The following is a 46,887-nucleotide window of genomic DNA, read 5'->3' on the forward strand; positions in this document are numbered from 1 at the left end:
CTTGTTTGGTTTTGTGAGTGTTCAGAGCAGGCCTCTGTCGTCTTTGCTTAGCAAGGAGTGGTTCATTTGCCCTTTAAAAAGGCCCAGCTATTGGGGGGACGCACCAAATGTTAACAAAAGGTGACAACAAAAATTATTTTCATTTAATAAATTGACCGGTTGAACAGGTTTGTTGTTGCGGTTTAGTGCGTGATTTAAAGTAAATCTGGTTGTTCGTTCGATTTTTAGGCACAGGACTTGCTCAACCCGCTTTGGAGAGTTTTATAAAACTAGGGGACTGCGAATGAATAACTATCCAAAGAATCAGTTAGCTACGGCGATTAAGTCGGCTTTATTTGGCCTTGCGTTGCTGCCTGTGGCGTCGTTGGCGCAAGACAAAGAAGATGTCGCACAGCTTGATGATTATGTTGTTGAAGACGTCAATGATGATTTTTCGGTGCTACCAACAGAACCTTCCGAAGGGGCATTTGGTTTTAGCAAGCCGCTGTTGGAAACGCCTCGTTCGGTTTCAGAGGTCACTGCTGAGCTAGCTAAAAACTATGGTTTGCGCAGTGTTGATGACTTGGTGCGAATGACCCCAGGTGCATTCACCAGTTCATTCTTTGGTATTCAAGGGGCAATGGATTTGCGTGGCGAACCGGCAGATAACTTCTTCCGTGGTTTCCGCCGTATTGAGAACCCCGGTGCCTTTAAGACCAATATTCGTGGTGCCAGCAAGCTGGAAATTCTTCGCGGTCCAGTATCACCGCTTTATGGCACCGGTAGTGTTGGCGGCCAGTTAAACTACATTCCTAAATCAGCCAAAAGTGATACCGCCAAGTACATTGAAAGCGCTACAGGGCGGGTTGATGTCACCGTTGGTAGTTACGATCAGAAAATCATCTCGGCCGAAGGTGGCATGCCATTTTCTCTGGCTGGTCGTCAGGGCGGCATCTATGCCTTTGCTGAGTATGAGAAGTCGGACTCGTTCTATGACATCTATTCGCCAACCAGCAAGATGGTCCAGGTTGCTGTTGATTATGACGTATCCGATAGCACGGTGATGGAATTCGGTTTCCAGTGGCAAAGTTCGGATCACATTCAGGTTCCGGGTTGGAACCGGGTTACCCAGGACTTGATCGACCACGGTATTTATATCACCGGTGCGCCACCAGTGCGTAACAGCGATAATCCGATTGGCGCTGACCGGTTGTTACCGCAGGAATCTGGATTCATTCTCGATGGTGTCACTAACGGTGCGCCGAACGCATCATTTTCTAGTGTCAATACTTGGTGTATTCCCGGCGATGGCGCCGAGTTTAGCTACAACGGTATGCCGCTGACCTGTTTTGGTCCTGCCTATGCGCTGCAAGAAGATACGGTTGGTACGGCCAAGATTGACCATGAGACTATCTTCATCGATACCATTGACTATGCCGACTCCGATGTACTGACCCTGTATCTCGATTTCATCACTGAATTTGACAATGGCATGACCTGGAAGAACCAATTTTTCATGGACTATATGGATCATGAGAAGTTTCAGAGTTGGGGCTTTACCGCCGATTATCCTGATGCCAAGGTCTATGAATTGCGTTCTAGCTTAACCTTTGAATATGAGTTGGGTGGCGCAAGTACTGAAAATATTGTTGGCTTCAGCGTCCGCAAAGATGATTTGGATTTGAATCACGCTTGGTACGATGAAACCTTTGATACCCGTGATTTGACTGTAGGGCCGACACCTGATGACCGCTTCGATTGGGCTGTCTCTGATCCATATCTTGAAGATGGTACCTTGCGTCGTAACTTCAACGAAGAGCAAGTCTCGGAAAACATCAACAGTGGTGTGTTCTTCTTATCGGATATCACCATGGGGCAGTTTAGCTTGTTGGTTGGTGCCCGTTATGACTACTACGACATCGAGGCGTATGAAGAAGCTCGTGACCTGCTCGGCGCTCTGATTGTTGATGCCGACGGCGATAACAAAGCCGATGTCAAATCCGATACGGACAGCACCGTCAGCTATAACATCAGTTTGTCTTACAACTCTGATTTTGGCCTAGTCCCTTACGTGACCTATGCCGAGTCCAATTCACTCAGTACCAACCAGTTAGGCGGTGTGATTGCTGCAACCGTTGATAATGGCGAATGGCTGCAGGAGTCCGAGTTGTTTGAAGCGGGCCTCAAGTATTCTGGTTTTGATGGTCGTTTGTATACTGCCGTGGCGTACTTCGATCAGGAAAAAACCTATCGTGATGGCCAAACCGCCGCGCTAGTGGCTGTCTACTCGGATGGTGTGGAGTTTGAAGCGCGTGCAGTAGTCACCGACAACTGGTCGGTGACGGCCACCGCAACCCATATTGACACAACCGAAGTGAGTGATGGTGCATTAGCAGTGCTTAACGGTGCTGACTTTGCGATCCAAAACGGCATGGAGCCTTGGGAAGTCTACGGCGGCCGTTTTGCCGGTTCGCGCTCAACATTCCTTGGTACTGGTGCTGAAGTGGATCGTGGCGGCTTACCGGATAATACTGCTAGTCTTTACGCCAACTATGTTCAAGAGCTTGGCGATGGCCGGGTGACTGGTAGTCTCGGTTTTAGTTGGGTCGATAGTACCTACACTGACATTTTCAAAACGGTTGAATTGCCAAGTTACTCGGTATGGACATCATCGGTTGGCTACATCACCGATAGCTATGAGTTACTGCTAAGCGTCAACAACCTGCTCGATGAGGACTACTACACCTCGGCGGACTTGTTTGACTCTGTGGTAGTGAAACCTTCAGAAGGGCGAACCTTCTCCGCAACCTTTGGCTATAAATTCTAGCCACAGTAAATCAGAGCCGGTTATTCGTAACCGGCTCTTTTTTTGCTTGTCGTTAGCATGACGACAATAACAATAACGAAATGGAGAAGGTGATGTTTCGTTTTCTAACCCCATCAGAGGGCAAAGGAACAGGGCAAGCGACTGGCTCTCGAATTATCTATGGTTTGGATGATAATCCTCCCTGGCCGCGAAAATCGCTGGCGGCGCTGCAACACCTGTTAGCGATCTTCGTTAGCATCATTACCGCACCGCTAATTATTGCCAAAGGCATGGGGCTGTCTGCCGCTGAGACCAGCTACATGATTAGCTGCTCGCTGGTGGTGTCGGGCATTGCGACCTTGATTCAGGTTCGACCGATTGGGCCCATAGGCTCGGGACTGTTAGCGATTCAAGGCACCAGTTTTTCATTTATCGGGCCGTTGATCTTTGCGTCATCAGAGCTGCGCGGTACGGTGTCAAATGCCGAGTTGCTTGGCATTATTTTCGGGTCTGCTGGCGCCGGTGCCATCGTTGTCATGATCCTGAGTCAGTTTCTGCAGTCACTGCGACGCGTGATCACATCGACCGTTGCTGGCACTGCGGTGATATTACTGGGCATCACCTTGGTGATGAAAACCGGCCAAAACTTAGAACGCGCCTACCATCAGAGTAACAACAGTGGTGAATCAGGCGCCTTGCAAGTGGCTTTAGCTGTTGCAGTGATTGTTCTGATCAGCTGGTTTGCTACCCGCAAGAGTCCTTGGCTGCGCCTTAGTTCAATCAGCCTAGGACTAGGTCTTTGCTACTTGGTGGCATTAGCGCTTGGACTGGTCGATTTTTCAATCTTCAGCCAGCTACCGGACTATTTCTATCCGCAGCCGTTGCAGTTTCCGATTGGTTTTGACTGGGCCATTTTCTTTACTTTACTGCCAATTTATTTAGTCACGGCAACTGAGTCGGTCGGCGACTTAACCGCCACCTCAAGTTTGTCAGGGCAGCCGATCCGAGGGCCTTACTACTGGCGCCGGATCAAGAATGGCGTACTCGGAGATGGCTTTAATTCTTTGTTAGCGTCGGTATTTAATACCTTTCCCAACACAACCTTCAGTCAAAACAATGGGGTGATTCAACTGACCGGCGTGGCGAGTCGCCATATTGGTAAAGTCATCGCTGGGCTGTTGATTGTGATGGGGTGCTTTCCTGTATTTGGTGGCTTGTTCCAAACCATGCCGGCTGGCTTGCTATATGGCGCCACTGGCTTGATGTTTGGCCTGGTGGGTTTATCCGGTATTCGGATTATCCGCGGATCGCCATTTCCTACCCGCTCTTGGCAAATTGTTGCACTGGCCACTGTTAGCGGTTTTGCCTTTAGTTTAGTGCCATCGGCTGTGCCGGGGCTGCCACAAACGCTGGTGATGTTGTTGGGCTTTCCGGTTGCTGGCGGCACCTTAGTGGCGGCAATTCTGGAGCTGGTTATTCCGATTGACGAATCAAAACGCGTCGAACCGGCGACATTGAGCTAACTAAACTGGCATCAGCGTGTTAGCTCAGGCTCGCGCTGATGCAAAAACAGCAAGCAGCCGAATAACACCATGATGAAGCGAAATGCCGGTTGCTGACCATTCCAAATCTGCGATTGCCACATTAGAAACCACTCGGCTCCGACCGTCATAAAGCCGCTAAACCACAATAAGATTCCCAGTACTAAGCCCATAGTGGCCAGTCCCTTGGCAGCACAAAATTGAGCCTCGCTGCCATCGATCTGGCGCCACAAAGCAACCGCGCCTAGCAAACACAACAGCCCTACTGTGGCTTCGACACTAATGATTACACCATAGGCGAGATGATGAACAACTGGATTATGGATGGCGCGGCTAGTCAGCTGGTTACCATCGAAGGTGGTATCCATCGTCAGTACATGTTGGACAAAGGCAAAGTTTGAGCCGTAATCAACGATATTGTTGTAGGCCACTAACCAAGCGAAAGCAGATACTGCTGCGACGAGGCAGATTTTACTGAGTCTGATCAATTGCGAGGTTCGCACTGTAACACTCCTAACTCGATGACATCGACAAATACTGTTGTCATCGACAATGCAAATCAGAAGCCAGCTAAATAGCGGCATAAATGATGTATTGTTGACCCAAAAGACAACATTTTAAGCGCTATTTCAGTGCGCTTGCGTCATTACACATCAGTGGTATCGGCTGCTGTGGTAGCTGGCCCTAAACAACATCAGGTGATAGCAGCGATAACAAATGAGCATAGATTTTGCGTGTGATTAAAAGCCGTTAGGCACACATTAGATTGGGGTAGAAGCAGTCAGGCGATCGTTACGGCGTCGGGTCATTGCTCCGTTTGCAAGATCAGGAAATGGATCTTTCAAAACGAATACCAATAGCAACCTTATTGGTATTAGCGGAGAGAGCTATGACATCAAATAAAATGACATCAAATAAAATGACAACCAACAGCACGATAACCGACAACTCCAAGGCTGCAGCGCCAATGCAAGAGCTGCAATTGGAATCAACGCTTGGTGCGATGGGAGAAGAAAACCAGCAGCGCAGCATTCCGGTCATTGACCTGTCGGATTTTAGCCAGCGCAAAGCTGAGATCACTGAGCAGCTTTGGCTTGCTGCGACAGACTGTGGATTTTTTCAGCTCACTAACCACGGCATTGATGTAACTCGAATAGAACAAGCTTTTAGCGACGCAGAGGGCTTTTTCGCCTTGGCGCCGGAAATAAAACAACAAATGCCGTTGCGGCCAGGAACCAACGCCGGCTGGGAATCGATGGCGCAAGTCCGGCCATCGACGGGAACTGCCGATCAGAAAGAGTCCTACCAAATCACCCGGCCGAGAATGACTAACTTGTGGCCAAGCCAATCATTACCCTCATTTGAGGCTGATATGTTGGCCTTTGAGGCAAGCTGTTGGCGTCTCGGTATACAGGTGCTGTCGTGCTTTGCCGATAAGTTGGGTTTTGATGCTGATTTCTTTGCCAATGCCCACCAACCTGACCAGCAAAGCTATCAATCAACCCTGCGACTGCTGCACTACTACGCCACCCAAGGTGATGTGGCCGTTGATGAAAACAATTGGCGAGCTGGTGCTCATACTGATTTTGATTGCCTGACCTTGTTGTTTCAGCGCACCGGTCAGCATGGTTTACAGGTTTGTCCGGGTAAGGAGGCGGCCTCGAATCAGTGGACGCCAGTGGTTCCTCAGACCGGCATGGTCACTTGCAACATTGGCGATATGTTGATGCGCTGGAGTGATGATCAGTTGAAATCAACATTGCACCGGGTGCGAATGCCAAAAGCAGGGGAATATCAGGGGCCACGTTATTCCATCGCATTTTTCTGTCAGGCCAATCAGGACGTGGTGATTCAAGGACCTGGTCACAAGTATCCGGCCATTAGTGCCGCCGACTATCTGCAACAGCGCATTGAGGCCAATTTTGCTGGCAACAGCAACGCCTAGTAGCGAAAGATAGAGCGGGCGGCGTGAGCTGCCCGCTGGGGCTAGGGATTAATCCGTAACATGAATTGGGCCTGTTGCTGCTGACCGTCCTGCGCTGGTGGTTGGTAAGGCAACAGATTCGCCGGTGCTAGTTGGTGGGCGATGGGGGCGGTTTGGAATAGCACGGTGGCATCACCAAGGTTATCGCTGAACTGCCAATTTTGATCGATGGTCGGATCAAAATCGGCAGAAGCTAGGTATTGGGCAACGACGGCGCGATTTTTATCCGGCGCATGGATCACTGTTTTCGAGCCGTCCATATTGGGAAATTGGCCGCCACCGCCTGCTCGATAGTTGTTGGTGACCACTAAAAACGATTGAGTTAAGTCGAGTGGTTGACCGTTAAAACGAACATTGCGAATCCGTTGTGCTTCGGGGTTGAGCAATGCGCCCTCGGGATCAAAACGGCTGGGTTGGGTCAAATCAATTTGATACTCGATGCCGTCAATGACATCAAAGTTATAACTTGGAAAAGCTCGGTTTATGAGCTCTTGCGGCGTTTTAACCGCTGGATCGATTTGATTGAACTGACCCGCTGAACGCTCCAGCCATTGCACGACTTGTGCGCCAGTTAATTGCACGACTTTGAGGTCATTAGGGTAGACATACAAGTCCTTTAGATGGATCAGGGCAATATCGCCAGCGGCAATATCGGTGTAATAATCCGGTCCCGCACGGCCGCCACTTTTAAACGGCGCAGCGGCGGATAGTATCGGCAATTCATGATATTCAGTGCCACGAACCGCTTTGCGGGCATACCAACGTTGCGCATTATTGACCAACTGAACCGAAGGATCATCGGCTGCAAGGGCAAAGTAACTGTGTATCCGCACGGGTGTCTGGCCAACTTTCTGGCGCATGTAGTTGAGTGTTGCTTGGTGCTCCGGCATCACCAACGCATTGATGCTCGGATCGGCTTCAACCAATGGTTTGAATTGACCATCCACTCGAGTCGCGATGGCGCGAACGCTGGTCTTTGCCGCTGTTCGCTGCCAGCGGCCATCTTGCTCTGTGAGGGTTAAATCGACCAGTCCCAAATGACTACCCCAAAAACCGGGCATCACTGCAGGAATGCCAAACACTGTGCCCATCTCGCTATCAACGCCTTGATAGGATGCGATTTCTGGATCGCCAGGAAAGACTCGATGAGAGTGACCAAATAAAATGGCATCGATGCCATCCACTTGTGCTAAGTGATAACTGGCATTTTCATCCATACCACGGCGCGGGGTGTCATAGAGGCCGCTATGGGGAATAGCAATCACCAGATCGGCGCCTTTTGCTTTCATTTCGGGTACCAGCAAACGGGCAGTGTCGACGATATCTTTGGCAATGACGTTACCCTTTAAATGGTCCATGTCCCAAAAGGTGATTTGCGGCGGGGTAAAGCCGATGTAACCGATGTTGATTGGGTATTGCTTGCCGTCATTTGCGCTCAGTTCGGTTGCAACAATCACATAAGGTTGAATGTAGTGCTGGTCGTTTGATGGATCATCGTCGCCATCATCAATGTAGACATTGGCTGAGACGTAGGGGAAGTTGGCGCCGCGCAAGCTCTGCTGCAAAAACGGTAGGCCAAAATTAAACTCGTGGTTGCCCAAATTAGCCGCGTCATAGCCCAGCTTGTTCATGATTCGAAATGCTGGATGGACGCTATGTGCTGGCAAACCGTGCTCGTAGGCAACGTAATCACCCAGTGGCGCACCTTGGATCAGATCGCCATTGTCGACCAATACCGAATTGGTTACTTCTGCCCGAGCTTGCTGTATCAGGGTAGCCACTCGCGAGAAGCCAATACTGACGCTTTGTTCATCACGATAGTAGTCGTAGTCGACCAAGTGCATATGAATGTCTGTGGTGGCCAAAATACGCAACTGGATTTGACGATCAGCCTTGTCTTGCGCAAAGGCCGCATTGACCAATCCTGCGGCAACAAAAACAACCATGGTGATGAGCCGAAATGTGATTGGCTGCCGTTCCATATTAACTCTCCAAATGTGCTGCAGGCACTGCTTGGCCTAGCGTTACAATGGTCGCTTGCAATGCCACGAGGGCTGCTGCAACATCAGCGTGAGTCACCGATTCAGCAGGATGGTGACTGATGCCGCCTTTGCAACGAACAAAGTACATGGCAATGTCGGTAATGTCGGCTAACGCCATGGCATCATGGCCGGCTCCACTCATTAATTCTAAAGTCGGCTGATGCAGTGATGCCATCGTTTGGCGTTGCAAGTCGATGAGCCAAGGCGCGCATTTGACCGCTGGCGCTTGATGGATTTGGCGCCACTGGTTAGTTAGTTGGCGTTGTTCACATAGGGTCGATATGCGCTGTTGCAGCTTTGTCACCGCGGCATCACGAACACCGTCATCGACACTGCGAATGTCCAATGAAAAGGTGACATTGCCGGGAATAACATTAACAGCGCCAGGCCCACATTCAATCTGGCCGACGGTGGCGACGACACCAAATTCTTTTGCCGTATGCTCGATCAGCAAAATGGCTTCACTGGCTCCGAGTAGGGCATCTTGGCGCATGGTCATTGGCACTGTACCGGCGTGTCCGGCGTGACCTTGGATATTGATTTGAAACCGGCGCGCACCGGCGATGGCGGAAACGATGCCCACCGCCAAATCTTGTTGTTCTAATACCGGCCCTTGCTCAATATGAACTTCCAAATAGGCCAGTAGCTGCTCAGCATCATAAGCGGCTTGGCCAACGTCTGTTGGACTGAGGCCAAAGTGCTCAAATGCTTGATTGAGTTTGATGCCGTCACTGTCTTGTAACTGCCACCACGCTGGTTGCCAAGTGCCTGCAACCGCTCGACTGCCAAGCAAAGTTGCACCAAATCGAATGCCTTCTTCATCGCCAAAGCCGATGACATCAATGTGAAATGGCAGTTTGGTGTTTGAACGCGCCAGTTGGCCAATGATGGCGATCGGCAGTAGCACGCCAAGAATGCCATCATAGCGGCCAGCATTAGGGATAGTGTCGAGATGAGAGCCGATGATGAGTGTTTTCGCTTGCGGATCATCACTGGCGTAGCGACCAATCAGGTTACCGGCGGCATCGATATGGGTTTGCATCGATGCTTGCCGCATCCAGATTGCCACTTGTTTGTTGCAGGCTTGGTGCTCTGGGGTCAGATAAAACCGATGAATACCGTCAGGCATAGCGCTCAGGGTAGCGAGCTGATCGCACCAGTCCATCACTTGAGCGGCAAGTGGTTCGAGGTTGCTTGCGGGACTAGATTCGGAACTCAATTGGGTCAACGTCATTAGCTCTCTCCCTGATACACCTCTAGGGCAGCGGCTGCGCCAGCACCGGCGGAGAGCCCATGGCCATGCTTGAGCAACACTGCTTCCAATGCCACTAGAGTTTGCATTACGGCATCTTTACGAGCGTTATAGCCCATGGTGCCAATACGCCATATTTTGCCGTGCAAAGGGCCAAATGAGGTGCCAATTTCAACGCCAAAGTCATGCAGCATGGAATGGCGCACGGCTTCACCTTCAATACCCGGCGGAATATACACACCGACCACGTTGGTCATCTTATGACGCTGATCGCCGAATAGTTTTAAGTTCAGGGCAGCAACGCCCGCTGCCATGGCATTACCATGTAACTGGTGGCGAGCAATGGCGTTGTCGATCCCTTCGGCAAGCAGAATTCGCGCGCACTCACGTGCACCATAGAGCATAGTGGTCGCTTCAGTGTGGTGATTGAGGCGCTCTTCACCCCAGTAATCCATGATCATGCCAAGGTCAAAATAGTTGGAGCGGATGCGCTGACCAGAGCCATCAACATGGTGAGACGCTCGGATGCCCGCCTCGATATGCTTGCGTTTATTGATCACTGCAACGGCTTGCTCACTCAGCGTTACCGGCGCGCTACCTGATGGCCCGCATAGGCACTTTTGTAGGCCCACAGACACCGCGTCGAGCTGCCATTCATCGGTTTTAAATGGATTGCCGCCAATCGATGCGGTGGCATCGGAATACAACAACACGCCGTGGCGTTGGCAAATTGCTCCCAGTTCTTCGAGCGGTTGCAACATGGTGGTCGACGTATCGCCCTGAACCACAGCTAATACCTTAGGTTGAACCTGCTTGATTGCTTGTTCGATTTGCTCGGGGCTAAACACTTGGCCCCATTCTGTTTCAATACGATGAACTTCGGCACCGCAGCGTTCGGCAATCTCACACAGCAGATGACCGAAGCGGCCAAAGATTGGCACCAGTACTTTTTCGCCTGGCTCTAACAACGACACCAGCACCGCTTCAATGCCGGCTCTTGAGGTGCCATCGACTAACAAGGTCCATTGGTTGTTGGTTTGAAACACACCACGATACAGCGCCATGGTGTCATTCATGCACTCGGTCATGGCGGGATCATATTGGCCGACGAGTTGCGCCGACATTGCCCGCAGTACACGAGGATCGACGGTTATTGGTCCAGGCCCCATCAACAAACGTGGCGGTGGCGAAAAGGGTTGCAGCAAATGCTCTGCCACTGCAAACGGATCAGACATATTAAGCTCCAAGCACTTGTATCAGCATGCGACCGCCGCTGACACATAAAAATACAGCAAACAATTTCTTCAGAACGACCGCATCGAGCTTACTGCCAAGCCAAGCACCAACAGGAGCAAGCAATACGGTTAAGGGAATAATGGCTATGGCACCCGGCAAATTGACTAACCCCAACATACCGGCGGGGGCGTCACTGGGCGTTTGCGCCAACAGCATAGTGATTGCTCCTGGTAAGCTAATCAGTAAGCCAAACACCGCAGCGGTGCCGACGGCTCGATGCGAGGGATAGTTGCAGGAGGTTAGGGTGGGTACTCCCAACGTTCCACCGCCAATACCGATCATTACGGAAAAAAAGCCAATTGAACCAGCCATCACGCCCTGACCGGCAGGTGCTGGTAGTTGTTGTGCCAGTGGCGGTGATTTGGCCCGAAACAGCATGTTCAGAGCAACCAAAATAGCAATCACACCAAATACGCCACTGACCATTACACCGTCAATCAGCAGCGCCGTTTGGCTGCCGCCAATGACGCCAATAATCATCCATGGTGCCCACCGTTTGACCAACGCCCAATCAACATTGCCGCGTTTGTGATGAGCGCGAATCGACGACAGGCTGGTGGGAATGATCACCAGCAACGAGGTCGCCGTTGCGACCAGCATCGCGCTAGCTTGCGGTACGCCGGTAGATTGCAACACAAAGTAGAACACCGGTACGATGACAATGCCGCCACCGACGCCGAGCAAACCGGCTAATACGCCAGCAACCACACCCGTTGCGATCATGGCAGCAGCAAGAGGTAACCAATCAGTGATCAGTTGCGATAGATTGGCCTCCATTAATTCGCTCCCATACTGCTAGCGGTTAGTCCTGCGCCGTCACTGCGGGGATCCGATGCTGCTTCAAGTTCGCCATCGGGGTGACGGACAATGGCACCTGCATGGCCCATTAATTCATTGCAATCTGGCACTGGTCGAATTTCATGACCCACTTGGGTCAGCTTGGCTGCTTGCTGATCGTAAAGGCTTTGTTCCATTTTCAGGTCATGATCGGTATCGCCCCAAGTACGGCCCAGTAGCCAGCGAGGTTCGGCAATGGCGTCAGCGATGGCGAAGTCGTCATACAAATAGCGACTAAGCAGTGTTGCTTGAGTTTGTGGTTGGCCTTCACCGCCCATGGTGCCGTAGCTTATCCGTCGGCCATCAAGGAGTTCTGCCATTGCCGGGTTGAGGGTATGAAATGGCTTAAGTTTTGGTCCAAGGGCATTGACGTCATTGCTATCGAGGCTAAAGCTGGCGCCGCGATTATTCCACACCAAGCCTGTGCCAGGGATCACTACGCCAGAGCCAAATTCCCAGTAGACACTTTGAATAAAGCTCACCATGGTGCCGTTGGCATCAGTACAGCCCATCCATACCGTATCACCCGGCTCTGCGACGTGGGGCCATGGCATGGCGAGTTGGTCGATATCAGCGGCCAATCGATCAATGTGTGTTTTGCTCAATAGCTCAGGCCATCCATCACTAACACGGCTCGGATCAGTCACTTCCGCATCACGCACCAGAAAAGCCCGTTTAGTGGCTTCTAACAAACCATGAATGCGTTTGCTGGTGTTCCACTCTGGATCATAAATAGCATCGTAAATGGCCAAAATAAGTAATGACGCCAAACCTTGGGAAGGAGCGGGCAGATTATACAAAGTGCCATGACGGATGGTCGTTGCTAAGGGCGTCACCTCTTTAGCACGATAGTCTGCCAGATCTTGATATCGGATCGGGCTGCCTTGTTGTTCTAGGGCGCCAGCAATATGTGCGGCGAGTTCACCGCGGTAGAAAGTATCGGTGCCGTCGGCCGCGATTTTCTCGAGTGTTTCGGCTAGTGCTGAATTAGTGAATTGTTGGCCGCTAATCAAAGGCTGTTTAAGTGGCATAAACAGCTTTTTGTAATCCAGCTGAGCGGCCATGTCGGATTCCACTTTGCGACTTGCTGCGGCCAAACTATCGGTCACTCGGATACCGTCGCGAGCGAGCTTAGCTGCTGGTGCCAGTAGCTCTTTAAGCGGTTTTACCGGGTCGCTTTCGGCGATGATTTGTCGCGCTAGCCGCCAGCCATCAAGAGTACCGCCAATGGTTAGTGCAGCTGGGCCACCGCGCCCAGGAATCGAGCTGTAATTACGTTTTTGGTACCAGTCAATGGTAGCCAGCTTGGCACTGCAGCCGCTGGCATCAATGGCACGCGGCTGTTCTCCAGGCTTTTGGATCAACCAAAAGCCATCCCCAGCGAGGCTGTTCATGTGGGGGTATAGCACGGAGATGGCAGCTGCCGCTGCCACCATGGCGTCGACGGCATTACCACCGTCCTTGAGTACTTGCAGGCCGATCTCGGCTGCGCCGCTGTGGGGCGCGGTAAAGGCAATGTCATGGGCCATACTTGCCTCCTTCGTTATTGTTGTTGGTTTGAGTAATCGGGAATAAATCTTTGACCAGTGCTAATAGCGCCAGATCCATGCCGCTTCTGGCGATCAGAGATAGCCCGGCGGGTGCTCCTTCAAGTGTTAGCACTGGTAGCTGTATTTGTGGCAATCCGGCTAAGCCAGCAATAGCGGTTAGCCCCATTAGTTGATTGCGATAGCGCGCTAGTTGTTCGTCACTGGCATCCAGGCGTGGCGCAGCACCTGGCGTTGTCGGAAGAACTAATACATCGCTGTGATGAAACCAATCGTGAATGACAGTGGTGTAGGCCCGCAATCGTGTTTCGGCCTGTTGCTGTTGATCCTCGGTGAGACCGGCTGCCCATTGAAAACGGGCTTCAATATCGGCACCAAATTTTGGCTTAGTGGCGGTCACCCAAGCTCCATGGGTACGCCATATGTCTCGGCCTTGCAATACTCGAAAGCACTCACTGGCGCCAGTCAACCAATCGCCCTCCAGCAACAGATGCTGATTGGCTTTCAGTTGCGGCAAGGAATCAAGCGCTTGTTGATGCTCCGAGCGCCAAAGTGTTTGGCCGTCAATGTAGGGCTCAAGCACTGCGACTCGAACTGGATTGCTATCGTAATGATGGGCGTTAGGTAAAAGTACTTGGCCAACTTGATACATGGTTGCCGCATCGCGGCATAACCAACCGACGGTATCGAAGCGGGGCGCTAGCGGCACCATATGGTCGGCACTGACTAAGCCCTGACTGGTGCGAATGCCGAACAATCCGTTATAACTGGCCGGTACTCGAATCGAGCCGCCGGTATCCGTTCCCAAGCCAATGTCGATGTCGCCTGCCGCTGTTGCTACTGCAGAACCAGAGCTTGAGCCACCGGGTAATCGATCGTTGGCAGCTGGATTTAATGGCGTGCCAAAGTGATGATTTTGGCCGTTAAGGCTATAGGCCAATTCATCTGTTTGAGTCTTGCCAATCAACACACTACCAGCTTCGATTAGCTCCTCGACAACACTCGATGTATGCGACGGCGTGGGGTGGCTGTTGGCCCAGTCCGGATTTCCCGCTGCAGTGGTGACGCCAGCAATATCGAATAAATCCTTTACCCCCAGCCGTAAACCGGCCAACGGTCCACTGGAATGCTCAATCGCTGCGGTGTTGAGCCAACAGAACACTGACTTGTCAGTTGCTGCGACCATGGTTATTGCGCTGCCTCTGGCATGGCCGTGGCATGTGGAATTTCATCAGCATAGGTGTTCCAGTCGGCGAGAATGGTTTCCATCACCTTGGTACCAACTAGATAAGCGGATTCTAATGAGGCATCCAAGCCAGCATAACCTTCATTTTCCATCAGTAGGTTGTCGACTGCAGTGACACCGGGTGGTGGCATGGTGTAGTTACTACCGGTGCGCAACACCATGACGCGATTTTTATCAACCTTACCAATGTTATGGAGAAAGCTAAGTGACATGAAAGTGCCGGTATCTTCCATTGCCGAAGTAACAAACTCACCATTACCATCACTCCAATAGTCAACCCAGTCATTGGCCCATTGGTTCAATAGTTCACCGTGCCAGAAAGTCATACCGGCAAGTTGATCGCCTTTAAGAACAAAAGGCTTTCGTTGCGCGTTTGGGTGATCGGTGTAAAGCGAACGGGTTGCTTCCAAACCATCAAAGTCAGGTAGTTCCATATCTTTGGTGAGTTGGTAGGCCCATTCGGTCAAGCCGCCGTTGACTTGGAACACTTCGCCTTTAGGAGTCGGCTTGTTGGGATCATTGGGCATTTTAGTGTGGCGCGCGAAATAACCAGTGTTCCATCCTTCGGGGATTTCTCGGGCATCGATTTCATGGGCGAGATCGCCATCGACCAAATAATCAGCCCATGCCGCCGAACCAATTGATGCATCAGCCGGATCGATGCCTGCAATACCAGCAACAAGCCAATACGCTTTCGATAAGTCAAACCGTGGATCTAATCCTAACGCCATGGCTGCACCTGCCGAATGAGAGGTGCCAATACCAGTGACCATACCAAGCACGCCGGTTTCTTCATTCATGAATAAATCATGATAGGAATGCTTGAACTCAAATCGAGTGTCGAGCTGCTGCCGCTCTTTCCATAATTGGAACTCGCCAGCCTGATCGCCGCTATCCTCGCCAATCTCAAACATGGTGACGACAACGAATTTGACTTCAATCGGCTGTGGTTGAGCGTCCTGAATTGGCGCTTCAGTGGTCGAGGGTTGCTGACCACAGGCGGTCAAAGCGGCGGCGGCAATTGCGCATAGGCTTAAACGCATCGGCGTTTTGCACGATAACATCTTCATATAATTGTTCTCTCAGCCAATCTGTTAGCCCAGTGCGGTATCTTGCCCGGGCAACTAAATTATTTTTTATTTGTATTTTACTGTTATGAGGCATCCGTTTCGGAGGCCCCTTGATTGCGCGTAATCCAGTTGTGTTGGCGCTGTAAGTCACCGGCATACTTGAGCCAACTTTTGGCTTGTCGTGCCGAATCTTTGAACGCCCGTGCTTTTCTGAATGCGTCCATTCCAGGGCCAAACTTTTTCTGTTCAGTTAAGGTGATGCCCAGCAACAACCAGGCTTTGCCCGGTTCATCGACCTTGTAATCCAATGCTCGGTTAAGCGCTGATTCGGCCTGCAGCCATTCGGCTTTTTCAATATGCAGATTGGCTATTTGCATAAATGGGTCACCCTTGTTGCTGGCTTTGGCGAGCAGTTCAAAAGCGGCGATTGCGGGCTCTTGCTCGCGCGCGGCGACCCAGGCGTTTGCTAGCAAGTCGAGGTAGTCCTCATCGGCAGGCAGTACCTCTTTGTCGATAGCACTTTCGAGCAAACGAGCGCCGTGTTCAGGAATGCCACGAGAAATTGCCAGTTGGATCATCGATTTGACTGAGGTTTCTTTACTCAATACTTGTTGTTTCCAAGCCAATTGTAATGTCGCCAAGGCCCGGCGCTCATTGCCCAGCACCACATAGACGCTGGCTAGCTGTTCCCAATAACTGGCTTTATCCGGCCAGTTGGCAATGGCATCGCTTAATGCTTTGGCGGCGGCTTGATATTGTTTGAGTTCGAAGTGGCTGGCGATCAATAGCTGATACCAGCTTTCTTTTACTTTCGGCGCCTTTGCGATCGCTTGCTCAACATACGGAATGGCATCTTTGTAGTTACCAGTTTGAGCAAAGATATTGGCCATAAAGATGTATTGATCTGGCGTTGGTTGTTCTAGCGTTTTGAACCAGTCAGCAGCAAAGGTTAACGCTTCATCGAATTTTTCTTGCGCGGCATAAAGCTGGGCGACCATGTAACCCACGTTGTACTTCACTTTCTCTGGCAGTTTCTCAAGTGCCAACGAACGGCGCAGGTAATCGACCGCTTCAGGGTAGTTATTGCGCGACATTTCGGTGTAACCGAGCATTTGCAATACCAGCGCTTCATCCAGTGAGTCGGCGGTGACTTCTGTATGTAACGCTAACAAGGCCTGATGGGCAGCATCGACTTGGTTATTGCCAATTTGCTCTTGGATCGCAGTGAGCTCTTTGTATGTACCGGGGCTAACCGAATTAGCGCCAGCCCAAGCTGGCGCCGCGGTTACCATGCCTGCTAACATCAATGGTGCAGCAAGTTGCCGGGTTGCTCGTTTGATCACGTGATGTAGTTGAGTTCGAACCATCATCCTGTTGTCCTAGTTTCGCTGATGAGCCCTGTCGCCAGGGCTATCAATTACTTTCCTAATTTAAATTCAATGGTTTGCCGTGCCCGTTGGGCAGTCGGTTTGCCATTGACAATTTTCGGCCTGAATTTCCACCGTTTCATGGCTCGAATGGCCGCTTTGGTAAAGAGTCGAGGTGGGTTTTCTTCCAACACTTCAACATCTGCTACCGTGCCATCAGGACGAATTGTCACCGCCATGGTGACGCTGCCTTCGAGCTTGGCCGACTTGGCTGCTTTTGGGTACGCTGGCGGTACTCGTACGATGGGAATGACGTCGGTGTCGAACCCAGCCATGCCATCGCCGGCTTGTAGTGAGCCGAGGAAAGCACCAGAGCCTTTGTTCATCGGCACGCCAATTTTCGGCATGTTCATGCTCAGATCAGCATTAACGTTACTGAACTGCTGGCTCATGTCCGGCGCATCGGGCGGAGTCTCCGGTGGCGGTGGTGGATCAGGTAAACGGCGGTCTTTGGTATTGACATCATCGTTGGCCGGATCAACCCGAACGAAGTTCAGGTAGGTATTGCTGCGATCGGGCTTTTCGAACAAACCATCGTTGGCGATCAGCAGCTGCATGCCGACAAAGACCACCAAACCAAAGACAGTGGCAGCAACCAGACTTGCTAGGTACTTAACCACCATCTATTTATCCTCCGAAGCCACCGATACCGAGGTTGCCCCGGCCAGTCGCGCCTGATCCATCACTTCAATCAGGGTGCTGGTATTGGAATCCTGATCGGCAACAATAATGACTGCGGCGCCAGGGTTTTCTGCCAGTGATTTTTCAACATTGGCGCGAATCGCTCGTTTGTCGATTTGGCGTTTGTCCATGAACACCTGATTGGCAGAAGTAATACCAATCTGGATGCTGTTGGACTCGGTCACCACGGCGGTATCGGCCTCGGGTCTGGTCACATCAACACCTGATTCTTTGACGAAGGTGGATGTCACAATGAAGAAGATCAGCATGATGAACACCACGTCCAACATCGGCGTTAAGTCAATTTGACTCTCTTCTTCCTGATTCATAAAAAATGCATTGTCGTTCATACTCTTTCACCTCTTGGTGAGCGCGGTGGCAAGCCACCGCTGGCGCCTAAACGCTGTGTTTGTTAGGTATTGGCTTAACTAGCTGTAAGTTGGCATGGCCGATGCCGCTTCGCGTTTCTCGCGGCGGTAACGACGGTCCAGTTCGGTTGCAAACGGAATAGCCAGTAGCGAAATCACCATGCCCGCCATCGTCGGTATGGTGGCTGCGCTAACCCCGTTGGCCATTGCTCGGGGGTTGCCCGAGCCCAAGAACGCCATCACTTCGAATACCTGAATCATGCCGGTCACTGTGCCGAGTAAGCCGAGCATGGGCAGCAGGGCAATTAGGCCGACAATCAACTTCAAGTTACGAACCATCAAGCAATCCAACTCCGAAAGCAGTTGTTTGCGATGCTGAACAGCAATCCATGACGACTTGTCATCCCGTTGTTGCCAGACGCTGAGGTTGCTACTCAGGCGTGGTCGATACTCCTTGAGGAAAAACCAGTAACGCTCGAAGATCAAAAACCACAGCCAGATGGTCACCGCTAGAATGGCCCACAGCACCTTGCCGCCGGTGTTAAGGAAGTCGAATAAATATGCGTTGATATCCATCCCGGCACTCCTGTTGTTATGCTTTGGCGCTGGCAATTTCGACGGCTTTTTGGGCCACCATGCCAGTTGCTTGCTCGCCCACTTCTTTGCTCAGCTGTTGTGCGCGACTGCTCAAAATAGTGCTGGCCAATAGCAGAGGAATGGCAACACACAAACCTTCTACCGTTGTGATCAACGCTTGAGAGATACCGCCAGCCATTAGTTTCGGATCGCCAGTACCGAACAAAGTAATGGCCTGGAAGGTACCGATCATGCCGGTTACCGTACCCAATAGGCCCATCAATGGCGCGATGGCAGCGAGGACTTTGACCGTTGCTAAGCCTTTGCGGAATTCAGCCAAATCTTTGAAGACCACTTCTTCAAGCTTCTTACCGATCACGTCGAGATCTTGCAGGTGCTTGTTTTCGTAGTAGGCCAGTAACATGCGGCCAAGTGGGTTGTCATCAGAAGGATGGTCCATGCTCTTGAGCTGCTTGCGCATGCGCTTGGAAATAGCAGCCAATTTCAGCATCCGCTCCAGCACCACTAGCAAACCAAATATACCCACCGCGATAATGGCGTAACCAACTGACTTACCTTGTTGGACCCGTTCAATGAGGCTTGGCGATTGCACCAACAACCCAAGCAGGGCACCGCGCGATGGATCCATGGCAAAGCCCACTGAACCGCCACCAGAAGTCGCTGTCAGTTCTGCCGCTGTGCTGCGCAAGGCGCTGGCAGGTTGGCGAGCGAGCTCAACCAGTTGTTGGGTATCAGAAGAAAAATTGAGGTACTTGTCATCGCTGATAATGTTAAAAGTACCCACTCGAGTTACTTCGGCATCGTAGGACTCGCCACTGGGTTTGATGACCTCGGTAGTAAAGCGGGTGACGCCAGCAGACTCGGAAACTTCTTGCAGCATCATCGCCCACAGTTGCTGCATCTGCTCAATGGTAGGTACTTCCTTAGTCGCAGCCAGCGCTTCGATAGTGGCTTTGCGCTCGGGATATTCGATGCTGATGAGTGAATCGAACAATAACTTCTCGGTGTCGCCAGCCATCTGCCGAAACACACCAAACAACTCACCGAGGTTACCGGTACGGCGGTCAAGCTGGGTACTCAGCTCAGATAGTTTGGTTTCGTTTTGATCGAACGTCAGCTGCATTTCTTCGCGCAGCTTTTCCTGTGCGGCTAGCTCAGCTTGTACTTTTGCCAGCATGGCTTTTTGCTCGCTGGCTGCGGCTTTAAATTTTTGTTCGCGTTCGCTGTTGTGTGCCGCTTCGGCACTGACGTCTTTGCTGACTTGTAAGTACAAATCTTTCAGCGAATCCGCTTGGCTTATGCCAGTAAAGCCTAGACACAGCGCTAATAGACTGACTTTTGCGCCGTTAAGAGAGAATAATTTCACGACATGACTCCTTAGCTGGCAGGGCTGTTAACAGGTAGAGTGAGTAGTTCCGGTGGGGTTTGCTTACGAGCCATTCGCAAGCCATCACGGACACTGGTGCGGTAGCTACTATCGAGTAACTCCCAAGTCTCCAGTGCGCTGTTCCAGCGACCGCTTTCGTTGCCATCGAGAGTTTGGTAATACAAGCCAACACGGCCTAAGCGAAGGAAGTCGACGGTCTTGGGTTCACCTGATTTAACCAGCACACCACGATAGGCTTCGATGGTTCGGCCATACTCCATTTCGACTTGGTAAGCCTCCATGATGCGACGGTACTTTTCGCCAGCGGTAACATCCGCACGGTCAATCAAGGCGCGCAAATTCTCCAGCCGCTCCTGACGTTCGTCAGTGAGAAATGGCACATCAGCTTCGAGCAGTTGGCCCAGGGTTTCGGTCATTTTTAGCATCAGTGGTAGCGCTCCGGTTTCGATATTATCGATTTCGGCAATCTGGCCACTAATGCTGCCAATTTCCTGTTGTTGTGAATCAATCAGCTTAGCCATCTGTTGGTTGTAGATGGTCAAACTTTCCAGACGCTGAGAAGCAATGCGATAGCTCTGCAAATCGCTGGCAGTTTGATCGACCATGGAGTCAATACGAGTCTGGCTGGCGGCAGCGCTTTTATCGATAGCCTCTTGTTTTTCCAAGCTGTTATCGATTGCCGTGGCGCTGAACGCCAGTGTCATTGAGCTGAGCAGGGCCAGACTAAGGGGTTTACGAAAAGGCATAGTAAAACCTCTGTTGCTCGGGGCTTGAAATCAAGCCCCGATGATTAATGCGTTAGTGATTAGAATTTGTAAGAGGCTGTCGCGACCCAATGACGCGGCAGCTCAGGCAGCACGATGGTGCTACCGAACAGGTCTGGGAAGTTCGAGCGGAAGTATTCTTCGTCGGTCAGGTTTTTACCTTGCACTCGCAACGTCCAGTCATCCGTTGAGTAGCTAACGCCAGCATTGAGCACTGTGTAAGACGGCAATTTCACAGACTTAGAGAATCCGGAATAGGTTGAATCTGCATGCACGGCACTGGCTGTGGTACGGAAGCCATTCTGGAAGTCATAGGCCGCTGTCAGGCTGTACATGTTTTCCGGGATACCGGCTTTTTCTGCATCCGAACTATTGCCAACCAGCATCAAACCTTGCATTACATAGCCATAAAACAATGATGGGTCGCTAATGCCAGTCATGTCTTCCGCGCCTTGGAAACCGAACTGAGTGCCATTTTCCTTGGCCGTTAAGTTGGTCACTTCAATGTGAGTCATGGCCGCCGTCAGAGTCAGCTGTTCAGTCGCTAAGAAACGTGCTTCAAACTCATAACCTTTACTTTCAGTGGTATTGTTACTTACCAAATCTTGCGCATTAACACTGGTGCGCTCTTGCTTAAAGTAAGCAGCTGACATGTATAAGCGATCATCAAACAAACTGCTTTTGACACCAAATTCGGTGAGTTCTGAATCAGCTAAGGCATTACCACTTTCGATGTTGCCAACTGAGATTTCAGAGCCCTGACCCATGATGATGGTGGTTTGCTCAGATACAGTTGCATAAGGCGTAAAACCCCATGGCGTGGTGTATGACACACTCACGGTCCAAGACACACCATCGTCGGAATCAGACGCTTTAGCATCAGGATCATCCGGCGAAGCGAAGGCTGTTTTACTGACTTTTTCAGTGCTCGACATATCGACGTAGTCATAGCGTGCACCTAACAACACACTTAAATTTTCATAAATGGTGAAGTCGGCTAAGAACGCAAGACCATAGTCAGTGAAGTCACCGACGGTGTAGCTCGAGTAGCCTTCGTCAGAAACTGTTGATAACAGCTTGCGATCGAGAGCTGTTGACGGGCCAGTTAAGTCGCGGCGGTCGAAGTATTCAAAGAAGAAGTCATCGCCGTGCTTGAAGTCGGTGTAGCGTATACTTGGCGACACTTGGTAGGCACCGCTAAGCCACTCGTTGTGGTCGGCTTCATAAGCAAGAATGAGCTGATCTTCAATGACATAAGTGTCAGCGAACTGAGAAAAGCCGTAGGCGTTTTCGTTAAGGTTTTCGAGATCTTCGAAAAACAACTTGTTGGTCAGCGAGATGCCATTGTCAAACTCGTGAATGATGTCGAAATACAAGGTATTAACTTCGGTTTCGAGCACGTCTTCCGGCGCTACCAAAACCTGACTGCCTTTCAATTTGGCAGTACCAACGTCTTCCAAAGCCCAAAGTGGATCCATTGCATCATCAGTACCGGCAGAAGCGGGCACCCAGAAGTTATTGGAATCAGGCGAGAACTGGCTTTGCCAGTCGAGGAATTCTGCCGTTGAGTTGTAGCCATCGCCATCCGTGTCAATGGATTGTGCTGACCCAGTGATGTAGGTGCCATGATCGATCAGGTCCTGGGTCACACGGTTCCAACCTGCAACCTGATTACCATCATAATCATGGTGCATACCGCCGAATTCGATCCGGGTCGAATCGGTCAAATCCATATTGAACGAGGCTTGGAAAATGGTGTTGTCTGTTGAGGTGTTTTCGTAGTAGCTGTCTGAGTTCTCAACCTCGGCGTAGACGTAATAGCCCAAGCTCTTACCAAACACTTCAGCTGGACCGCCGACTTCTGCGGTGAGAATACTTTTATCCCAGCTACCTGTGGTGTAAGACATCGCGCCAGTCGGTTTTTCCAGGTATTGGCCGGTTTCAGCGCGGGCTGACTTGGGTTCAAAGTTGAGGTAACCACCAATTTTTGATGGTCCATAAATTGGAGATGCTGGACCACGGACAATGTCGATACGGTCTGTTGCACCAATTGGGGTTGGGTAGTTACCCGGGTTGTTCACCCGACGCACGCCACGAAAGTACACTTCTCCAGGAGTACCACGTACGTCGAGTGAACCGGCCACACCGAAGAATGACTGGGTAAAGGCACCGGGAGATACCAGCACCAAATCATCGATGTCTGTGATGTTGTATGCCTCCAGCATGTCGGAACTAACTGATGTCACGCCACGAGGTGTTTCCAAAATAGTTTTGCCAAAACCAAATACTGATTTCACCGGCTCGGTAGGCATAATGCCCATGGTGTCTTCGACTTGACCTTCAGCCGTGTAGGTTTCCAGCTCTACCACTTCTTCACTGCTGGCGGCTTCTTCAGCTTCAGCCTCTTCGGCTAATGCTGACAATGATGATGCTGCGCAGCTTAATCCCACAAACAATGCAAGCTTGGTCAACCTAAAAGGTTTGTATTCCAACATCTGTGTGCTCTCCATAGATGCAAATTAATCTCAGTAACGAATATGTTTTTGTTCTGCCAGAGGGGTTCAGCAATCGCTGTGCCAATACATGTCTATATGGTTAGTTATTTGTAATTAGATAGAATAAATATCATAAAAACAGATATTTATGTTTATTTATAAAATTTGTCTGATTGGTTATTAATTGTTATTTGATTTGGGTCATTGCACCTTTTTGAATCAGCTGCAATGACCATGTTTATTCTCAGGGCATAGATGCCGTGAAATCACAAAGTTGATACTGTTTGCAAACAAAGCTGTAGGTCACCGGTGTGATGTCGGATAGCGCTTTCACACCTTGGCTTTCAAAGCCTTGCTCGAATGAATCGAGCCGACTGTTGAGTGTGTTGAGCAGGCCTGCTTTGTTGTTTTCATCGATAAAGGCGTAGCTGATCGAGTTGCGGCTCAACTGGGTGAGCTCATCCCAACTTAAGTTGAACTCTTTCACAGCGACGAAAAACTCGTCGGTGATATTGGAGTCCCACATACCGCGGTCGTCTGTCGATAACGCGACTGGTACCCCGAGCCGCAGATATTCCGGAAACGGGTGTTGATCGTAGCGCTCGATGTATTCCAATAGCAGGTTAGAAATTAGATTGATTTCAATTAGGTAAGGGCCATACCGCATTTGCCTTAGGAGATCATCGTCATCAATCAGATTGACGCCATGGCCAATGCGGTCGGCTCCGATCCGCAGGGTGTCGCGAATATGAAAGTTGGGCTCGTCAACTTCGCCAGCATGAATCGACAGTTTGACGTTGTTGTATGTGCGGCGCAGATCGCGCAGTGTTTCTTTAAAGCGCATTGGGTGGCCTTTGTCATTATCCTCGCGGCCCACCATATTCACTGCCAGGTAAAGATCGTTGTTGCGGCTGACGAAATCGAAGTAGCGACGCAGCTGATCTTCGGCATTGCCAGCAAAGCGCAGTATTGACTCCTGCATACGCACTGTGACGCCAGTGGCTTTGGCATCAGGCTGCTGTAACCGAGCGCGATAGATATCAGCGACGGCATCTGGTTCGATGGGGTTGCCGTCCGGATCGGTATAGCCAGAAGCACCCATCATTGATTCCATATAAATCAAGCCTTCATCGCCAAACGCCTGCATGTTCTTAACCAGGATGTCGGCAATTAGGTAGGGGCTGTTCATCAGTTCATCGAGACGCTGCCAATGGCTTTGAAAGAACTCATCGCGGCCTTCGTGAGCGGCGTCGAGCCGAATACTGTTAAGCCACGCCTTTTTCTCTCTGGCGTTGAGATCTTCTAGTCGCTTGTATTCTGACTTCTCGCAATCAGTTAGCTTTTTGTAGCTCGATTCGAGCAAATTATGGAGATGAAGCAGGTAAGGGCGGTAACCAAATTCATTGCCGCCAAAGCCGTTACAGTTATTAATTCTAACTTTGGTGTAGTAGCGATAGCCATGCTGCTGTTGCGCCAAAGCAAGCTCATACCACCACTCGGACAGCGCTGAGCCAGTCATATGATGATGAAGGTCGCCACCTTTGGGCATGGCATAGAGAAAGGTATACAGCTCTGCATCAGACGCTGTTGACTTGAATTGTTCAAACCAGTGAGGTGGTTGCTTGGCTTCGGCAGATACCGGCATCAACGCATAACCTAGCGTCAACGCAGCCACTGCGAGGGTTCGTCCTCCAACAGACTTGATTGCCGACATATAAGCTCCTTTGCTTCGTACAATCGGATTGCTCGCCGGAGCGGATGACAGCTCGGCCAGTCATTGTTTGTTAGCCCAATGCAATAGTGATACCAGTCACACCTTTTCCTCTTGATATCACGGCCTCGCCAACTTGATATCAAGATCTCGCTAATCAATAAGCTGACCAAATGGTTCACAAATGATTTGTTTTGGTGCGTGAGAATGATAATTGCCCTTATTTGATGCGGGGTTAACGTCAGTGAATGGCGTCCGAACAACATTGGCCGTTGACATAAAGATTGAGAGTCGCTGGCATAAATATTGAAGGTGATGATCCAATGTGAATTCGCTTGTTGGCAGCAATACTCGATTGGCCGACACCTTAAGCGAGCAAAAACAATGGAGTTTTTATGAGTCGTTCAGTTCCTTTTGAAGCCGATTACCCACGAGACATGGTGGGCTATGGGGCAACACCACCGCATCCCCATTGGCCGGGCGGGGCAAGAATTGCTGTGCAATTTGTGTTGAATTACGAAGAAGGGGCGGAAAACTCGGTATTACATGGTGACGAGGGCTCGGAGACATTTTTATCGGAAATCATTGGAGCGAAATCATATGCTGCGCGCCACATGAGCATGGAAACCTTATATGAATATGGTTCGCGAGCTGGATTTTGGCGTCTCCATCGATTGTTTCGGCAGTATAATTTACCGATCACCGTTTACGGCGTGGCGATGGCTCTGGCGCGAAACCCGGAGGCGGTTGCGGCCATGGTTGAAGCAGATTGGGAGATAGCGAGCCATGGTTATCGCTGGATCGACCATCAGTTTATGCCTGAAGAGTTAGAGCGGGAACACATCGCCAAGGCAATCGAATTGCACACCCAAGTAACGGGCTCTCGGCCACTGGGTTGGTATACTGGGCGCGACAGCCCTAACACACGCCGATTGGTGGTGGAGCAAGGCGGCTTTCTGTACGACTCAGATAGCTATGCCGACGACTTACCCTACTGGAACCAAGAGTTTGATCAGCCGCACTTGGTTATTCCGTACACCTTGGACACCAATGACATGCGTTTTGCCGCACCTCAAGGTTTCAATTGTGGCGACCAGTTCTACACCTATCTCAAAGACTGCTTTGATGCGCTCTATGCGGAGGGTGAGTTTGCTCCGAAAATGATGAACATTGGTTTGCATTGTCGAATTGTCGGCCGTCCAGCGCGGATCCGAGCGCTAGAGAAGTTTATTCAGCACGTCATGGCCCATCGGGATGTCTGGGTCTGCAAGCGTATCGACATCGCCAACCATTGGCATCAACATCACCAGCCGGAGTAGCGAACGATGATGAAGCAAATCGGCACGTTGACTGTGGCCGTTAGTTTATTGGCATCATTGACTGCGCTGGATGCTGTTAAATCAGTGCAGGCCATGCCAGCGGAAGCCCAGATAGCTAATGTCGACAAAGCTAATTCCTACAAAGCTAATGCACCCAAGAGATTGACCGCTCAACAAATCATTGATGGGTTGCAGCTACAAGCCCATGTTGAAGGGGGGTATTTTCGCCGCACCTATCAGGCGGACCATCGCGATAAAATAACCACTGAACATGGCTCTCGCTATTTACTGACGTCGATCTTTTATCTGCTCACCGCCGATGCGCCGATTGGTCACTTTCATTTAAACCGCTCCGATATATTGCACTTTTATCAAGGTGGCGATCCGATTCGCTATACCTTGATTAAGCCGGATGGCGGCCTTGAGCAAGTTGTCTTGGGCTCGGATCTAGCGGCCGGTCAGCAATTGCAGCTGACCGTCAAAGGTGGCATTTGGAAATCGTCCGAGCTGCTTGCTGGCGCTCACGGTTATGGCTTGATTAGCGAAGCGGTTAGTCCTGGTTTTGACTACAGCGACATGACGCTTGCTACCCAAGGGGCATTGTTGACGCTGTTCCCGCAACACAAGCATTGGATTGAGCGCTTGGCTAAGTAACAACCAACGGTCAGTCGTGCGCCAAGCGTTCAATCAAAGCGCTATGTTGGGGAAATTTTTTGAGCAATTGTTGCTTGTTGATTAGCACCATATCCTCCATTTCCCAGCCTGGTGATACCGCTTCGCTCACCAGCCCGTAATCTCCGTCGGTTAGCTCTGCAGCTTTAAATGTGCCGCCCGCTACCGCCAATTGAAGTTGCTGGCCGTTAGCAATATCAGGGCCGACAACAACTTTTTGGTAGCGGCCATCGGGATGAATCAAGTGATACGTTATCGGGGCTCCCAGGTGGTAGAACTCAACGCCATCGGAGTACTTGGTGTGAAAATGATCAATGGCATTATCTTTGGTCAGCATGTAATAGATGGTGGTCATGGTTAGTCGATCACCACGCGCTGTTGCTACTTTTTCACGATGCTCTGCACTGAACACCCGTGCGAAATAGCCGCCTTCAAAATGGCCTGATAGGCCTAGGGTGTCGATAATCTGTTGCTGTGTGGGTAGCTCGGCACTACCACTGTGCTTGGTGACTGACATGGATAAGCTCATCGCTGCGAAGGCAAGTAATAATTTCATTGTAACTCCAATCCGAGCTAGGCCGATTGACAATCATTGATTTGCTGCAAGTAATGGGCTTTGTCAGTGGCGCTGAGCCAACTGACCTCAAAGGCATTTCGAATGAGGGTGGTTATTTCGTCCGAAGAGAAATCGGCTTCTTTGACAAGCGCGCGAAAGTTATCGCTCAAGTAAGCACCGAAGTAGGCTGGATCGTCAGAATTGATCGTCACTTTGAGGTCGTGGGCCATCATTTGGCGGATCTCAGCAGTGGTATAACTCTGGACAACGAAATGGTTGGAAACAGGGCACACCGTTAGACCCAGATCCAAGCTTTTGATTTTGTGAATAAGCGCAGGGTCATCGAGACTATTGACGCCGTGATCAATGCGGTCCACGGCAATTAGGTCGAGGCACTCATGCATGTGTTCGACGATATCTTTCTGATTAACATCGCAATGCATAGTTAAACGAAACCCCTCGGCTCGCGCTTGCTCAAAGACCGCGGCAAATTTGCTCGGCGGATTATCTTTCTCATCTGAATCTAAGCCCACACCGATGATCCAATCTTTGTAAGGAATAGCCAACTGCAAGTGCTGCATGGCACTTTCGGCTGACATGTCGCGCAAAAAACACATGATTAGATTCGATTTAACGCCCAGTTTTTGTTCGGCGTCGAGCTGTGCTCGGTGAATGCCTTTGATCACGGTGTCAAATGCAATACCACGAGACGTATGACCCTGAGGATCGAAAAATGGCTCGACGTATACCACGTTTTCAGCTGCTACTTTTTCGAAATAGGCATAGGTCAAATCGTAAAAGTCTTGCTCCGTTTGCAGGGCATTCATAGCCGCATAGTAGAAGCTCAAAAATGATGGTAAGTCATGGAAGTCATAGGCGGCGACAATATCGTCTGGACTGGCATAGCCAAGCTCGATGCCGTTGCGCTGGGCCATTTGATAAATATGCTCAGGCTCGAAAGTTCCTTCCAGGTGTACGTGCAATTCGGCTTTCGGTAGTTGGGCGATGAGGTCTGTCATTAGATTGGCTCCTAGATCTTGGTGCTATGCGTCTTTGGCTTGAAGTTGCTGGTGAAACCAAGTGCTGGTCAGTTTTAATAGCTGCTCGGCTTTGGTTTGGTCTGGGCTGAGCTCATCGCCTGCGTCGATGACATTGAATAAATGGTTGGCCCCCTTGATCAGGTGCAGTTCTGTCTGAGCCGTTGTCGCCGCTCGTTGCAAATCAACTGAACGTTGATATGGCACGATTTGGTCGGCATCACCGGCAATCAACAGCAATTTGCCCTGATAGCTTTTCATCTGATCCATGCTGGTATTGGCGGCAAGCTCTTCAAACCATTGGCGGCTGAAATTCAATGGCGCATCGCGCCATTCGAACTTGACGCTGGCAACGTCATGCTGTTGCGCTTGTGGGTAGTAATGCTGGTAAAAATCGCTAAAAGAGCTGGTGCCATTGCCACTCATGGTTGACCACAGTGCAAGTACGTCAAGCCCTTGCGGCGAGGCAGGGTGATTCACTAATAGTTGGCCGATCAGTCCGCCTTGACTAAAGCCAATGATGCCGAGATGATTGCCATCAATCACTGCTAATTGTTGGCAGTAGCGCAGTACCGCTTGGGCGTCTCGAACTGCGCTGGTCAAGGTATAGAGTTGGTAGTCCACTGGACTGTCGCCAGTACCGGCAAAATCAAAGCGAGCACTGGCAATACCGACATTGGCTAACTGTGCTGCAAGTCGTTGATAAAGATTGCCGACCTCATTCTTTTGCCCCGCAGTACCGTGCAGCATTAACACCAGTGGTAACTTGTTGTTGACTGCGACGTCCTTGCTCACTGGTAAATTAATAATGACAGGGATTTGATAGTCGCCATTATTAATCCATAGCAACTGTTCATCGGCGTGACTAGCACTGAGTGACGATAGCCAAACCACCAACAAGCCAATTGTTGAACATCGTTTTATTGTCGCTAACATGGTTTGCCTCATGGGTTGGCTTCGGGTTTGACGTCAATTTGGCCATCAATAATGACCATATTGGCGTTGGCATAACGATTACGCAGGGCATGGATCGGGGCGTATTCGCGGCAGGTTGCCCAGTGCTCAGCGCTGGCTCTGTCGGCAAATTCCATGATCACCACGCGATTGGGCTGCCAGTCGCCACTGAGGACCTGAACATCAGCACCTCTGGCTAAGTAGCGGCCCCCGCATGCCGCCACGGTTGGGGTAATTTGCTGTAGGTAATGCTGATACTTGTCGGCGTTTTGAACCTCAATATCAACGATGACATAGGCACTCATGAGTACTCCTTTGCCGCGTTAGCTGCGTCCAGTGATGCTTGGATTTTGTCCTGAATATGTTGTCCCGCAGTAGTCGGTACAAATCGGGCAGGTTGCTGCTCGCTGACACAAGAAGGCAGACATTCAATAGCGATGTCAGAATCAGGATCAACAAAGAAAGCAATGGCGTATCTGGGCCGTTCGGTGCTGGCAGGTTTGACTCTGTGCAGGGTCGAGCGATAGCGGCCATTGCTCCAACGATGCATCAAGTCGCCGGTATTGATGACGATGGCGTTGTCGATACAGGGCACATCCAGCCAGTTACCTTGTTTGTCTTGTACTTGTAAGCCGCTGACACCGTGTTGGAACAATAGCGTGATGGTGCCGTAATCGGTATGTGCGCCTGCGCCGAGTTGCCGCTCGCTGCATGGTTGCAAGCTCGCCGGGTAATGCAGATAACGCAATGTGATGTTCTCGCCCAAGTGGCGTTGATTAAAAAAGTCGCCCGGTAATTCAAGTGCTAGCGCCATGACGGTGAGAACTTGTTGCGCGCCAAACATGCATTGCTGATAAAAGCTCTGAGCCGAAGTGCGAAATTCGGTATTCGGCCAATGGTTGCGCTGATTGATAGCATCACGCATGGTAAATGCTTCTTTCAGATCGGCGGGAGCTGTTGGATCGAGGTGTTCGCCTTGCAGTTGCTGATAACCAAAGTTATCACCGCTATTGGTGTAACGACTATTGTCTTTATCGACAGCCGGCAGCGCAAAAAACTGCTTAGCAGATTCAAACGCTTGCGCTTGTGAGCGCTCATCAATGGCGAGCCCTGTGATCATCATAAAGCCGCTATTGCGCAAGGCCTGATCAACCTGACTAGCTAACTGTTCAAGGCAACATGGATCAGCGCTATCGAAACATGAAAAGTCGATGGTTGGAATCGCCATGGTTAACCTCCTTGTTGAGCGAGCCAAGTCAGCAACTGCTGGCGCTCGTCAGCTGTCATGGCGCTGAAGTTGCCCAATGGCATGTAGCCGGACTGCAACGCTGGTGCGGCCTTGGCTGCGCTCAGCAATAACTGCTCAGGAGTCGTCACTAAAATGCCGCCAGGTGCCGAACTAAAGCCCGGCTGACTTGGGCTTTGAGCATGACAATTGGCGCAATGCTGAGTGACTAATTGGGCAATATCAGAGTGCCCAATCGCTGTGCTAGCCGCTTGGCGTTGTTGGTTGAAATAGGAACTCAATTGCATCGCAATGGCGATGATGATGATGCCGATGGCTGCACTGATAACAATGATCGGGCGCTTGATTCCCTGATGCTTCAAATTGAAATAGTGCCGCCCCCAAGCTAAACAAATGGCAATCGCTACCAGCGCTAACCAGCCCCATGTGTGGCCATACAGGAATGGGTAATGGTTACTGATCATGGCAAAAATAACGGGCAGGGTAAGGTAGTTGTTGTGAGTTGAGCGAAGTTTGGCGAAAGCGGCAATGCTGGCGTCAGGCTGTTGTTCAGCTTCAATGGCTGCAACAAACTTCTTCTGCGCAGGAATAATGCCCCAGAACACGTTACCGGCCATCCAAGTGGCCATCAAAGCGCCAACATGCAAGTAGGCCGCGCGCGCCGCAAACAACTGGTGAGCAAGCCAACTGGCTAGCGCAATCAATAGCACCAAGGCAGTGGCGAAAGCTAATCCGCGTTTAATCAGTGGCGTGCGGAGTAAGCCTTCATAGGCCAATTGACCGAGGGCGATGAAACTTATACTGGCGATGACTGCTTGGGTTGGATCACTAATCCAGCGCTCCGTTCCAACCAGATAGCTTTGTGCTTGCACGTAGTAGAGCAAAATCATTAAGCCAGTGCCGCTGAGCCAGGTGCTATAAGCCTCCCACTTGAACCAGTGCAAGGTGCCGGGCATCGTCGGTGGCTTCAGTTGGTATTTGGCAACTTCGTAAATACCGCCACCGTGAATGGCCCAAAGATCGCCTTTGACGCCTTGATCAAGCTTCCATTGCGGCGGTGTTCGCAAGCTCAAGTCTAACCAAATAAAGTAAAAAGAAGCGCCAATCCAAGCGATTCCGGCGACTACATGAAACCAGCGCATCGCCAGATTCAACCACTCAATCACTAGCGCATCCATTGCATTTCTCCTTGATTATGACCATGACGCTGAAATGCCAGATTGCCCATGATGTAGGTGCGATCAACATTCATTTCATCGCCCAACATCATGAGTGAGAACAGGGTATCTTCGAGACTATTGGCTACCGCTTGACGAGCTTTCTGTAGCCGGTTTGGGGTTAGATTGAGGAGAACAAAATCGGCTTCTTTGTTGCTTTCAAAATTACCGATATAGCCGTCGAGCATCAGTGAGCGGGCATTGCCCAAGGTCGCCATGTAGAGGCCTTTGAGAGGATGAAGGTTTTGTTCTTGCAGCTGCAGCACTTTGTAGGCTTCAGCCAAGGTACGAAGTAATGAGAAGCTGGTCCCGCCGCCAACGTCAGTGGCGATACTGACCGGAATGCCGGCTTTTTCGAGGCGAGCCATATCCATCAAACCACTACCAATGAACAGATTTGAAGTAGGGCAAAAGGCGATGCCCGAACCGGTATCCGCTAACCGTGATACTTCGCGATCACTGAGATGAATACCGTGGGCAAAGACGCTGCGTGTACCGAGTAAGCCATAGTGGTCGTAGACGTCGAGGTAGTCCTTGGCCTTGGGAAACAACTCCTTGATCCAAGCCACTTCTTTAACATTCTCTGACAAATGAGTTTGCAGGTACAGGCCCGGGTAATCGTGATAAAGACGGCCAGCCACGGCCAATTGTTGTGGCGTACTGGTCGGTGCGAATCGTGGCGTTAAGGCATATCGCATACGGCCGACTTTGTGCCATTTTTCAATTAACGCGCGGCATTCTCGTTCACTTTGCTCTGGGGTATCGCACAGACCCGGCGGTGCATTGCGATCCATCATCACTTTACCGGCCATCATTCGCATGTTGCGTTGCTGGGCCATTTTAAAGAACGCATCGGTTGATTGGGCAAACACAGTGGTAAATACCATGGCACTAGTGGTGCCGTTTTCCAGCAGGATATCGAGAAACTCACTGGCCTTTTGTTCACAGTGTTGAAAGCATGAAAACTTTAACTCGTTGGGGAATGTGAACTTATTGAGCCAATCGAGCAGTTGCTCGCCATAAGACACGATAACGTCGGTTTGCGGCGAGTGAATGTGGCTGTCGATAAAGCCCGGCAGCAACAGGTGATCGGGAAAATGTTGGCACTGACTGAGGTCAAACCCTTGCGCCGCCATGTTAGCGGCACTATCTAACGAGCGAACTCGGCCTTGCTCGACGACTAACACGCCATCATCAAAATACTCGAAACCAGCGCCGGTTCGTGGATTGGGAATATCAGTAAAGTGCAGAATACGCGCACGAAAGGCGCTGCAATTAGATGTCATAACGCCTCCTATCAGCTACCGCGGTAAGTGCTATAGCCGTGACCGCTAAGCAGTAGCGGCACGTGATAATGACTGCCGGTATCGGTAATGACGAAATGAATTGTCGCGCTGGGATAAAAGCTCTGTCGCTGCTGTTGTTCGAACCAAGGAGCTAGCGCAAAGCACAAACGATACTCACCAGCAGTCAGTGAAAATGACTGCGGCCAGTTGATAATTCGGCCGTCTTGGTCGGTCGCAGCAACTGCTATCGGCTCAGCGGCGTCGTTGATAAAAAGGCGGACTTCTACGCCACTGGCAGGGCAACCTTTTTCAGTGTCGAGGATGTGGGTCGTTATGGCAGATTTGCTCATTGCATTGTTCTCATTATTCGATGTCGTCAGTTAGCAATTTTCGTAATCGCAACTTGGTGATTTCGCCCTGTTCTCGGGCACCATTTTGAAGCTCAGCATCGCGGCTGTTGTGGATTCTGGCTTGCAGCAGCGACAGCATCTGTTGGGCTGACTTGCCACTGGCGCAAACAATGAAAATGAATCCATTTTTTTCGAAGTAGAGGTCATTGAGGCGCTTCAATTCATATAACACCTGATCATCTGCTGCTGCCACCTGACCTTGTTCTTCAGCGGCTTTGCCGGCGAACTTGGAGCGCAATAATTCGATGTCGCCGATTCGGGCATGACCCGAAAACGCTTCGAGAATTTGTTGTTCATTGGCCATTTGCCATGTGTCACTGGCCTGTTGTAGCAACTGCTTATCCGATTGAAATGGCCGCATGTTGCTGAGCGCTGTTGCCCACTGTTGGCAATGACAGCATTCGTGCAAGGCTTGTACCGCTTGTTCATGTGGCAATGTGTTGAATTGACTCAATTTCATCGCTCAGTCTCAACTTGAGGTTGTTGAATTAGCTGTCGCAGTTGGCGCCACGAGGTGCCATTGCGTTGATGGCGCGGTTTGCCTTGGTAGTACAAACTCTGCAGTTGGGCAGTAATTGATACCGCGACCTCCATCGGTTGTTTGCCACGGACTTGTGGTAAGCCGACAGGACAGGTGAGTTGTTGGTGGTCAAAACCATCGGCTTGCAAACGCTGGCGAAAACGCTGTGCTTTGGTGGCGGAGCCGATCAAGCCGATAAATGACCAGTGCTGGTGTTGCAACAGTTGGCAACACAGTTGGTAATCAAGTTGATGGTCATGGGTAAATATGATGTTCCAGCTCGACGGCGCCAATTCGGCAACCATTGAGACAGGATCTGAACAATGCTCAAAGCGACAATTCGCTGGATAACAGCCATGATCAAATTCAGCACGGTTATCAAACACACGGACCTGACAAGGTAACTCGGCAAGAATTTTGGTCAGTGCCTGACAGACATGACCGGCACCAAATAGATTAATTTGCCAGTCAACAGCGGCAAAACTCTCCAGCATCACCACCACGTTGCCGCCACAGCACTGAGCTGCTTCGGCGGCTAATGGAATTGGTTTGACGAGCTGACAATTGCGGTTGCTTGCTAATAATTCGCGCGCTTGCTGAATCACAATGAACTCTAACTGTCCGCCGCCCAAGGTGTCGTAGCTGTGTTCGCCATCGATGACCATTTTGCAGCCACCGTCACGAGGCGTTGAGCCTTGGGTGTTAATGAGTGTGGCAATAACGTAGCCGCGGCCTGCTTGCTGGCATTGGACAATTGCTTGCGACCAATTCAGTGGGTTCATGAAGCCTCCTGCTGGTGTTGATAATCGGCACATTGTTGCAACGCCCAATACACTCGTTCGGGTGTCGCAGGGGTATCTAAACGAGGGCTAAAGCGGTAGTCAGTGGTACTGGAAATGGCATCACGCAACGCCGCCCAAACAGCGATACCGAGCATCAATGGCGGTTCACCGACAGCTTTTGATAAGTGGATGGTGTCGACTTTGTTGTCCTGCGGGTAAAGCGCGACGTTAAACTGATAAGGCACATCAAATGCCGTTGGTATTTTGTAATTGGCCGGACTATTGGACAGAATTTGGCCTTGATCATCCCACAGCAATTCTTCCGTGGTGAGCCAACCCATGCCTTGAACAAAGCCACCTTCAATTTGGCCGATATCAATTGCTGGATTGAGTGATTTGCCGACATCATGAAGAATATCAACACGTTCGACCTTGTATTCACCGGTTAAGACATCAATGCAGACTTCAGCCACTGCGGCGCCATTGGCATAGTAGAAGAACGGCTGACCTTGCCCTGTTTTTTTGTCGTAATGAATTTTTGGGGTGCGATAAAAGCCACTGGCTGCCAGTGAAATCCGATTCATGTAAGCCAGCTGAATAAATTCGGCAAAGCTCATTTGCTGATCACCGGCACTAATCGAGCCCTTGTGGTATTGCAGTTCGTAGTCAGCGATATTGAAATGGCCAGCGGCAAATTGAGCCAAACGTTTTTTGATTTGGTTGCAGGCATCTAATGCAGCCATACCATTGAGATCGGTGCCCGATGATGCCGCGGTCGGCGACGTATTCGGCACTTTATCGGTGCGGGTTGAACTGACTTTGACCATGGATACCGGCACGTCAAAGGCGGTCGCGACGATTTGCTGGATCTTGGTGTATAAGCCCTGGCCCATTTCGGTGCCACCATGACTGATCAGCATGGTGCCGTCGGTATAGATATGCAGTAGGGCGCCGGCTTGGTTTAGATGCTTGGCGGTAAACGAAATGCCAAATTGCACCGGTGTCAGCGCCAGCCCTTTCTTAACGAATGGGCTTTGCTGATTGAATTCGGTAATGCTTTGACGGCGACTGCGATAATCGGCGTCATCGGCCAGTTTACGCATTAAATCAGGCAATACATGCTGGCTGACTTGTTGGCCATATGGCGTGATGTCTTGGCCTGGCTGATATAAGTTGATTAGGCGCACATCGAGCGGATCTTTGCCGAGCGCTCTGGCAACATCGTCCATCAGCGTCTCTGCTGCCATCATGCCTTTGGGGCCGCCAAAACCGCGAAAAGCGGTATTGGAAACGGTATTGGTTTTACAGCGCACACCGACCACGCGGGCGCTGTTAAATGAATAAGCATTGCTGGCATGGAACATGGCCCGATCAACAATACCTTCAGATAAATCGGGCGAGCAACCGCACTTGCCAGCTAATAGCATGTCGACACCGAGCAGACGACCATCGTCGTTGAATCCAGCGCGCCAACGGTTTTTAAAGTCGTGTCGCTTGCCGGTTTGAATCATGTCGTCCTGCCGTGGCATGCGGTACCTAACCGGCCTTTGTTGGCGACTGGCAAATAGCGCTGCCATGCATGCTAACGGCGCAGCCTGGCTTTCTTTACCGCCAAAGCCGCCGCCCATTCGTCTGACTTCGGCGACTACTTGGTGAAGTGGTAAAGCGAGCACTTCGGCCACCAGTTTTTGAATTTCAGTGGGGTGTTGCGTTGACGAGATGACATGAATACCACCATCCTCGTTGGGCCACGCCTGACTGATTTGGCCTTCGAGATAAAAGTGCTCTTGGCCGCGCACGTAGATTTCCCCTTCAATCTGATGTGGGGCGGCGTCAATTGCCGCATCAGGATCACCTTGCAAGTGTTGATGGGGTGGGAGGACAAAGCTTTCAGCGTTGAGCGCATCATCGATGGTGAGGATCGGCGGTAACGGTTGATAGTCGATGTTGGCTAAGCGAACAGCACGTTGGGCAGCTTCAAAGCTTGTTGCCGCAACGGCAAAAATAGGCTGACCGACAAATACCACGGTATCGCCGGCTAACAGCGGGTCGCCGCCATAAACCGGGCCGACATCAACGTGGCCCGGTATATCGGCCTGAACAATGACATCGACGACGCCGGGCGCTTTACGAACCGCATCAAGGTTTATCGCCGTGATCTTGGCATGTGCTTGGCTGGACTTGCCCGTCGCTACATGCAATAGCTGATTAGATTGTGGCAAATCATCAATGTATTGCGCTCGCCCGGTTACATGTTTAATGGCCGATTCGTGCTGCAACGAGGAACCGACGCCATTGATGCTGTTGCGGTTGGTTATTTCCGATTCAACCAATTTACGCATCGGTAAATACTCCTATGGAAAGATCTGGCTGACACAATTCGATGCACGCTTTGCGCAACAAATTACCCGCCATTTGGCTGCGGTAGGCTGCTGATGCCCGAACATCACTCAGTGGTGTCAGCTCATCCGCCAGTGACGCCATTGCCTTGGTGATGGCCTGTTCAGCAAATTCACCATTGATATCGAGTTGCAGTAGTTGTTCGGTGTCATTCATTCGAATGGGCGTTGCTGCCATGCCGCCAAAAGCGATGGTCAGCTTGCCTTGCGCGGTCAGTGAAAATGCCCCCATGACGGCAGAAATGTCATCTTCATAGCGCTTGCTGACTTTATAGAGCTTCACCGGTTGTCGCAGGGCTGAGCGGCTGATCTCAATGCTAGTCAGATACTCGTCGCTGGCCATCGCCGTTTGTTTGTAGCCCAAGTAAAACTCAGATAGCGCCACTGAGCGGCGTTGGCCTGTGCTGCTGGCCAGATGCAAGATGGCGTCCAGAGCCAACAGAAAAGGCGGGCTGTCAGCGATTGGGCTGGCGTTACAAATGTTGCCACCTAAGGTGGCCCGGTTACGGATTTGGCGCGAACCGAGTCGGTGCAGCAAGGCAACAAATTCTGGTGCAATGTCAGCTAGCTGCCGTTCTAAGTCGCTATAGGTAACAGCAGCGCCGATCAACAGGCTATCATCATCAATGCTGGTCTGGGTTAGCTCGTCGACGTCTGATAAATCAATGAACTGGTTAATGGTTTGGTATTGTTGGGTGACTTCAAGCATCAGATCGGTACCGCCGGCGATGAGCCGAGCGCTTGGATAATCACTGATGGCTTGCTGAAGTTGTTTCTCATTTTTCGGTTTCAGGTAAATTTGGTCAGCTTTCTGAACCGTGGTTGTGCTCGAACAAGGTGCAGTTGATTCGTTGTTGTGCACAAAGCTGAACGATTGGGCAGGAATTTTTAATGACTGACAACCGGCTTCAACAATCGGGCGATAGCCGGTGCAACGGCATAAGTTGCCAGAAATGGCATCGAGCACTGCTTGACGTTGGTGTTCAACTTGCGCAGTGGCTAAATCAGGACGAGCTTGTTTTAGCGCCGCCAGACTCATGACAAAACCCGGCGTGCAAAAGCCACATTGAGAGCCGTGGCATTCGACCATCGCTCGTTGGGCTGGATGTAGCGTTGGCGCTTGTTGTGCGGTTAAACCCTCGACCGTCATAATGTAGTGATTTTCAAGACTAGCGGCGGGGCAGATACAGCTATTAATTGCTTTCGCGGTTAACGACTGGCCGCTGCTCTCGACCACCATTACCGTGCAAGCGCCACAATCGCCCGAGGCGCACCCCTCTTTAGTTCCTGTCAGTTGCTGTTGTCGCAACAGTTGCAACAAGCTGGTGTCAGCTGGCACCTGTTGAATATCTATGGCTTCGTTATTGATATACAGCGCCATTTGCTCTCCTTTTTCGAACGCCGCCAAGCAAGTTGCCCGGGCTGTTCTGAACCACTCTTTGCACTCATAACTGAAACTAACGAAGCAAATATTTGGCCAATTAGACAATATTTATGAAAATTGGAATTAGTCTCGTTATCAAAATCATCTGGCATAGTTATTGCCTTTTGCTAGTACATGGATTCCGTTACCGATGTTTCACCTGTCTAAATAGTCAGGTTTATTGATAGGGAGCAATATGCGCTTAGAGTTACTCGGCCTGAGCAAACGATATCCCGGATGTGTGGCTAATGATGCCGTTAGCCTAAAAGTTGAGGCAGGCGAGATTCATGCCATCCTGGGCGAAAACGGTGCAGGTAAAAGCACCTTAATGAAGATGATCTATGGCGTGGTCAAACCCGATGAGGGACAAATGCTATGGAACAACAAAGAGGTTGAGATCAAAGGTCCAGCGCATGCTCGTCAACTCGGCATGGGGATGGTGTTCCAGCACTTTTCATTGTTTGAAACCTTAACTGTGGCTGAGAACATTGCGTTATACCTAGACCCGAGTGAATTGGGCAGTATGGCTGCATTACGACAGCACATTGAGCAAGTTGCCAACGAGTATGGCCTCGCGATTAATCCTGATAGAAAAGTCGGTAGCTTATCGGTCGGCGAACAACAACGTGTTGAAATTATTCGCTGCCTAATCCAGGACATTCAGTTGTTGATCCTTGATGAACCGACTGCTGTGTTGACACCTGCTGAAGCTGAACACTTGATAAAAGTGTTAAAGCAGCTGGCAGCGAAGGGCTGCAGCATCCTCTTCATATCTCACAAATTGCATGAAGTGAACGCCCTTTGCGATCGCGCCACTGTGTTGCGTGCGGGCAAGGTCACTGGTAGTTGCGTGCCGCGTGATACCTCTCCGGCGGAGATGGCACGCTTGATGTTGGGTGACGGCCTGACACTAACCAAAGCCTTTGAACCCGGTCCCAGTGGCGATGTGCTGCTGCAACTGAAGGATATCGAGGTGCCACCAACCGATCACTTTGCCATCCATTTGCGTCAGCTCAATCTATCGTTACGGCGAGGAGAAATTATCGGTTTAGCTGGGGTTGCAGGTAACGGGCAAGATGAACTGGTTGATTTGCTCAACGGCGAGTTAAGCGCAACTAAAGGTCAAGTGCTGTTAGCTGGGGAGCCGATCCAACGACTTGGCGTACAGCAACGACGCCATAAAGGAATGGCTGTGGTGCCGGCCGACAGAATTGGTCGTGGCGCCGTCGCCACCATGAGCCTGAGTGAAAACAATTTGCTCACCGGTTGTATTACCCACGGCGCTAAAGCTGGCTTGATTGACTGGAAAGTTGTCAGTGCGAGGGCAGAGCGCATTATTTCCCATTACAAGGTAAAAACCAGCGGCAAGACTGAAATGGCTGGCAGTTTATCCGGTGGCAACTTGCAGAAGTTTATTCTTGGTCGAGAAATCGAGCAGGCACCGCAAGTACTGGTTTGTTTTCATCCAACGTGGGGTGTTGACGTCGGTGCTGCCAATCTAATTCACCAGCAGTTGATTAAGTTGCGGGATCAAGGGGCGGCGATCTTGCTGCTCAGTGAAGATCTTGATGAACTCTATCTGTTGTCTGATCGCTTGGGAGCTTTGTGCGCTGGTCAGTTATCTCCGGTGGCGCCAAAGTCAGAGGTATCGCTGGAGCGATTGGGGCAGTGGATGGCAGGCCAGTTTGATGCTCAACATGACAAGGAGACCTGTCATGCGGATTGAAAAACGGCTACAGCCATCGCGCGCCATGGTGCTGCTATCACCAGTGTTGGCGCTGGTGCTGACGCTCATCGCCGGAGCCTTGCTATTTAAGATGCTCGGTCATCCGGCGGGGCTGAGTCTTTATAACTACTTTATCAATCCGATTAGTGATTGGTATGGCGTCTCTGAGTTACTCGTTAAGGTCACACCGTTACTACTTTGTGCCATTGGTTTGATGCTTTGCTTTAAAGGCAAAGTTTGGAACATTGGTGCCGAGGGGCAGTTTATTTTCGCTGCGTTAGTGTCGGGTTATGTGTCGTTGCAATTGATGGCCGTCGAAGGCTTTTGGGTACTGCCAGTTATCATTGTCGCCGGCGCGTTAGCCGGCATGGCTTGGGCGGCAATAGCTGCGCTGCTGAAAACGCACTTTCAAGCCAGCGAAATCTTAACCACCATCATGCTCAATTACATCGCCCTGAATCTGTTGCTGTGGGGCGTGCACGGGCCGTTAAAAGATCCCGATGGTTACAATTTTCCAGAATCGGCATTGTTCGCTGACCATACCTTGTTGCCGCTGCTGTCAGAGGATTACCGGGTTACCGTTGCCATCTACATCGCCTTGCTGATGCTGGCTGTGGTTTGGTTTGTGCTTAGTAAAAGCATCTTTGGTTTTCAGATCAGAGTAATGGGCGAGAGCGCCGGTGCAGCGAAGTTTGCCGGCTATAAAAATCGTTTGCTGGTATGGAGTTTACTGCTGTTTAGTGGCGCCATGGCTGGCGTAGCTGCGGTATCTGAAGTCAATGGCCCGGTTGGTCAGTTAATCCCAACCCTCAACCTTGGTTATGGCTATGCCGCGATTATCGTGGTGTTTATGGGGCGTATGCACCCCATTGGCATCTTGATTGCCAGCTTTTTGCTCGGCCTTACCTACGTCGGTGGAGAAATGGTGCAGATTGAGCAAGGCATGCCGAAATCGATTGTCGGCTTGTTCCAAGGCATGTTGCTGTTCTTTCTATTGGCCTGTGACCTGCTCATTCAATATCGCCTTGTCCTACCCGGATTCGGACCCATCCGGTTGCCCTCTGACCGTACAAAACAGGTAGCGTCATAATGGATATTGCATTTATCGATAACGTACTTTTTGCCACCGTACGAACAGCCACACCGCTATTGCTAGTGGCACTGGGAGTGATGATTTCAGAACGTTCCGGAGTCCTCAATTTAGGCCAGGAAGGGATGGTACTGGTTGGTGCTGCGTTGGCATTCATCGCCGCCTATGTCACAGGCAATATGGGCTGGGGCATCATTGCCGGCGCCTTCGCTGGCATGTTGGTGTCGGTGTTGTTCGCCTTCATTGCCTTATCATTGATGGCCAATCAGGTTGCCACTGGCCTTGCTTTAACCATCTTTGGCACCGGTTTGAGTGCTTTCGTCGGCGCCGATTATGTCGGTCAATCGATCGCTGGGCTGAGTCCAATTTCAATTCCGCTGCTGAGCAGCATCCCATTCATCGGCAAAGCTTTTTTCGCCCAAGACATCATGGTGTACCTCAGCTTTTGCTTGTTCGGCGGCCTCTGGTGGCTGATGCGGGCAACGCGTCTTGGTTTAATTATTCGCTCGGTTGGGGAAAACCCTGAAGCCGCCCATGCACTGGGCTATCCGGTCCGCAAAATTCGTTATTGTGCGGTGCTATTCGGCGGCGCCATGGCAGGGTTGGCGGGGGCATATTTGTCACTGGCATACACCCCAATGTGGTCGGAAGGCATTGCTGCTGGTCGTGGTTGGATTGCCCTTGCGCTGGTTGTATTCGCCAGCTGGCGCGCCAATCGGGTGTTGTTCGGTGCTTGGTTGTTTGGTTTTGCCAGTATTTTGCACCTGTTGTTGCAAGGCTATGGCTATGCCATCAGTCCCAATTTATTGGCCATGCTGCCGTATCTGGTGACCATTATCGTGTTGGTGATCATGATGCAACGCAAGCAGGGCGGCAGTGACGCGCCGCGTTCCCTTGGCCGGCCATTTTCACCATCCAGATAACGTCAAACAATTTTTATAATAATGAGGAAGAGAACATGTTGTTAACCCGTTTACGCCAGACATTGGCATTGCTTGCTTTGGTTGCTGTTGGAAATGCCGTGGCAGAGCCATTGAAAGTTGGTTTTGTTTACGTCTCTCCGGTTGGTGATGCAGGTTGGACGTATATGCATGAGCAAGGCAGGCAAATTGTTAGTGAGGAATTTGGTGATCAAATTGAAACCTCATTCGTTGAAGGTGTGGCAGAAGGAGCAGACTCTGAGCGGGTGATCCGTAACTTGGCAAAGTCTGGTTATGATCTGATTTTCACCACCTCATTTGGCTATATGAACCCAACGATTAAGGCGGCTAAGCGTTTTCCTCGGACTACCTTCGAACATGCCACTGGCTACAAGATGGCCAAGAATGTTGGCAATTACATGACTCGCGATCATGAAGCGCGATATTTAGCCGGTATGGTCGCAGGTGCTATGTCAAAAACCGACGTTTTAGGTTTTGTTGGTGCGTTTCCAATCCCGGAAGTGATTCGTGGCATTAACGCCTACATGCTAGGTGCACAGCAAACTAACCCAGATATCAAAATGAAAGTGATTTGGGTCAACACTTGGCATGATCCGGCGCGTGAACGTGAGGCGGCAGAAAGTTTGATGCTGCAAGGCGCCGATGTGCTGGCGATGCACACTGATTCACCTGCCGTGATTCAGGCTGCAGAGGCCAATGGCAAGTACGCGACTGGGTTTAATTCCGATATGAGCGCCTATGGTCCTAAAGCTCATCTGACCTCTGCAATGCAACACTGGCATAATATGTATCGCGCTAAAATTCAGGCGGTTCTCGATGGCAGCTGGAAACCAACGTCGGTTTGGCATGGCCTTGCAGAAGGTGCGAACGATATTGCGCCTATTCACAAGGATGTGCCAGAACCAATTGTTGCACTTGTTGAGCAACATAAAGCCCAAATCATTGCTGGAGATCGCAGCGTTTTTCAAGGGCCAATATACAATCAAAGCAACACAATAATGGTCTCGGATGGCCAACAAATGACCGACGCTGAGCTGCTGAAGTTCAACTGGTACGTCAAAGGAATCGAAGGAAAGATCCCTCAATAATTACAGGTGAGTATCTGCGCTATGTCGCCAAAGAACATACAAACACAACAGGATTTTGACCCGTCGGAAACGCCGACGGGTAAGTATAAGCCGGGCAAAATTAGAGATCGAAATCTAACCACGATCATCACTGCTGCGGCGGAAGAGTTTGTCCACAACGGTTATAAAGGAGCCAGCATTCAAGCGATTGCCGACCGTGCTGGGATCCCCAAAGCCAATGTTCATTATTACTTTAAGAGCAAATCAAACCTTTATGTCGCTGTGCTCGACAACTTAATCTCCTTGTGGAATGACTTTTTAAGTACCGTGAGCGAAGACGATGACCCGGCAACCGTTTTGGATTTATTTGTCCGCAAGAAAGTGGAAATGTCGTACACCCACCCTCGCTCATCGAAGCTGTTTGCGATGGAGATCATTCAAGGTGCACCGCATTTAAAAGAGTACTTGCGCACTGATTTACGCCAGTGGGTGAGAGATAAAACCAGAGTATTTAATGCTTGGATTGAGCAGGGCAAAATGGAACCGGTCGACCCGGTGCATCTGATTTTCTTGATTTGGTCTTCGACTCAGCATTATGCCGATTTTGATGTCCAGATCCTCACCATCATGAATCGTGCTGAGTATGAACAGGACATGATTGATGACATCGCTGACTTTCTCAGTGGCATGATTTTGCGCGGTTGTGGCCTGACGCCAGCAACGAAAACCGCAGGCTAAAGGCATAAACCGATGACGAGCAAGGACAGGCTCTGGATAAAGCAGCCATTGGTGTGTTGGACCGGCAATGAACAAGATGCTGGTCATGGTGTGGTGATTGAAGACGACCGCATTGTTGAATTGGTCGCTACTGGTCAAACACCCAAACTAAGTTATAACCGCCAGTTTAATGCCGCTAACTTGGTGCTGCTGCCGGGGCTAATCAATTGTCATCATCACTTTTATCAAACCTTAACGCGAGCGGTTCCCGCGGCATTAAATAAAGAGCTGTTCCCTTGGCTTCAAACCTTATATCCGATTTGGGCAAATCTGGACGAAGAGTCGATTTATTTGTCGACCCAGCTCGCTTTAGCTGAGTTGTTATTATCGGGTTGTACCACGGCGGTTGATCATCATTATATTTTTAGCCAATCGCTACAACATGCGACGGATGTTCAAGTGGAAGCGTCGGCTACCACTGGCGCCAGAGTGGTGCTGACACGAGGCTCAATGAGCCTTGGCCAATCCGCTGGCGGATTGCCGCCTGACAGCGTGGTGCAGCAGGATGAGCAGATCTTGCTTGAAAGTCAGCGATTGATAGACGCCTTTCACCAATCACACAGCGGCAGCAAATGCCAGATTGCCCTGGCACCTTGCTCGCCATTCTCGGTCACACCTGAGTTGATGAAACAAACGGCTGAGCTGGCCAAACGTAATGACGTGTTACTGCATACTCACTTGGCTGAAACCGAGGACGAAAACCAGTTCTGCTTACGCCAATTTGGCATGCGGCCACTGGATTATTTGGAGTCCGTTGGCTGGTTGCAGCAACGCACTTGGTTGGCCCATGGCATCCACTTTGATGCGGCTGAAATATCACGGTTGGGTCAGGTTCAGATTGGTATCAGCCACTGTCCATCTTCCAACATGGTATTGGCGTCAGGGATTTGCCCGACTCAAGAGCTGACCAATGCAGGTGTTCGGGTTGGTTTGGGCGTTGATGGCTCGGCATCAAATGATGGTTCTAATCTGATTCAGGAAACTCGCCAAGCCATGTTGTTGGGGAAACTAAAATATGGCGCCGCTAACTTCAGTCATCACCATGCGTTGCAAATGGCAACAGCTGGCGGCGCGGCCTTACTCCATCGGCCAGAATTGGGCTCAATTGCCGTTGGACAGCAAGCCGATCTGGCGTTGTTTAGCCTTGACGAACCGCGCTTTTCCGGCGCCGCCGATCCGTTGGCCGCCTTGCTTTTATGTGGCGCTCATCAAGCCAAACACGTCATGGTTGCTGGCCAATGGCAGGTCACCGATGGTGCCATGGTCAATCTCGATATTGAAGCTTTGGTTGCTAAGCATCAAGCCGCAGCACAACGCTTACTCAAACAGATCGGCTAAGCGCCGATAAGCCTTTTTTGCTCTCTGCATCAGCCTAGTTGGTACAGCCGTTGCACTTCCTCCTTGTGTCCTGAATCAACCCCATGATTTAAGCAGCGTTTAGCGCTTTTGGTGATACTACCGCACCATTAAATGCTGTTCGTTTGGTCAGGATATGTGCAGGCGCACCGGGAACGTGCGGTTTCGCGGCACTGAATAACTACAAATAATATCGCTGGAGGTATGACATGAAACACCTTTTAATCCTCGCCATGACGGCAATACTAGGCGCATGCAGTTCGACTCATACAACGCCACCATTGGCGAAACAGGGGGTCACTAAAGTTGGTGTTGTCGTTCTTGTCGACGAAGCACCGACCCATGTTCACAAAGGCAGTTTGGCATATTTTGACTTCGCTGAATCAATAGCGTCTGAACATAACTATCAACAACAATTGGGCGAAGAGGTTAGTCGCTTGTTAAAAGGCGCTAATCATCAAACGGTCGCCATTGCACCGACCGCTACATTAATGGCTGAGCGGGCAGACTTGTTTACCTATCTTTCTGCCAATATGGCGTTCGAGAAGGATGTTGCCAATGAACTAGCCAGTTTGGCATCCGCCAATCAACTGGACTATGTGATTGCGGTGTACCCAAAAAACGCGCCGGTTGAGCGCAATGCGAGGGACTATGTCTCTGGCTTAGGGCTCTATAGTTACTGCAACTTTGGCCAATGTAGTGTTGATGTATTGAGTAGTCTGGATGCTCGCATTTATGACGCAAGCGCTGGCAAAGCTGTCGCTTTATCGGCATTTGAACCGTACCAACGAACAAGGTTGTCGACGGTCGAATTACCTGATGATCCAGCTAGCTTGTCGCCTGCCACGGTCGATGCTGCGGCACAACAAGGGGTAGACGAATTTGTTCAACGCTTGTCTGTGATGTTAAAGCAAGCCGGTATGGTCTAGAAGACGACTTGTGTGTCTAACAGTCACTAAAAAGCCCGCTATTAGCGCAATGCTGATCAGTTAAGGATCGGTTGACCGATCTTCTGAACATAGGACAATCCGGTTTCCCCTTATGGAGCCGGATTTTTTTATGTCTATTACTGCCGTCCT

The 46,887-nt window shown here is 50.7% G+C and carries 40 protein-coding genes; 12 read left to right on the forward strand and 28 right to left on the reverse strand.

Going from position 1 to position 46,887, the window contains the following annotated elements; translation table 11 throughout:
• Nucleotides 1–283: 283 nt before the first annotated feature.
• Both CBE68_RS06690 and CBE68_RS06695 read left to right on the forward strand, forming a co-directional pair.
• A complete protein-coding gene (locus CBE68_RS06690; RefSeq protein WP_087505289.1) occupies nt 284–2,806 on the forward strand; it encodes a TonB-dependent siderophore receptor in 2,523 nt (840 codons plus the stop codon).
• A 92-nt stretch (nt 2,807–2,898) separates the two neighbouring features.
• Nucleotides 2,899–4,308 (forward strand): uracil-xanthine permease family protein, encoded by a 1,410-nt coding sequence (locus CBE68_RS06695; protein WP_158100516.1) that lies wholly within the window; start codon nt 2,899–2,901, stop codon nt 4,306–4,308.
• Between the two features lie 11 nt (nt 4,309–4,319).
• Here CBE68_RS06695 and CBE68_RS06700 read toward each other — a convergent pair whose 3' ends face one another.
• Nucleotides 4,320–4,829 (reverse strand): DUF2165 family protein, encoded by a 510-nt coding sequence (locus tag CBE68_RS06700; RefSeq protein WP_229744669.1) that lies wholly within the window; start codon nt 4,827–4,829, stop codon nt 4,320–4,322.
• 386 nt (nt 4,830–5,215) lie between these two features.
• Between CBE68_RS06700 and CBE68_RS06705 the strand changes: the two genes are divergently transcribed.
• Nucleotides 5,216–6,271: an isopenicillin N synthase family dioxygenase gene (locus CBE68_RS06705; protein ID WP_229744668.1), complete on the forward strand. Its 1,056-nt coding sequence runs from the start codon at nt 5,216–5,218 to the stop codon at nt 6,269–6,271.
• 41 nt (nt 6,272–6,312) lie between these two features.
• Here the strand turns inward: CBE68_RS06705 and CBE68_RS06710 are convergent, their stop codons facing one another.
• The 15 genes from CBE68_RS06710 to CBE68_RS06780 all read right to left on the reverse strand — a co-directional run bounded on the left by CBE68_RS06710 (nt 6,313) and on the right by CBE68_RS06780 (nt 25,033).
• Nucleotides 6,313–8,292, reverse strand: a complete 1,980-nt coding sequence (locus CBE68_RS06710; RefSeq protein ID WP_229744667.1) for a bifunctional 2',3'-cyclic-nucleotide 2'-phosphodiesterase/3'-nucleotidase — start codon at nt 8,290–8,292, stop codon at nt 6,313–6,315.
• A 1-nt stretch (nt 8,293) separates the two neighbouring features.
• Complete coding sequence (locus tag CBE68_RS06715; RefSeq protein WP_087505292.1) at nt 8,294–9,586, reverse strand: allantoate amidohydrolase; 1,293 nt, start codon at nt 9,584–9,586, stop codon at nt 8,294–8,296.
• A complete protein-coding gene (locus CBE68_RS06720; RefSeq protein ID WP_087505293.1) occupies nt 9,586–10,839 on the reverse strand; it encodes a pyridoxal-phosphate-dependent aminotransferase family protein in 1,254 nt (417 codons plus the stop codon). Before CBE68_RS06720 ends, CBE68_RS06715 begins: the two co-directional genes overlap by 1 nt.
• A 1-nt stretch (nt 10,840) precedes the next feature.
• A complete protein-coding gene (locus CBE68_RS06725; RefSeq protein ID WP_087505294.1) occupies nt 10,841–11,677 on the reverse strand; it encodes a sulfite exporter TauE/SafE family protein in 837 nt (278 codons plus the stop codon).
• Complete coding sequence (locus tag CBE68_RS06730) at nt 11,677–13,266, reverse strand: gamma-glutamyltransferase family protein (protein WP_087505295.1); 1,590 nt, start codon at nt 13,264–13,266, stop codon at nt 11,677–11,679. The genes CBE68_RS06725 and CBE68_RS06730 overlap by 1 nt, the downstream gene beginning before the upstream one ends.
• Complete coding sequence (locus CBE68_RS06735; RefSeq protein ID WP_087505296.1) at nt 13,256–14,470, reverse strand: amidase; 1,215 nt, start codon at nt 14,468–14,470, stop codon at nt 13,256–13,258. Before CBE68_RS06735 ends, CBE68_RS06730 begins: the two co-directional genes overlap by 11 nt.
• 2 nt (nt 14,471–14,472) lie before the next feature.
• Complete coding sequence (locus CBE68_RS06740) at nt 14,473–15,600, reverse strand: purine nucleoside permease (RefSeq protein WP_087505297.1); 1,128 nt, start codon at nt 15,598–15,600, stop codon at nt 14,473–14,475.
• Between the two features lie 83 nt (nt 15,601–15,683).
• Nucleotides 15,684–16,970 (reverse strand): tetratricopeptide repeat protein, encoded by a 1,287-nt coding sequence (locus CBE68_RS06745; RefSeq protein WP_229744666.1) that lies wholly within the window; start codon nt 16,968–16,970, stop codon nt 15,684–15,686.
• A 47-nt stretch (nt 16,971–17,017) separates the two neighbouring features.
• Nucleotides 17,018–17,650, reverse strand: a complete 633-nt coding sequence (locus CBE68_RS06750) for an energy transducer TonB (protein WP_087505298.1) — start codon at nt 17,648–17,650, stop codon at nt 17,018–17,020.
• Complete coding sequence (locus tag CBE68_RS06755) at nt 17,651–18,058, reverse strand: ExbD/TolR family protein (RefSeq protein WP_087505299.1); 408 nt, start codon at nt 18,056–18,058, stop codon at nt 17,651–17,653.
• A 78-nt stretch (nt 18,059–18,136) separates the two neighbouring features.
• A complete protein-coding gene (locus CBE68_RS06760; RefSeq protein WP_087505300.1) occupies nt 18,137–18,652 on the reverse strand; it encodes a MotA/TolQ/ExbB proton channel family protein in 516 nt (171 codons plus the stop codon).
• 16 nt (nt 18,653–18,668) lie between these two features.
• On the reverse strand, nt 18,669–20,039 hold the full coding sequence (locus CBE68_RS06765; protein WP_087505301.1) for a MotA/TolQ/ExbB proton channel family protein: 1,371 nt from the start codon (nt 20,037–20,039) through the stop codon (nt 18,669–18,671).
• 11 nt (nt 20,040–20,050) lie between these two features.
• Nucleotides 20,051–20,806: a DUF3450 domain-containing protein gene (locus tag CBE68_RS06770; RefSeq protein WP_087505302.1), complete on the reverse strand. Its 756-nt coding sequence runs from the start codon at nt 20,804–20,806 to the stop codon at nt 20,051–20,053.
• Between the two features lie 59 nt (nt 20,807–20,865).
• The gene (locus tag CBE68_RS06775; RefSeq protein ID WP_087505303.1) at nt 20,866–23,319 is read right to left on the reverse strand and encodes a TonB-dependent siderophore receptor; all 2,454 of its coding nucleotides are present in this window, start codon (nt 23,317–23,319) and stop codon (nt 20,866–20,868) included.
• 244 nt (nt 23,320–23,563) lie between these two features.
• Nucleotides 23,564–25,033, reverse strand: a complete 1,470-nt coding sequence (locus tag CBE68_RS06780; protein WP_229744665.1) for an adenosine deaminase family protein — start codon at nt 25,031–25,033, stop codon at nt 23,564–23,566.
• Nucleotides 25,034–25,425: 392 nt separating this feature from the next.
• Here CBE68_RS06780 and puuE point away from each other — a divergent pair, with 392 nt between their 5' ends.
• Both puuE and CBE68_RS06795 read left to right on the forward strand, forming a co-directional pair.
• Nucleotides 25,426–26,349 carry an allantoinase PuuE gene (gene puuE, locus CBE68_RS06790; RefSeq protein ID WP_087505305.1) on the forward strand — a complete coding sequence of 308 codons (924 nt, stop codon included), beginning with the start codon at nt 25,426–25,428 and terminating at the stop codon, nt 26,347–26,349.
• Nucleotides 26,350–26,355: 6 nt separating this feature from the next.
• Nucleotides 26,356–27,003, forward strand: coding sequence for a cupin domain-containing protein (locus CBE68_RS06795; RefSeq protein ID WP_229744664.1), 648 nt, complete (start codon nt 26,356–26,358; stop codon nt 27,001–27,003).
• A gap of 10 nt (nt 27,004–27,013) precedes the next feature.
• Here CBE68_RS06795 and CBE68_RS06800 read toward each other — a convergent pair whose 3' ends face one another.
• The 12 genes from CBE68_RS06800 to xdhA are packed head-to-tail and all read right to left on the reverse strand — an operon-like array spanning nt 27,014 to nt 38,809.
• Nucleotides 27,014–27,577: a cupin domain-containing protein gene (locus CBE68_RS06800; RefSeq protein WP_087505306.1), complete on the reverse strand. Its 564-nt coding sequence runs from the start codon at nt 27,575–27,577 to the stop codon at nt 27,014–27,016.
• A gap of 17 nt (nt 27,578–27,594) precedes the next feature.
• Nucleotides 27,595–28,596, reverse strand: coding sequence for an adenosine deaminase (gene add, locus CBE68_RS06805; RefSeq protein WP_087505307.1), 1,002 nt, complete (start codon nt 28,594–28,596; stop codon nt 27,595–27,597).
• A gap of 24 nt (nt 28,597–28,620) precedes the next feature.
• Nucleotides 28,621–29,550 carry an alpha/beta hydrolase family protein gene (locus CBE68_RS06810; protein WP_158100517.1) on the reverse strand — a complete coding sequence of 310 codons (930 nt, stop codon included), beginning with the start codon at nt 29,548–29,550 and terminating at the stop codon, nt 28,621–28,623.
• An 8-nt stretch (nt 29,551–29,558) separates the two neighbouring features.
• Nucleotides 29,559–29,873 (reverse strand): DUF1330 domain-containing protein, encoded by a 315-nt coding sequence (locus tag CBE68_RS06815; protein WP_087505309.1) that lies wholly within the window; start codon nt 29,871–29,873, stop codon nt 29,559–29,561.
• Nucleotides 29,870–30,796, reverse strand: coding sequence for an isopenicillin N synthase family dioxygenase (locus CBE68_RS06820; protein WP_087505310.1), 927 nt, complete (start codon nt 30,794–30,796; stop codon nt 29,870–29,872). The genes CBE68_RS06815 and CBE68_RS06820 overlap by 4 nt, the downstream gene beginning before the upstream one ends.
• A gap of 2 nt (nt 30,797–30,798) precedes the next feature.
• Entirely contained in the window at nt 30,799–31,992 is a 1,194-nt protein-coding gene (locus CBE68_RS06825; RefSeq protein ID WP_087505311.1) for a urate hydroxylase PuuD, read from the reverse strand.
• Nucleotides 31,980–33,317, reverse strand: a complete 1,338-nt coding sequence (guaD, locus tag CBE68_RS06830) for a guanine deaminase (RefSeq protein ID WP_087505312.1) — start codon at nt 33,315–33,317, stop codon at nt 31,980–31,982. The genes CBE68_RS06825 and guaD overlap by 13 nt, the downstream gene beginning before the upstream one ends.
• A gap of 11 nt (nt 33,318–33,328) precedes the next feature.
• Nucleotides 33,329–33,667 carry a hydroxyisourate hydrolase gene (uraH, locus tag CBE68_RS06835; RefSeq protein WP_087505313.1) on the reverse strand — a complete coding sequence of 113 codons (339 nt, stop codon included), beginning with the start codon at nt 33,665–33,667 and terminating at the stop codon, nt 33,329–33,331.
• 13 nt (nt 33,668–33,680) lie between these two features.
• On the reverse strand, nt 33,681–34,187 hold the full coding sequence (gene uraD, locus CBE68_RS06840) for a 2-oxo-4-hydroxy-4-carboxy-5-ureidoimidazoline decarboxylase (RefSeq protein ID WP_087505314.1): 507 nt from the start codon (nt 34,185–34,187) through the stop codon (nt 33,681–33,683).
• Nucleotides 34,184–35,029 (reverse strand): xanthine dehydrogenase accessory protein XdhC, encoded by an 846-nt coding sequence (gene xdhC / locus CBE68_RS06845; RefSeq protein ID WP_087505315.1) that lies wholly within the window; start codon nt 35,027–35,029, stop codon nt 34,184–34,186. Before xdhC ends, uraD begins: the two co-directional genes overlap by 4 nt.
• Nucleotides 35,026–37,371, reverse strand: coding sequence for a xanthine dehydrogenase molybdopterin binding subunit (gene xdhB / locus CBE68_RS06850; RefSeq protein ID WP_087505316.1), 2,346 nt, complete (start codon nt 37,369–37,371; stop codon nt 35,026–35,028). Before xdhB ends, xdhC begins: the two co-directional genes overlap by 4 nt.
• Nucleotides 37,364–38,809 carry a xanthine dehydrogenase small subunit gene (gene xdhA, locus CBE68_RS06855; RefSeq protein ID WP_229744663.1) on the reverse strand — a complete coding sequence of 482 codons (1,446 nt, stop codon included), beginning with the start codon at nt 38,807–38,809 and terminating at the stop codon, nt 37,364–37,366. Before xdhA ends, xdhB begins: the two co-directional genes overlap by 8 nt.
• Before the next feature lie 238 nt (nt 38,810–39,047).
• On the opposite strand from xdhA, the gene CBE68_RS06860 reads away from it, so the two are divergent.
• The 7 genes from CBE68_RS06860 to CBE68_RS06890 all read left to right on the forward strand — a co-directional run bounded on the left by CBE68_RS06860 (nt 39,048) and on the right by CBE68_RS06890 (nt 46,737).
• The gene (locus CBE68_RS06860) at nt 39,048–40,577 is read left to right on the forward strand and encodes an ABC transporter ATP-binding protein (protein WP_087505317.1); all 1,530 of its coding nucleotides are present in this window, start codon (nt 39,048–39,050) and stop codon (nt 40,575–40,577) included.
• Complete coding sequence (locus CBE68_RS06865) at nt 40,567–41,667, forward strand: ABC transporter permease (RefSeq protein ID WP_087505318.1); 1,101 nt, start codon at nt 40,567–40,569, stop codon at nt 41,665–41,667. The genes CBE68_RS06860 and CBE68_RS06865 overlap by 11 nt, the downstream gene beginning before the upstream one ends.
• A complete protein-coding gene (locus CBE68_RS06870; protein WP_087505319.1) occupies nt 41,667–42,590 on the forward strand; it encodes an ABC transporter permease in 924 nt (307 codons plus the stop codon). Before CBE68_RS06865 ends, CBE68_RS06870 begins: the two co-directional genes overlap by 1 nt.
• Before the next feature lie 35 nt (nt 42,591–42,625).
• Entirely contained in the window at nt 42,626–43,696 is a 1,071-nt protein-coding gene (locus tag CBE68_RS06875; RefSeq protein ID WP_087505320.1) for a BMP family ABC transporter substrate-binding protein, read from the forward strand.
• A gap of 21 nt (nt 43,697–43,717) precedes the next feature.
• A complete protein-coding gene (locus CBE68_RS06880) occupies nt 43,718–44,413 on the forward strand; it encodes a TetR/AcrR family transcriptional regulator (protein ID WP_087505321.1) in 696 nt (231 codons plus the stop codon).
• 12 nt (nt 44,414–44,425) lie between these two features.
• Nucleotides 44,426–45,790 carry an 8-oxoguanine deaminase gene (locus CBE68_RS06885; RefSeq protein WP_087505322.1) on the forward strand — a complete coding sequence of 455 codons (1,365 nt, stop codon included), beginning with the start codon at nt 44,426–44,428 and terminating at the stop codon, nt 45,788–45,790.
• 227 nt (nt 45,791–46,017) lie between these two features.
• The gene (locus tag CBE68_RS06890; RefSeq protein WP_087505323.1) at nt 46,018–46,737 is read left to right on the forward strand and encodes a hypothetical protein; all 720 of its coding nucleotides are present in this window, start codon (nt 46,018–46,020) and stop codon (nt 46,735–46,737) included.
• The last annotated feature ends 150 nt before the right edge of the window (nt 46,738–46,887 follow it).

The sequence above is a fragment of the Neiella marina genome (assembly GCF_002165625.1).
Classification (GTDB): Bacteria; Pseudomonadota; Gammaproteobacteria; order Enterobacterales; family Neiellaceae; genus Neiella; species Neiella marina.

What these genes read in the sequence shown, in the direction of transcription:
- CBE68_RS06690 (WP_087505289.1), top strand. Translation starts at nt 284, where the DNA reads ATGAATAACTATCCAAAGAATCAGTTAGCTACGGCGATTAAGTCGGCT.
- CBE68_RS06695 (WP_158100516.1), top strand. Translation starts at nt 2,899, where the DNA reads ATGTTTCGTTTTCTAACCCCATCAGAGGGCAAAGGAACAGGGCAAGCG.
- CBE68_RS06705 (WP_229744668.1), top strand. Translation starts at nt 5,216, where the DNA reads ATGACATCAAATAAAATGACATCAAATAAAATGACAACCAACAGCACG.
- CBE68_RS06710 (WP_229744667.1), bottom strand. Translation starts at nt 8,292, where the DNA reads ATGGAACGGCAGCCAATCACATTTCGGCTCATCACCATGGTTGTTTTT.
- CBE68_RS06715 (WP_087505292.1), bottom strand. Translation starts at nt 9,586, where the DNA reads ATGACGTTGACCCAATTGAGTTCCGAATCTAGTCCCGCAAGCAACCTC.
- CBE68_RS06720 (WP_087505293.1), bottom strand. Translation starts at nt 10,839, where the DNA reads ATGTCTGATCCGTTTGCAGTGGCAGAGCATTTGCTGCAACCCTTTTCG.
- CBE68_RS06725 (WP_087505294.1), bottom strand. Translation starts at nt 11,677, where the DNA reads ATGGAGGCCAATCTATCGCAACTGATCACTGATTGGTTACCTCTTGCT.
- CBE68_RS06730 (WP_087505295.1), bottom strand. Translation starts at nt 13,266, where the DNA reads ATGGCCCATGACATTGCCTTTACCGCGCCCCACAGCGGCGCAGCCGAG.
- CBE68_RS06735 (WP_087505296.1), bottom strand. Translation starts at nt 14,470, where the DNA reads ATGGTCGCAGCAACTGACAAGTCAGTGTTCTGTTGGCTCAACACCGCA.
- CBE68_RS06740 (WP_087505297.1), bottom strand. Translation starts at nt 15,600, where the DNA reads ATGAAGATGTTATCGTGCAAAACGCCGATGCGTTTAAGCCTATGCGCA.
- CBE68_RS06745 (WP_229744666.1), bottom strand. Translation starts at nt 16,970, where the DNA reads ATGATGGTTCGAACTCAACTACATCACGTGATCAAACGAGCAACCCGG.
- CBE68_RS06750 (WP_087505298.1), bottom strand. Translation starts at nt 17,650, where the DNA reads ATGGTGGTTAAGTACCTAGCAAGTCTGGTTGCTGCCACTGTCTTTGGT.
- CBE68_RS06755 (WP_087505299.1), bottom strand. Translation starts at nt 18,058, where the DNA reads ATGAACGACAATGCATTTTTTATGAATCAGGAAGAAGAGAGTCAAATT.
- CBE68_RS06760 (WP_087505300.1), bottom strand. Translation starts at nt 18,652, where the DNA reads ATGGATATCAACGCATATTTATTCGACTTCCTTAACACCGGCGGCAAG.
- CBE68_RS06770 (WP_087505302.1), bottom strand. Translation starts at nt 20,806, where the DNA reads ATGCCTTTTCGTAAACCCCTTAGTCTGGCCCTGCTCAGCTCAATGACA.
- CBE68_RS06775 (WP_087505303.1), bottom strand. Translation starts at nt 23,319, where the DNA reads ATGTTGGAATACAAACCTTTTAGGTTGACCAAGCTTGCATTGTTTGTG.
- CBE68_RS06780 (WP_229744665.1), bottom strand. Translation starts at nt 25,033, where the DNA reads ATGTCGGCAATCAAGTCTGTTGGAGGACGAACCCTCGCAGTGGCTGCG.
- puuE (WP_087505305.1), top strand. Translation starts at nt 25,426, where the DNA reads ATGAGTCGTTCAGTTCCTTTTGAAGCCGATTACCCACGAGACATGGTG.
- CBE68_RS06795 (WP_229744664.1), top strand. Translation starts at nt 26,356, where the DNA reads ATGATGAAGCAAATCGGCACGTTGACTGTGGCCGTTAGTTTATTGGCA.
- CBE68_RS06800 (WP_087505306.1), bottom strand. Translation starts at nt 27,577, where the DNA reads ATGAAATTATTACTTGCCTTCGCAGCGATGAGCTTATCCATGTCAGTC.
- add (WP_087505307.1), bottom strand. Translation starts at nt 28,596, where the DNA reads ATGACAGACCTCATCGCCCAACTACCGAAAGCCGAATTGCACGTACAC.
- CBE68_RS06810 (WP_158100517.1), bottom strand. Translation starts at nt 29,550, where the DNA reads ATGTTAGCGACAATAAAACGATGTTCAACAATTGGCTTGTTGGTGGTT.
- CBE68_RS06815 (WP_087505309.1), bottom strand. Translation starts at nt 29,873, where the DNA reads ATGAGTGCCTATGTCATCGTTGATATTGAGGTTCAAAACGCCGACAAG.
- CBE68_RS06820 (WP_087505310.1), bottom strand. Translation starts at nt 30,796, where the DNA reads ATGGCGATTCCAACCATCGACTTTTCATGTTTCGATAGCGCTGATCCA.
- CBE68_RS06825 (WP_087505311.1), bottom strand. Translation starts at nt 31,992, where the DNA reads ATGGATGCGCTAGTGATTGAGTGGTTGAATCTGGCGATGCGCTGGTTT.
- guaD (WP_087505312.1), bottom strand. Translation starts at nt 33,317, where the DNA reads ATGACATCTAATTGCAGCGCCTTTCGTGCGCGTATTCTGCACTTTACT.
- uraH (WP_087505313.1), bottom strand. Translation starts at nt 33,667, where the DNA reads ATGAGCAAATCTGCCATAACGACCCACATCCTCGACACTGAAAAAGGT.
- uraD (WP_087505314.1), bottom strand. Translation starts at nt 34,187, where the DNA reads ATGAAATTGAGTCAATTCAACACATTGCCACATGAACAAGCGGTACAA.
- xdhC (WP_087505315.1), bottom strand. Translation starts at nt 35,029, where the DNA reads ATGAACCCACTGAATTGGTCGCAAGCAATTGTCCAATGCCAGCAAGCA.
- xdhB (WP_087505316.1), bottom strand. Translation starts at nt 37,371, where the DNA reads ATGCGTAAATTGGTTGAATCGGAAATAACCAACCGCAACAGCATCAAT.
- xdhA (WP_229744663.1), bottom strand. Translation starts at nt 38,809, where the DNA reads ATGGCGCTGTATATCAATAACGAAGCCATAGATATTCAACAGGTGCCA.
- CBE68_RS06860 (WP_087505317.1), top strand. Translation starts at nt 39,048, where the DNA reads ATGCGCTTAGAGTTACTCGGCCTGAGCAAACGATATCCCGGATGTGTG.
- CBE68_RS06865 (WP_087505318.1), top strand. Translation starts at nt 40,567, where the DNA reads ATGCGGATTGAAAAACGGCTACAGCCATCGCGCGCCATGGTGCTGCTA.
- CBE68_RS06870 (WP_087505319.1), top strand. Translation starts at nt 41,667, where the DNA reads ATGGATATTGCATTTATCGATAACGTACTTTTTGCCACCGTACGAACA.
- CBE68_RS06875 (WP_087505320.1), top strand. Translation starts at nt 42,626, where the DNA reads ATGTTGTTAACCCGTTTACGCCAGACATTGGCATTGCTTGCTTTGGTT.
- CBE68_RS06880 (WP_087505321.1), top strand. Translation starts at nt 43,718, where the DNA reads ATGTCGCCAAAGAACATACAAACACAACAGGATTTTGACCCGTCGGAA.
- CBE68_RS06885 (WP_087505322.1), top strand. Translation starts at nt 44,426, where the DNA reads ATGACGAGCAAGGACAGGCTCTGGATAAAGCAGCCATTGGTGTGTTGG.
- CBE68_RS06890 (WP_087505323.1), top strand. Translation starts at nt 46,018, where the DNA reads ATGAAACACCTTTTAATCCTCGCCATGACGGCAATACTAGGCGCATGC.